Annotated in this window: 44 protein-coding genes and 2 pseudogenes (1 of these 46 running past the window's edge); 23 read left to right on the forward strand and 23 right to left on the reverse strand. The window is 62.6% G+C overall.

The window, feature by feature from the left end; translation table 11 throughout:
• The 7 genes and pseudogenes from AB6807_RS35315 to AB6807_RS35345 all read right to left on the reverse strand — a co-directional run.
• Positions 1-195: pseudogene (locus AB6807_RS35315) on the reverse strand (polyvinylalcohol dehydrogenase); the annotation flags it as partial.
• A gap of 522 nt (positions 196-717) precedes the next feature.
• Positions 718-1,035: pseudogene (locus AB6807_RS35320) on the reverse strand (IS3 family transposase); the annotation flags it as partial.
• Positions 1,036-1,117: 82 nt separating this feature from the next.
• Positions 1,118-1,771, reverse strand: a complete 654-nt coding sequence (locus tag AB6807_RS35325; RefSeq protein ID WP_371088208.1) for a membrane integrity-associated transporter subunit PqiC — start codon at positions 1,769-1,771, stop codon at positions 1,118-1,120.
• Positions 1,768-2,751: an MlaD family protein gene (locus AB6807_RS35330; protein ID WP_371088209.1), complete on the reverse strand. Its 984-nt coding sequence runs from the start codon at positions 2,749-2,751 to the stop codon at positions 1,768-1,770. The genes AB6807_RS35325 and AB6807_RS35330 overlap by 4 nt, the downstream gene beginning before the upstream one ends.
• Complete coding sequence (locus AB6807_RS35335; RefSeq protein WP_371088210.1) at positions 2,748-3,527, reverse strand: ABC transporter ATP-binding protein; 780 nt, start codon at positions 3,525-3,527, stop codon at positions 2,748-2,750. Before AB6807_RS35335 ends, AB6807_RS35330 begins: the two co-directional genes overlap by 4 nt.
• Positions 3,528-4,286: an MlaE family ABC transporter permease gene (locus AB6807_RS35340; RefSeq protein ID WP_371088211.1), complete on the reverse strand. Its 759-nt coding sequence runs from the start codon at positions 4,284-4,286 to the stop codon at positions 3,528-3,530.
• A 19-nt stretch (positions 4,287-4,305) separates the two neighbouring features.
• Complete coding sequence (locus tag AB6807_RS35345) at positions 4,306-5,151, reverse strand: hypothetical protein (RefSeq protein WP_371088212.1); 846 nt, start codon at positions 5,149-5,151, stop codon at positions 4,306-4,308.
• Between the two features lie 191 nt (positions 5,152-5,342).
• On the opposite strand from AB6807_RS35345, the gene AB6807_RS35350 reads away from it, so the two are divergent.
• Positions 5,343-5,921, forward strand: coding sequence for a TetR/AcrR family transcriptional regulator (locus AB6807_RS35350; protein WP_371088213.1), 579 nt, complete (start codon positions 5,343-5,345; stop codon positions 5,919-5,921).
• 392 nt (positions 5,922-6,313) lie between these two features.
• Complete coding sequence (locus AB6807_RS35355; protein ID WP_371088214.1) at positions 6,314-7,660, forward strand: collagen-like protein; 1,347 nt, start codon at positions 6,314-6,316, stop codon at positions 7,658-7,660.
• Positions 7,661-7,667: 7 nt separating this feature from the next.
• Here the strand turns inward: AB6807_RS35355 and AB6807_RS35360 are convergent, their stop codons facing one another.
• Positions 7,668-8,738 carry a glycosyltransferase gene (locus AB6807_RS35360; RefSeq protein ID WP_371088215.1) on the reverse strand — a complete coding sequence of 357 codons (1,071 nt, stop codon included), beginning with the start codon at positions 8,736-8,738 and terminating at the stop codon, positions 7,668-7,670.
• A gap of 141 nt (positions 8,739-8,879) precedes the next feature.
• Complete coding sequence (locus AB6807_RS35365; RefSeq protein WP_371088216.1) at positions 8,880-10,397, reverse strand: PLP-dependent aminotransferase family protein; 1,518 nt, start codon at positions 10,395-10,397, stop codon at positions 8,880-8,882.
• Positions 10,398-10,514: 117 nt separating this feature from the next.
• Between AB6807_RS35365 and AB6807_RS35370 the strand changes: the two genes are divergently transcribed.
• Positions 10,515-12,263: a M24 family metallopeptidase gene (locus tag AB6807_RS35370; RefSeq protein WP_371088217.1), complete on the forward strand. Its 1,749-nt coding sequence runs from the start codon at positions 10,515-10,517 to the stop codon at positions 12,261-12,263.
• A gap of 269 nt (positions 12,264-12,532) precedes the next feature.
• Here AB6807_RS35370 and AB6807_RS35375 read toward each other — a convergent pair whose 3' ends face one another.
• A complete protein-coding gene (locus tag AB6807_RS35375; RefSeq protein ID WP_371088218.1) occupies positions 12,533-12,700 on the reverse strand; it encodes a hypothetical protein in 168 nt (55 codons plus the stop codon).
• 160 nt (positions 12,701-12,860) lie between these two features.
• Positions 12,861-14,114, reverse strand: coding sequence for an MFS transporter (locus AB6807_RS35380; RefSeq protein ID WP_371088219.1), 1,254 nt, complete (start codon positions 14,112-14,114; stop codon positions 12,861-12,863).
• A 61-nt stretch (positions 14,115-14,175) separates the two neighbouring features.
• On the opposite strand from AB6807_RS35380, the gene AB6807_RS35385 reads away from it, so the two are divergent.
• Positions 14,176-15,201, forward strand: a complete 1,026-nt coding sequence (locus AB6807_RS35385) for an AraC family transcriptional regulator (protein WP_371088220.1) — start codon at positions 14,176-14,178, stop codon at positions 15,199-15,201.
• 24 nt (positions 15,202-15,225) lie between these two features.
• On the opposite strand, the gene AB6807_RS35390 is transcribed toward AB6807_RS35385, so the two are convergent.
• The gene (locus tag AB6807_RS35390) at positions 15,226-16,140 is read right to left on the reverse strand and encodes a helix-turn-helix domain-containing protein (protein ID WP_371088221.1); all 915 of its coding nucleotides are present in this window, start codon (positions 16,138-16,140) and stop codon (positions 15,226-15,228) included.
• Positions 16,141-16,377: 237 nt separating this feature from the next.
• Here AB6807_RS35390 and AB6807_RS35395 point away from each other — a divergent pair, with 237 nt between their 5' ends.
• The 6 genes from AB6807_RS35395 to AB6807_RS35420 all read left to right on the forward strand — a co-directional run bounded on the left by AB6807_RS35395 (position 16,378) and on the right by AB6807_RS35420 (position 24,030).
• Positions 16,378-17,742, forward strand: a complete 1,365-nt coding sequence (locus AB6807_RS35395) for an amidase (protein WP_116914319.1) — start codon at positions 16,378-16,380, stop codon at positions 17,740-17,742.
• Positions 17,743-17,912: 170 nt separating this feature from the next.
• A complete protein-coding gene (locus AB6807_RS35400; protein WP_371088222.1) occupies positions 17,913-18,812 on the forward strand; it encodes an alpha/beta fold hydrolase in 900 nt (299 codons plus the stop codon).
• A gap of 98 nt (positions 18,813-18,910) precedes the next feature.
• Positions 18,911-20,014 (forward strand): TMAO reductase system periplasmic protein TorT, encoded by a 1,104-nt coding sequence (gene torT, locus AB6807_RS35405; protein ID WP_371088223.1) that lies wholly within the window; start codon positions 18,911-18,913, stop codon positions 20,012-20,014.
• Entirely contained in the window at positions 20,011-21,582 is a 1,572-nt protein-coding gene (locus AB6807_RS35410; protein ID WP_371088224.1) for a sugar ABC transporter ATP-binding protein, read from the forward strand. Before torT ends, AB6807_RS35410 begins: the two co-directional genes overlap by 4 nt.
• Complete coding sequence (locus AB6807_RS35415; RefSeq protein WP_116914315.1) at positions 21,579-22,610, forward strand: ABC transporter permease; 1,032 nt, start codon at positions 21,579-21,581, stop codon at positions 22,608-22,610. The genes AB6807_RS35410 and AB6807_RS35415 overlap by 4 nt, the downstream gene beginning before the upstream one ends.
• 10 nt (positions 22,611-22,620) lie before the next feature.
• Positions 22,621-24,030 (forward strand): amidase, encoded by a 1,410-nt coding sequence (locus tag AB6807_RS35420; RefSeq protein ID WP_371088225.1) that lies wholly within the window; start codon positions 22,621-22,623, stop codon positions 24,028-24,030.
• A 563-nt stretch (positions 24,031-24,593) separates the two neighbouring features.
• On the opposite strand, the gene AB6807_RS35425 is transcribed toward AB6807_RS35420, so the two are convergent.
• Positions 24,594-25,802, reverse strand: coding sequence for an NAD(P)/FAD-dependent oxidoreductase (locus AB6807_RS35425; protein WP_371088226.1), 1,209 nt, complete (start codon positions 25,800-25,802; stop codon positions 24,594-24,596).
• Positions 25,803-26,100: 298 nt separating this feature from the next.
• Here AB6807_RS35425 and AB6807_RS35430 point away from each other — a divergent pair, with 298 nt between their 5' ends.
• The 4 genes from AB6807_RS35430 (at position 26,101) to AB6807_RS35445 (ending at position 29,529) form a co-directional block, all read left to right on the forward strand.
• Positions 26,101-26,550: a transposase gene (locus tag AB6807_RS35430; RefSeq protein ID WP_371088227.1), complete on the forward strand. Its 450-nt coding sequence runs from the start codon at positions 26,101-26,103 to the stop codon at positions 26,548-26,550.
• Positions 26,551-26,800: 250 nt separating this feature from the next.
• The gene (locus tag AB6807_RS35435) at positions 26,801-27,628 is read left to right on the forward strand and encodes a DUF932 domain-containing protein (RefSeq protein WP_371088228.1); all 828 of its coding nucleotides are present in this window, start codon (positions 26,801-26,803) and stop codon (positions 27,626-27,628) included.
• A 255-nt stretch (positions 27,629-27,883) separates the two neighbouring features.
• Positions 27,884-28,288: a helix-turn-helix domain-containing protein gene (locus AB6807_RS35440; RefSeq protein WP_371088229.1), complete on the forward strand. Its 405-nt coding sequence runs from the start codon at positions 27,884-27,886 to the stop codon at positions 28,286-28,288.
• On the forward strand, positions 28,285-29,529 hold the full coding sequence (locus tag AB6807_RS35445) for a type II toxin-antitoxin system HipA family toxin (protein WP_371088230.1): 1,245 nt from the start codon (positions 28,285-28,287) through the stop codon (positions 29,527-29,529). The genes AB6807_RS35440 and AB6807_RS35445 overlap by 4 nt, the downstream gene beginning before the upstream one ends.
• A gap of 653 nt (positions 29,530-30,182) precedes the next feature.
• Here AB6807_RS35445 and AB6807_RS35450 read toward each other — a convergent pair.
• The 5 genes from AB6807_RS35450 to AB6807_RS35470 all read right to left on the reverse strand — a co-directional run bounded on the left by AB6807_RS35450 (position 30,183) and on the right by AB6807_RS35470 (position 36,545).
• A complete protein-coding gene (locus tag AB6807_RS35450; RefSeq protein ID WP_371088231.1) occupies positions 30,183-30,488 on the reverse strand; it encodes a hypothetical protein in 306 nt (101 codons plus the stop codon).
• A 17-nt stretch (positions 30,489-30,505) separates the two neighbouring features.
• Entirely contained in the window at positions 30,506-31,447 is a 942-nt protein-coding gene (locus tag AB6807_RS35455) for a hypothetical protein (RefSeq protein WP_371088232.1), read from the reverse strand.
• Positions 31,448-31,840: 393 nt separating this feature from the next.
• The gene (locus AB6807_RS35460) at positions 31,841-32,767 is read right to left on the reverse strand and encodes a hypothetical protein (protein ID WP_371088233.1); all 927 of its coding nucleotides are present in this window, start codon (positions 32,765-32,767) and stop codon (positions 31,841-31,843) included.
• 611 nt (positions 32,768-33,378) lie between these two features.
• Positions 33,379-34,866: a hypothetical protein gene (locus tag AB6807_RS35465; RefSeq protein WP_371088234.1), complete on the reverse strand. Its 1,488-nt coding sequence runs from the start codon at positions 34,864-34,866 to the stop codon at positions 33,379-33,381.
• Positions 34,863-36,545 carry a hypothetical protein gene (locus tag AB6807_RS35470; RefSeq protein WP_371088235.1) on the reverse strand — a complete coding sequence of 561 codons (1,683 nt, stop codon included), beginning with the start codon at positions 36,543-36,545 and terminating at the stop codon, positions 34,863-34,865. The genes AB6807_RS35465 and AB6807_RS35470 overlap by 4 nt, the downstream gene beginning before the upstream one ends.
• A gap of 450 nt (positions 36,546-36,995) precedes the next feature.
• On the opposite strand from AB6807_RS35470, the gene AB6807_RS35475 reads away from it, so the two are divergent.
• The 8 genes from AB6807_RS35475 (at position 36,996) to AB6807_RS35510 (ending at position 50,666) form a co-directional block, all read left to right on the forward strand.
• Positions 36,996-38,270 carry a hypothetical protein gene (locus tag AB6807_RS35475; RefSeq protein ID WP_371088236.1) on the forward strand — a complete coding sequence of 425 codons (1,275 nt, stop codon included), beginning with the start codon at positions 36,996-36,998 and terminating at the stop codon, positions 38,268-38,270.
• Positions 38,267-40,261 (forward strand): hypothetical protein, encoded by a 1,995-nt coding sequence (locus AB6807_RS35480; protein WP_371088237.1) that lies wholly within the window; start codon positions 38,267-38,269, stop codon positions 40,259-40,261. The genes AB6807_RS35475 and AB6807_RS35480 overlap by 4 nt, the downstream gene beginning before the upstream one ends.
• On the forward strand, positions 40,254-44,480 hold the full coding sequence (locus AB6807_RS35485; RefSeq protein WP_371088312.1) for an SNF2-related protein: 4,227 nt from the start codon (positions 40,254-40,256) through the stop codon (positions 44,478-44,480). Before AB6807_RS35480 ends, AB6807_RS35485 begins: the two co-directional genes overlap by 8 nt.
• A gap of 137 nt (positions 44,481-44,617) precedes the next feature.
• Entirely contained in the window at positions 44,618-45,475 is an 858-nt protein-coding gene (locus tag AB6807_RS35490) for a hypothetical protein (RefSeq protein ID WP_371088238.1), read from the forward strand.
• A gap of 222 nt (positions 45,476-45,697) precedes the next feature.
• A complete protein-coding gene (locus tag AB6807_RS35495; protein ID WP_371088239.1) occupies positions 45,698-46,042 on the forward strand; it encodes a hypothetical protein in 345 nt (114 codons plus the stop codon).
• A complete protein-coding gene (locus AB6807_RS35500; protein WP_371088240.1) occupies positions 46,039-47,490 on the forward strand; it encodes a hybrid sensor histidine kinase/response regulator in 1,452 nt (483 codons plus the stop codon). The genes AB6807_RS35495 and AB6807_RS35500 overlap by 4 nt, the downstream gene beginning before the upstream one ends.
• Positions 47,491-48,003: 513 nt before the next feature.
• Entirely contained in the window at positions 48,004-49,449 is a 1,446-nt protein-coding gene (locus tag AB6807_RS35505) for a metallophosphoesterase (RefSeq protein ID WP_371088241.1), read from the forward strand.
• A gap of 449 nt (positions 49,450-49,898) precedes the next feature.
• Positions 49,899-50,666: a hypothetical protein gene (locus tag AB6807_RS35510; protein ID WP_371088242.1), complete on the forward strand. Its 768-nt coding sequence runs from the start codon at positions 49,899-49,901 to the stop codon at positions 50,664-50,666.
• Between the two features lie 320 nt (positions 50,667-50,986).
• Here AB6807_RS35510 and fahA read toward each other — a convergent pair whose 3' ends face one another.
• From fahA to AB6807_RS35530, 4 genes are read right to left on the reverse strand one after another with little or no spacing between them, the layout of a single operon-like run.
• Complete coding sequence (gene fahA, locus AB6807_RS35515) at positions 50,987-52,363, reverse strand: fumarylacetoacetase (RefSeq protein ID WP_371088243.1); 1,377 nt, start codon at positions 52,361-52,363, stop codon at positions 50,987-50,989.
• A 10-nt stretch (positions 52,364-52,373) separates the two neighbouring features.
• The gene (locus AB6807_RS35520) at positions 52,374-53,831 is read right to left on the reverse strand and encodes an amidohydrolase family protein (RefSeq protein WP_371088244.1); all 1,458 of its coding nucleotides are present in this window, start codon (positions 53,829-53,831) and stop codon (positions 52,374-52,376) included.
• Positions 53,832-53,856: 25 nt separating this feature from the next.
• On the reverse strand, positions 53,857-55,134 hold the full coding sequence (locus AB6807_RS35525; protein ID WP_371088245.1) for an MFS transporter: 1,278 nt from the start codon (positions 55,132-55,134) through the stop codon (positions 53,857-53,859).
• Between the two features lie 40 nt (positions 55,135-55,174).
• The gene (locus tag AB6807_RS35530) at positions 55,175-55,774 is read right to left on the reverse strand and encodes a cupin domain-containing protein (protein WP_371088246.1); all 600 of its coding nucleotides are present in this window, start codon (positions 55,772-55,774) and stop codon (positions 55,175-55,177) included.
• Between the two features lie 161 nt (positions 55,775-55,935).
• Here AB6807_RS35530 and AB6807_RS35535 point away from each other — a divergent pair, with 161 nt between their 5' ends.
• On the forward strand, positions 55,936-56,661 hold the full coding sequence (locus tag AB6807_RS35535; RefSeq protein ID WP_371088313.1) for a TetR/AcrR family transcriptional regulator: 726 nt from the start codon (positions 55,936-55,938) through the stop codon (positions 56,659-56,661).
• 190 nt (positions 56,662-56,851) lie between these two features.
• Here AB6807_RS35535 and AB6807_RS35540 read toward each other — a convergent pair whose 3' ends face one another.
• Positions 56,852-57,671, reverse strand: the 3' portion of a protein-coding gene (locus AB6807_RS35540; RefSeq protein ID WP_371088247.1) for a hypothetical protein. The gene runs 362 nt beyond the window's last position; the window shows 820 of its 1,182 coding nt (coding positions 363-1,182); its start codon lies off the right edge, out of view; its stop codon occupies positions 56,852-56,854.

The raw sequence follows: 57,671 nt of genomic DNA on the forward strand, positions 1-57,671 counted from the left end.
GGAGGCCTCGAAGCGTGCGGGGTCGGCATCGGTCTGCAGTGCGTCGCGCAGCTGGCGCAGGATGTCGGTCGCCTCGGCCTGCGCGGCGCGGCGCGCGCCGGGTTCGCTGAGCTGGGCTTCGTCGAGCCAGCTCTCGACGAGGTCGATTTCTTCCTCGCGGAGTGTGGCCAGCAACGCTTGGTATTCGCTATTCATGAAGTTTCCTCTGCATCTTGTCGGTGCTGTCCGGGCAAAGGTAAGCGGCGGCAGCAAGGAGAGCGGTGGCTCGTGTGTAACGCCGCCCCGTGATCGTAATTCACTGGGACCAGGGCGGCTGCCAAGCGGTGAGGTCATGCGACGGTAATTTGCGTAGGACCTGCCCCCTTTGGGGTCGCTGGGCGTTGGGCTGCGGCTTGCCGACTTCGTAGGACGTACGCTTCATGCTGGAGATTTCATGCAAGAAACGTGCTCTTGACCACACCATCCTTAGCGCTCTTTAAGGAACGGGTTGGTCGCCGCCACCACTTCTGCCATGCGGCCTTGCTTCTCCGCATTGCGCATGAAGTCGACCCTTTCCACGAAGATCTCGTTCGGCGTCGGCTCGGCGTCTGCTGGAAGATCGCCAGGGCCTGATCGGCGAACTCATGAAGTAGCCCGAAGCGCTCGCTGTTTGTCTGACCAGAGGTCAGGTCCGTCTGTACCGTTGGCGGCACCAGTTCGATCACTTCAACCTTGCCGCCTTGCTCTCAGGAAGGTCTCGCGAACCCACGCAGTCAGTGTTCCTCTGCCAGGGTAGCCCGATGCCCTCGTGGTGGCAGCAATGCAGCGGTCGTGAGTGAGGCAGTGCTCGACAGCCGACGCTTTTCTGTTCCTGCGAGAACTTAGGTCGTCGGCCCGCACAGCCCGCTGGCAAGTCGAGCTTCTGCTGGTATTCGTTGTACCAGCCCATCAAAGAATTCTTTGTTGGACAACCCAGCTGGCGGATGGTGGGTCTGATGCGTTTGCCAAGCTTGATGCAGGGCTCAACGGTTCGATTCGATCCTCGTAGGAATACATGGACTACCTTCTGGTAGTCCATGTATTCGTCCGCAGCCCTCCAGGGCCAGAGATCAGCGGAGTTCAACAAGCGGTCGACGCATCACTGAACCTGGGCTGAAGAAACAGATGCGCCAGCATCCGAAGCAACGCGGCGGAGCAACTCTGTCATCGCACGCGCCTGCGATCTCGCGGTGTCGTCGTCGCCGGCGATGTCGTAGGCGCGGTCTTCGCTGCGCAGCAAGCGCGCGGGGCGTTCGACGCTCCACACGGCAATGCGAGCGTTGGCCCGCAAGCGGCGCTCGCTTCGCATGTAGTCCACGCGGCTCAGCTGCACCTGGAGCGACGCGGCGGGCGACTGCTCGCTGCATGACGCCTCGCAAAGGCCCCAGGCCGGCAACTGCGCATGCAGGGCGGCCATGAACTCGCGCGACATGCCGACCTCGATGCGTTCGCCCCAGAAGGTATCGGGCCACTCCGCCACGGCACTGGCATCTGCGCGGTAGCGCACGCGCCGCGTCGTGAGGTACTCGGGCACCTCGATGCGGCTGACCGACAGCACGCGCGAAGCGCTCCTGTTGGTTGCGGGGGATGCAACCGCGGTGGACGAGGCGGCCACGGTGGAGGGGGCTGCCACCGCGGGCGGCAGCATCAGCAGCACGGCGGACGGGTTCGACGCGCAGCCCGCCACCGTCGTCACGACCGCAGCAGCCAGGGCGCGGCGGGCCCAGCAGGTCCAGCTCTTGTGCATGTTCATTCGCGTTTGTTTCCGAAGATGATGGCGTTGGGTTTTTCTTCGAGCAGCTCGCTCCACGAGCGAAGGCCGCGCGCGGCCTGCGACAGGTCTTTCACCGCGCCCTCCAGGTCGGCGCGCAGCGGCGCGCCGGGCGCCGCGAGGTCGGCCACGCGGTCCATCGCCACCTTCGCGCTTTCCGACGCCTGGCGCGCGCCGACCAGGGTGCGCTGCAGCTCGGGCTGCGCCTGCAACACGGTCTGGCGCGAGGTGTCGGCCAGGCTGGTGATGGATGCGAGCGTGGTCGTGGACGTGGCCTGCACCTGCTTGATAGCTTCGGTCGCGGCATTCAGCGTCTTGCGCGATTCCATGGCCGTGAGCTGCAGCTCCTTGGACGCACCGGCGAGCACGGACTGCGCGCCGTCGAGCGTGTGCTGCACGGACACCAGCGTGTTGCGCAGGTCCTGCACCGCCGCGCGCACATCGGCCACGGTGTCGCGCAGCGGCAAATCGGCCACCTGGTCGATGAGCGCGCCGAACTTGTCGCCGACCGCCGGTATCTCGGGCACGCCGGCGCCGCCCACCAGCGTGGTTGGTGTGCCCGGCATGAAGTCGAGCTCGATCGCCTTCTGTCCCGTGACCACGCTCTGCGAGGCCAGTCGCGCGCGCAGCCCGCGCTGCACCAGGTCGGGTACGTTGAAGGCCTTGCCGCCGCCATTGCCGACCTCCAGCGCCGAGGGCTGGAGCTTCAGCGCGATGGGGATGGTTGTCTTCAGCGTGCTGCCGTCCATCTGGATGCCGATGTCCGTCACCTGCCCGATGGTCACGCCGCGAAAGGTCACGGGCGCGCCGATCGCCAGACCGCTGACGTTGCCCTGGTAGTAGATGCGCGCCTTCTGCTGCTTGCTGAAGAAGTCGCTGCCGCCCAGCCACAGGACCGACGCGATGATGATGACGAAGGCAGCGACGACGAAGCCACCGATGAGCAGGGCGTTGCGTTTCATGCGGGGGCCTTGGGTTGGTTCGAGGTGGTTTCAGGCGGCACTTCGCGATGGAGAAATGCGCGCACGGTGGGATGTTGGGCTGTCTTGGCCAGTTCGCTGGGGCGGCCATGGGCAATGGGGCGCTTGCTGTCCGCGTCCAGGAAGATGCCGTCGTCCGCAATGGCGAAGAGGCTCGGCAGCTCGTGGCTCACGAAGACCACCGCCGCGCCGGTGCGTTCGCGTATGTCCAGGATGAGATCGTCGAGGCGGCGCGAGCTGATCGGGTCGAGCCCGGCGGACGGTTCGTCCAGGAACAGCAGCGGCGGCTCCGCCGCGATGGCGCGCGCCAGGCCAGCGCGTTTCTTCATGCCGCCGCTCAGGTCGGCGGGGTAGAAGTCGGCAAAGTCCGCCAGCTCCACCCACTCGAGCACCTCGCGCGCTTTGGCCTCGCGCTGCCCTGCATCGAGCTTGGTCTGCTGCTCCAGCGGCAGGCAGATGTTTTCCATCACGGTCATCGAGGACCATAGCGCCGCGCTCTGAAAGAGCATGCCGAACCCCGAGCGGAGCCTGGCGCGCTGCGCGTCGTCGCTGGCCCAGAAGTCGACACCGTCGTAGGTCACGCTGCCGCTCGCCGGCGGCAGCAACCCGACCATGTGCTTGAGCAGGGTGCTCTTGCCGCAACCGCTGCCGCCCATGATGGCAAAGATGCACCCCTTCTCCACCTGGAGCGAGATGCCCTGCTGGATCAGGCGATCGCCGAAGCGCATTTCCAGGTCGTCGACCGCAAGCAGCGCCATTCAGACTCCCAGCGAGTTGGCGCACAGTGCGAAGATTGCGTCCAGCACGATGATGCCCACGATGCTCGTGACGACCGCACCGGTGGTGGCCACGCCGACCCCCGCAGCGTTTCGCTTGGCGAACAGCCCGTAGTAGCAGCCGACCATGCCCACCAACGCGCCGAACGCCAGCGACTTGCCGAAGCCCAAGCCCAGATGCGTCCAGGTGAGTGCGCCGGCGGTGCGCTCCATGTAGGCTGCAGCGGACACGTCAAGCATGCTGACCGACACCACCATGCCGCCCACGAGCCCCGCCATGCAGGCGAACACGTAGAGCAGCGGCATCATCAGCAGAAGCGAGGTCACGCGCGGTAGCACCAGGAAGTCGACGGCCGGAAGGCCCAGGACTTCCAGCGCGTCGATTTCCTCGTTGGTCTGCATGGTGGCCAGTTCGGCGGCAAAGGCCGCGCCGGTGCGCCCGGCGATGACCACCGCGGTGATGATGGCGGCCATCTCGCGCGCCATGGCGATGCCCACCAGGTCGGCCACGAAGATGCCTGCGCCAAATTTGGCGAGCTGCACGGCGCCTACGAACGCCAGGATGGCGCCAACCAGCGAATTGACCACCAGCACGATGGTGACCGCACGCGCGCTGCTGTCGGCCATGACGCGGCCGAAGTCCTTCGCGCGAAAGCGCCAGCGCCCCCGCAGGGCCAGCCCCGCGGAGAGCAGCACCTCGCCCAGGAAGTTGATTGGCCGTTCGAAGGCGAGCGCGTTCAATGCCAATGCAGCCAGCCGTTCAGAAGCGGGCCTTCAGCGCGGCCACCGGCCCCTGGAACTTGATGCGCAGGCGCTGCACGCCTTCGCCTTCGCGCTTCAGGTCCACGTCAGTGACGGCGTAGGCGAGCGACACGCCGACGTTGCGCACGGGAAACCATTCCATGCCAGCCGATGCGTTGTAGATACTGCCGTGCACGCCGCTGCCGCCGCCCTTGCGGATGCCCGAGCCGTCGAAGAACAGGCGCAGGTCGGGCGTGAGCGCGTGGCGCACGCCGACTTCGAGCATCGGCGCGATCGCGTCGTCACTGTCGTGGCGGTTGTAGTTGCCGTTGTAGCCCGTGAATCCCAGGCCAGTGAGGCCGGCGTTGGCTGCGCCGTAGGCGTTGGTGTCGAGCGACACGCGGTAGTAGCCCAGGCCGGCGCCCACGCCGAACACCGTGTTGCCCGAGCCGAACCAGTAGCGGTAGCCCAGGCGTGCCACGTCGAGGTCGAAGTTCAGGTTCACGCCCGCGGTGGCCGTGGCGCCGAACGGGCCCGACGTGTACGCACCGCTGTAGGAGTTGGCATAGCCCTGGCTGTAGCGGAATGCGTCGAACGAGATGCCGTGGTTGTCTCCCAGCAGGAACTCGCCGGAGATGCGCGGCATGGTCTTGCGCTTTCCGTCGACGTCGCCGATGTTCAGCGCGCCGAACGAGTTGCCCACCGCCGTGCTGATGTCGGGCTTGGCGCTGAAGGCGCCCACCGACAGGCTGACCCGGTCGAGCGCGGGGGACATCTGCGCCAGCGCCGATCCACAGCCGCAGGCCAGCGCCACAGCACCGCCCAGGCGCACCCATCCCGTCAACTTCGTTCCGTCGTGCTGCATCTTTTCCTCTTGCTGCTTTGAAAAATTCGGTTCATCCGCGCAAGGACCCCGCGTTCGCGGCGCGCTATCCTTCGAGCAGACATCTGGTGGAAACGTACGTTAATGTACGGATAGAGGTGCGCCGTGTAGGTGAACACCCCGACACGCATCACAGGCGTGGAACTTTTTGGCTCGAGACAGGTGAAGGACGAATGAAAAAACTCCCCACCCGCAGCGATGCGGTCAAACATCGCGAGTTGCTGCTGGACGCCGCGGAGGCCGTCTTCGCGGAGCTTGGCGTCCACGTGCCGCTGGAGCTTGTGATCGAGCGCGCCGGCGTGAGCCGGGCCACGCTGTACCGTAACTTCGTCGATCGGGAGGCGTTGGTCACCGCGCTCGTGGAGCGCGGCTTCGAGAAGCTGGAAGCCGTGGCCGACGAGGCGGCCACGCGCGACGACGGGCTGTTCGTGTTCCTGACGGTGGTCGGCGAAGGCCTGACCGACGGCGCGCCGCTGATGAACTTCTGGGAGGCCATCGACCCCGCGCATCCCGTCATTCAGAGCACGATCTCGCGCTTTGCCGGCCTGCTGAAACCTTTGCTGCGCCGCTGCAAGGCTGCCGGGCTGTGCCGGCCCGATGTGACCGCCAGCGACCTGGTGCTGGTCTGCAGCATGCTCTGCGGCGCCAAGGACTACGGCCAACTGTTCGACAAGCAAAAGGCCATGAAGCGGGCGCTGATGCTGTGTTTCGAAGGGCTTGCGGTGCGTAACGAAGGCGAAAGGGGACGTTAGAAAGGACTGCCGCCCTGTGCATCGACCTGTGGGTTCGGCACCGGCTGCGAGGGGCGGGGCCCAGGTCTCAGATGCACCGGCTCCATGGCACTGCAACCGGGCCGAGACGGGAATGACAGCGGCCTCTCAGTTGTATGGAAGCAACATGTCCTCGCACCTTGCCATGCGTGGCTCGAAGCCGCCATCCTCGGGATTCAAGACGATCGGCGCAACTTCAAACTCACCGTCTGAAGCCGCGCAGGCCTTGGATTGGGTGGCTGGCGCCGAGGCTCGTTTCGGAGGCGGTTTCCCGGAATGAGAGTGGGAGATCCAGGGGTTTGCGCCGAACGGCTGTGTTAAATCCTTCCCTTTAAATTTACTATTTGTCTCCTTTTTTAACACTGTGAGACATGATGAAATTGCCACCTCAAGCCCTTGTCAGCGTTGCGGCCGCAACGCTTTGCCTGAGCTTGGCCGGTTGCGGCGGCGGTGGTGGTGGTGGCCAGAGCTTCCCGTTCCTGCTGCCAACGACCACGCCGACAACCCCGACCACGCCCACAACGCCGACTGAGCCCACGCCCACCGATACCAGCGCCGTCAAGCGCGGCGTGTTGAGCGGTGCCGGCAACCCGACCGCCGACATCGGCATCGACGGCGACTTCTATCTCAACTACACCGATGTGACCCTGTTCGGTCCCAAGGCCAACGGCGCATGGCCGGCTGGTGTGGCCTTGCGCGGTGCAGACGGCATCGCGGGGCCTGCGGGCTCGATGGTTCGCTACGGCGCCGTGGACCCGCTGGTCACAGACGGCAATGTGGGCGACTTCTATCTCAACACCGCGACCGCCACGCTGTTCGGACCCAAGGTCGGCGGCGCATGGCCCATGCCCGGTGTGTCGCTGATCGGCCCCACAGGCTCGACGGGCGCGACCGGATCGACGGGTTCCACTGGCGCAACAGGCGCAACGGGTGCGTCCGGCCCGACAGGGGCCACGGGGCCTCTCGGCGCAACGGGCGCGACGGGCATGACAGGTGCCACCGGAGCCACGGGCGTGACGGGGCCGACCGGCGCCACCGGCCCCGCCGGCGCGACAGGTTCGACTGGCGTCACCGGCACTACGGGCGCCACAGGCATCACGGGCGCCACCGGACCGACAGGCGTCACTGGACCTGTTGGTGCAACAGGCGTGACGGGCGTGACGGGCGCCACTGGACCGACAGGGGTCACGGGACCTGTCGGTGCGACAGGCGTGACGGGCGCGACAGGCGTGACGGGCGCGACAGGCGTGACGGGGGCGACAGGCGCGACGGGCGCGACGGGCGCCACAGGTGCGACCGGCCCCTCGGGCTCGTCGACCTTCAACGTCACCTACTCCGCCACTGCGGACAACACCTACGGCAACGGCAGCTACTCGATCGCGCCTTACTCTGCCGACCTCACGGACATGACCGGCGATGGTGGCAACTACGGAGTGCTTTTGCCTGTCGACTGCGCACAGGCAGATCTGAAGGTGGCATTTTCGAAAAACACGCCCAGCGCCTACACATTCTCCGTCTTCAAGCAGACCGTCTTTGTGCCCAATTCCCCATTGACGTTGACACCGCTGTCTTGCACGGTCTCGGCCGGCACCAACAGTTGCGAGATTGCTGGTTTCAACCTCGCCGCGACAGGCGAAGTGCTGCTGCTGCAGTTGCAAGGCACCCAAGGCATGAACGTCAGCAACGTGTCCGCTTATGCGCTGCTAAGCTGCAAGCCCTGAACTCCGTTCAAAGCCCGTAGAAGGCCTTGTTGCCTTCGATGCGCGCCTGCTCGGCGTGCGGAAACTTCCGTTCTTCGAGCAGGCGCCGGAGCGCCTCGCGGCCCTGGTCGCGGGCATTCGCGAAATAGGCGCTCACGGCCAGTTCGTCGAGCGCGCGCCATGCGTAGACCGCAGTGTCCACGAACAGCGAATCTGCCGGGTACGCCATGGCCGCAGCCTGCTGGGCATAGAGATGCGCCAGCGCGAACTCGTCGCGCAAGCGGTGATAACGCGCCAGCGCGCACAGGGGCTCCGCACGCGTCGGTCGCATCTGGTACGCCGCGAGATAGCCGTCGCGTACCACCGACGCTTGAGCGCCGAGTTGCTCGTCGAGCGCGGCCACCTGGAACAGCGAGAACCAGCGCTCTTCTTCCCATCCCCCCATGGCCGCGCGCGCCGCATAGCGCTCGCGGCTTTCCGCCCGCCGTCCCGCATCGCGGTAGCTCTGCGCCAGGTAGAAGCAATAGCGCGTGTTGCCGGGCTCGTCGCGCAGCGCGCGCTCCAGCACCTCGATGTCGCGCAGGTAGGTGTCCGTGCTGCGTGCGCGTGCGCCGTCATGCGACACCAGGATCGACGGCGCCAACAGGTTCTCCCATGCGTGCGGCAGGTCGCAGGTCAGGTACTCGTGCAGCACGCCTTCCCAGCGCCATGGCAGCCGCGTGGCCACCAAGCTGTTGCGAAAGTAGTTCCAGCCGCTGCTGTTGCACTGCAACTGGTAGCCATCGGCCGGCAGCGCAGGCCATGCGAAGCCTTCGGGCACCGCAAGCGTTTCGTCCGCGTCGATGAACAACACCAGGTCACCCTTCGCGCGCGCGAGGTCGAGCGCCTGGTTGCGGTTGAACGCGAAGTCGCGCCACGGCCGTTCATGCAATTCACCGGGCACGTCCTTCATGAACTCGCGGACGCTTGCCTGAGTGCCGTCGCTCGAGCCGGTATCGACGATCACCCAGTGGTCGATCCACGGCTTCACGGAAGCCAGGCAGCGCTCGATCACCGGCGCCTCGTTCTTGACGATCATGTTCAGACAGATGCGAGGCATGGCGAAAGTGGTGGAGTACGGCGAAGCGCGACGAAGAAGATTCTGCCTCGGCCTGCAGGGGCAGTTTCCGGCCGAAGGCCGAAATCAAAGCCAGCGTCGTGATGTTGCGTCAGCACACGCCTGTGGACCGTTGTCTGAAGCTCAGGCGCGCGCGCTCGTGCTCGCGATGGCGATCGCCTCGCGCAGGGCTTGCGCATGCCGCTGCAACGCATCGTCGTTCAGTGCCGCGTAACCGATCACCACGCCGGCAGGCAGTACCGCGCGTTTGCAGAAGTCGGACACGGTCTGGAACCGCAGGCCGCGCTGCGCCGCGGCGTGCAGGAATGCGGCCAACTCGATGTCTGGCGGCAGCCACCACACCAGGTGAAATCCCGCGTGCTCGCCAGACACCTGCGGGCGCGCGGGCCCCAGTGCGCCGCGCAGGGCGGCAAGCACTGCGTCCCGGCGTTGCGCATAGGCAAGGCGCGCGCGGCGCACATGCCGCGCGAAGGCGCCGCTCTCCAGGAAGCAGGTCAGGGCCATTTGCTCAATCACGCCGGTGGAACGTCCCGTGACGTGCCGCGCCTGCCGAAACGCCGGCACCAACTTGCGAGGCAGCACGGCGTAGCCGATGCGAAGCGCGGCAAACATCGTCTTGTTGAAGCTGCCGCAATGGATCACGCGGTCGGCCGCGTCCAGGCTCTTCAGTGCGGGCAGTGGTGCGCTGTCGTAGCTGAACTCGCTGTCGTAGTCGTCCTCGATGAGCCAGCAATCTGCCTCTTCGGCCCATGCAAGAAGCTCCAGCCGTCGCGACACCGGCATCGTGACGCCGGTAGGCGCCTGGTGGGCCGGCGTGACATGAGCCAGCCGCACCCCGGCGCGCCGGCGCGCATGCGCCACTGAGAAACCCTGCGCGTCGACCGGCACCGGCACGACCTCGCGCGCATGTCGCCCGAATATCGGGGAGGCGTGCAGATAGCCGGGGTCTTCCACCAATACCTTGTCTTCGCTCGAGAGCAGCAGGCGCGCGCACAGGTCCAGCCCCTGGCGGATGCCCGACAGCACCACGATCTGCTCCGCATCACAGGCGATGCCCCGCGCCACGCCCAGGTAGCTGGCGATCTGCGCTCTCAGTTCGCCGAGGCCCAGGGGCTCCTTGTCGCCCAGATGCGTGGCCGTCACGCGGCGTGTGCCGGCTTGCAGCGCGCGGCGCCAGAGGTCGAGCGGAAAGAGCAGGGGATCGGCCACCCGCGCCATGAATGGCTCGCCCGCCTCGCCGGCAACGAGCGGCGCCGCGTCGATCGGGCTCGCGCTGCGTCGCAGCCGCTTCGGGGGAGGCTGCGGCGCTTCTTGAGTGCGCGCACCGGCATCGAAGAACTGGTCCGGCACCATCGCCGCCACGTAGGTGCCCGAGCCGGACCTGCTGACCAGATAGCCCTCGCTGCGCAGTTGATCGTACGCGAGCTCGACGGTGGCACGCGACACCTGCCAGCGTTCAGCCAGGTGCCGGGTGGAAGGCAGGCGCGTGCCTTTGGCGAGCACGCCGTCGAGGATGCGGGCGCGAATCTGGCGGTAGATCCACGCCTGTTTCAGCTCGCCTTCGCGCGGGGTGTCCGCCGCCAGGTCGAGGCTCGACTGTGTGCGCCGGGACCGGGATGCGCGGGAAAGTGGCCTGGTCACATTTATAGATATGGCTCTATAGACAAGGCCACATTCTAGGTAGATTCGTTTGGCGCAGGCCCGCCTGCCCGTCGTCCGGGCCTTCAGTCCACCCACGCTCCGCGAGATTCCCCACGCATGACGCATTCATCCCTTCGCTTCTGTACCGTCGCGCCGGACGGCCCGCGGTTCTCGCTCGCCGATGCCGGCAGCATCCTCGACTCGGCGCTCGCCGAAGGGGTGGCGGTGCCGTTCTCCTGCAAGCGCGGCGAATGCGGCTCCTGCCGTGCGCAGCTGCTCGAAGGCAGCTTCGAGCGGATCGCGCCGCCGTCCGAGACCGCCTACCAGGTGGCGCACGACGAACTGCTGATCTGCCAGTGCCGCGCAACCAGCGACCTGCGCCTGCGGTTTGCACACTGGCAGGTGCCGCCGCGCCCCGCAGCCCGCCACGGCGTGAAGATCCTCCGGCTCGATGCGCTGGCGCCGGGCGTCATGCGGCTGGTGGTCGAGGTGCAGAGCGCCCAGCCTTTCCACTGCCTGCCCGGGCAGCACGCGCAGTTGATGCTGGACAACGGCGAACGCCGCAGCTTCTCCATTGCCAATTTACCGGCCGAAAGCGGCGACGCGAACCGGCTGGAGTTCCATGTCCGGCGGATTCCGGGCGGCGCATTCACCGACCTGCGGCTCGCGCAGCTGCAACCGGGCGACGTGCTGGAACTCGATGGGCCTCATGGCGCATGCACTTGGCAGGCACCGGGCGAAGCGGTCGAGCACCTGGTGCTGCTGGCCACCGGCACGGGGTTCGCCGGCATCAGCGCGATCCTGAAGACGGCGCTGGCAAGCGGCGCATTCCGCACGGTCACGCTGTACTGGGGGGGCGCCAGCGCTGCGGATTGCTACGCGGCCGACTGGCTCGACGAACTGCAGCGCACCCACACGGGTTTCCATTGGTCGGCGGTGTTGTCGTCGGCGGCCGCAACAGGTTACGGCGTCATTGCGCCGACGGTACCGCACCGCGTGCAGGACGCGGCGCTGGCAGCGGGCCACGCGTGGGAGCGAGCCCTGGTCTACGCATGCGGCAATCCCGCCATGGTGCGGGACGCGCGCGACGTGCTGATGGCCGCAGGCCTGCCGCGGAAGCAATTTCACTCGGAAGCATTCCTTCCCGCGGCGCACGCGACTGAGGGCGGGGACGCAGGCAAGGCGCCGTACATCGTGCGGCACCCTTGGGAGAAGGTTGGCGCCGCCTTTTCGCTCGACGGCATTCTCGAGGCGCGCCGGCGCTCCATGGCGGCGTTGCGGCAGATTGCCGCGCTGATGGCGCCGGGCATCACCACCGGCGACGCCATTGCCTTGGCGGACGAGCAGCTGCGCGCGATGGGCGCGGCTTACAACTGGCACCCGACCTACGTGCGCTTCGGCCCCGACACGCAATGCACCTCCCGCGAACCGGTCGATAGGCACCGCAAGCTGCGCGCCGACGACCTGTTCACCATCGACCTGGGGCCTGTGTGGAACGGCTACGAGGGCGACTACGGCGACACCTTCGTGATGGGCGCCGATCCCGACCACCAGCGATGCACCCAGGCCGCGCGCGACGTCTTCGAGTACACACAACAGGCGTGGAGACAAGGATTGAGCGGCAGCGCGCTCTATGACTTTGCAGACGGCCTGGCGCGCCGGCATGGCTGCGCGCTGGTGCGCGAAACCGCGGGGCACCGGGTGTCCGACTTTCCGCACGCGCTGTACGGCAAGCACCGCCTGGCGGAGGCCAACTTCGTGCCGCGCGACGGCATCTGGGTGCTCGAAGTTCAGGTGCGCGACCTGCGGCGGCCCATCGGCGCGTTCTTCGAGGACGTGCTCTTGCGGGTGCCGATGGAGGGTTGAGCTTCGTTCCGGGCTGCAGGGTGTGCCCCGAGGCTGGCAGAGCGTTGGCAATGGAGGCACTGGTGTGGCACTTCCACTGTCTTCGAAACAAACGCAATCAATGGAGCAAACGAGACCTTGGCGCCGAGACTGTGAGTGACGGCGAGACCACGCTCGCGTCCAGCCACTTGGGCTGGTCAGAGAGCCTTCTCACGGCGTGAAGGGTGTTTCTTGGACGTACTGCAGCACATATTCAATGCAATCGGTACTTCTTCGAGGTCGGGGGGAACTCAAGAGCGCGCATGGGTACCGCCACGATCGCCTGCGTCGCCCATCCAGCGCACGCCGCCCCGGTCGTTTGCGCCAGTCGGCACAATCGCCGAACCCATGCCGTCGCCCCAGGCCTTGAACCCCTGGAACGCCGTGGTCGAGAGTGTCAGGCCGGAACCCGTGGCCATCACGACGCGGTCCCGAGAGGAAGCGATCGCCCAATTCACCGGCCAACTGAGCCCTCACCGCATTGGGTTGTGCTGAGAAAGCCCTCGCCATTCCCTGCACGGCGGCACGAGCGAGACACCGTTGCTGAGGCGGCTGCGAGCCGGTCCCGACCCAGCCTGCTCAAAAATGCGGCGCTGAACCGCTTGTGGCGTCGTTCGTGAGCGCTTCCATTCCCACCAGACACGCGATCCATAACGCCGCAAGCAACATCAGAATTCCGGCCGCGACAAAGACGCCGATGATGCCGCTGAAGCTGAACATCGCGCCCCCCGCCGCGGCCCCGGCAGCGATCGCGCACTGTACCGAAGCCACGACCATCCCACCCGCGCTTTCTGCCTGATCGGGCACTGAGCGGGCCACCCAGTTTGACCATGCCACAGGCACACCGCCGAACGCCATGCCCCAGAGCGTCACCAGACACGCCTGGCCAACGACGGAAGCAGGTAGCCACACGAGGGCCAGCGCCACAATTCCCACCACGGCGGGCATCAGGACCATTGCCGCACGCGCATTGCGATGCAGCAGCCAGCCAGACAGCAGTGTGCCGATGAAGCTCGCAACACCAAATCCCAGGAGCATGAATGCCAGAGTGTCGGGTCCGATTCCCGACGTGCTTTCGAGGAACGGTCGGATGTAGGTGAATAGCGCGTAGTGGCCGGTATGCACCAGGACACAGCCCAGCATGCCGATTCCAATGCCCGGGCGAAGCAGCACCTCCAGGACGGTTCGCAGCCGCGCCGGCTTGCGGGGGGGCAGTTTCGGCAACGTGAGCCACTGGAACGCCAGCGTCACGGCCCCGAGCACTGCGGCCGCCATGAACGCACTGCGCCAGCCGTATCTCCCGCCCAAGTAGCTGCCAAGCGGCACGGCTACGACGGTTCCCAGGGCAATGCCGCTGAAGATGATCGACAGCGCACGCGGCAGCAATGCCGCCGGCACCAGACGCATCGCGACCGCTGCCGCCATGCTCCAGAAGCCCCCGAGTGCGATACCCAGCAGAACCCGCATCACGAGCAGCATTGGCAAGCTCGAGGACACGGCCACCAAGATGTTCGAGGCGACCATCAGCGTGGAAAGGCTCAACAAGACGACCCGTCGGTCGAGCCGTCTCGTCAAGCTGGGCACCAGCAAGCCCGAAAGCAGCGCCACTACCGCCGTCACTGTCACGGCCTGACCTGCCAGTGGCTCTGAAACGTCCAAGGCATCGGCCATGGGCGTGAGCAGGCTGGCCGGAAGATATTCCGCTGTCAGCAAGCCGAAGACTCCCATTGCCAGGGAGAAAACCGCCGTCCAAGCTGGCAATGTCGTCTCCTCCGCGCTCGCCGCTCGGTTTGAAAAGCCCGCCGGTACAGAGCCACATACACACTCGCTCATAAAAGCCATCCATCTAAAGTTTCGATAGTTCGAACCTTAGATACAAAAAGTCGGATGATCTATGATGCATTCTCCTGACGTTTTGATCGAAGCCCCGGAAATGACTTTGTCAGTCCAGTTCGCCCTTTCATCCGACCTCATCAACGAACTGCTGACCGGAATGCGCCTGCGAGGCGTCCAATACCGTCGAATTCACGCTGGCGCATCGTTTGGCCTCGGCTTCAGTGCACGACCGGGATACGCCTACTTCCACTTCGTCGCAGTCGGTTTTGCCGTGCTGCGCACCGAGGACGGAGCGGTGCACACGTTGTCTAGCGGTCATGCGGTACTGCTTCCGCAGGGAGGCTCTCACCAGATCCTTTCCACCGTGGACGCTCCTGTTCAAAATATCGACAGCTTCGACGCTGCGCCTTTGGGCGACACGGTCGGCGCCGTGAACGCATGTGCAACGACAGAACCCAGTCCGAGCAGCATCCTCTTCTGTGGGTGCATGGAGTTCGACCTCGGTGGCATGCAGGGTCTAGGACGGCTGATGCCACATCTGATGGTCGTAGATGCCTCAGGCGAACGCTACCCAGGACTCATGCCGATCCTTTCGTCCATGAAGGCCGAAATTTGCACTCAGCGCGTGGGTTTTTCAGGCGTCCTTGCCCGGCTTTCCGAGGTGGTGGCGGCGATGATCGTGCGTGGCTGGGTTGAATGCGGTTGCGACAATGCTTCAGGGCTGGTGGCGGCCTTGCGGGACCCGCGGTTGGCGCGTGCGATCCTGGCCCTGCATCGACAGCCCGGCCGTGACTGGACAGTGGCTGAGTTGGCCGCGGAATGCCATACCTCTCGCTCCGTGTTCGCAGAGCGTTTCCAGGCCACCATAGGGACGCCACCATTGCGTTATGCAACGGAGTTGCGCATGCGCCTCGCTGCTCAATGGTTGACCCAGGACCGTTTGTCCATTGATGCAGTGGCACTGCGCTTGGGCTACACCTCGCAGGCTGCGTTCAGCCGAGCCTTCAAACGCACAACCGGGCGGCCACCTGGCGCCAGTCGCAATGTCCATTTGCAGTCGCTCTTGGAAAGTGCCTCACATTGAGCTGTGTCGCAGATGAACGCATGCCTAAACGGTCAGGGAGTTTCTGTAATCCGTTGGCGAAGTGCCTACCGATTTCCTGAACGCGCGAGCAAGGTTCGCGGCAGAGGAGAAGCCGGTTGAGAATGCGATCTCATTGATCGTCGTGGACGGGTTTGCCAGCATCAGCTTCACCTTTTTGATTCGAGCATCTGAGATGTATTGAAACGGTGAGTGGCCGGTGGCAACTTTGAAGGCCCGGCAAAAGTGGAACACGCTCAGGCATGCAACTTCCGCGAGGTCGTCCAAGCACAAATCCGACTCCAGGTTCTCTTGGATGAACTCGATCACGCGATGCAATCGAGTGCGGTCCAGGCCGCGTCCGGACTGGGCGTCGAAGTAAGGTTCAGCGAAGGCCGTTGAATTGCCGTGCGTATATTGCTGAAGCAGCCGCGCTGCGAGCGCCACGCCGTAGGAGTCCAGGTACAGCCGGCTCATCCGGGCGTCTGCGGAATCCTTCACCAGCATTTGCGCAATGGCAAAGCCGATGCTTTCTATCAATGGGTCATGGACGCCGCCGGCATACATCAGGCCGGCGTTTGCCGCACCTTCGCCGGAACAACGCAGGGTGCCGAACATGTCGGTTGGCATCTGCAAATGCAACATGTCGAGCGGGCCTGAATCAATGTGGAGGTAGCGGACAGCAACGCCGCTAGGGCAAATGCTGGCGCAACCCAGACGCGAAAGAAATTTTTGCTCGGGTCCGTCGGCTCTGCGGCGAAAGTTCGCGCTCCCGCCGATGTTGATAACGACTTCAGTGGCGGGTTGAACGAAGGCCTGGCGGTCGAGATGCGTGTACTTGTATATTTCCGCCCTCACCGGACTCTCGCAACCCAGAGCCGTGGAAGACCGCATCAATGTTCCGGTTCGAGTTTCGCACTCTATCTCGGCCGTCATACTCATAACCGTCACCTTTTTTCGTTGTCGTTTTACACGGATCGCGTGGCGCGCCAGTCACTGTCCTGTCTGTCGATCGAGGACAACGCGCTGATTGGACACCCCAAGCAAACTTTGCGCCACACCGTAGGGAGGTTTGTGACAGCTTTGCGCGTAACTCACAATCGTAGTTGTCCCACCCCGCGCACTGCTTCAGGCAATTCAGTGCACCTATCTGAATCTCAATTTCTCTCACCACAGCAGATGCAAGTTTCAAAGCAAGGGCGTTCAGTCCTTCAAATGGCCGCAGGAATGGCAAGCGGGGCCGAGACGGCCTCGGACATCGTCGAGGACACCTTGGCCGCGATCGCCGCGAACAAGGACCCTGCGATCTTTACTGTGGTCACCAGCGCAAGGGCGCGAGCCGAGGCAAGTGCTGCGACGCTGCGCATCCGCGAAGGAAAGCCCTTGAGCTTGCTGGACGGCATCCCTGTCGCCTGGAAAGACCTCTACGCATTCGAAGGCGAAACGACACGCGCGGGCTCTGCCATCCTCGATGACGGTCCCGCGCAGGCTGACGCGGAACTCGTCCGCCGATTGGGAATGGCTGGCGCAGTCGCCGTCGGCAAAGTCAATATGACCGAGTTCGCATTCTCGGGGCTTGGCCTCAATCCGCACCACGGCACGCCTAGAAACCCTTGGAGCGGGGATGAGGCTCGCATACCGGGCGGCTCGTCGTCCGGCTCTGGCGTCGCAGTGGCATGCGGAATTGTGCCTGTGTCGATCGGCACCGATACCAGCGGTTCGGTGCGCATTCCGGCGGCCCTCAACGGGGTGGTCGGCTACAAGACTTCAGGGGAGAGGTGGCCCCTTGCTGGCGCATTTCCTCTCTCGCGCACGCTTGACACCGCGGGAGTCCTGAGCCACACGGTGGCTGATGCGGTGATTGTGGATGCAGCCGTTCGTCAACTCGCCGCGCCCGATCTTCGGCGGGTCGCGCCCAAGGGCGTGCGTGTCATCGTTCCAGAGAACGTCGTCTGGGATGACGTGGCGCCTGCAGTCGGACGCAACTTCGAAGTGGCACTTGCCCGTCTGCAGGAACTCGGCGTTGTCGTGGAGAGGCGCTCGTTGCGCGTGTTCGATGATGTCTCGTCACTCGGATCCCGTCATGGGTTGCTGGTGTCGATCGAGGCTTTCCAACTCCATCGCGAACGCCTGGCGACGTCGTCAGCGAAACAAATGGACGTTCGGGTCAGGCAGCGGCTGCAGGCGGGCGGCAAGATCGATCCGATGTCCGAGAGGGCCATTCGTGAGGCAAGGCCAGTGCTGATTGGCCAGATGGACACCTTTTTTGATGGCAACACCTTCATCGCATTTCCCACAGTCAGCGAAACCGCTCCGCTGCTTGCTCCTTTGGAGCAGGACGATGAACTGTTCGCAAAAACGAATGCCCGCATGCTGCGCAACACCATGATTGGGAGCTTTCTCGGCTGGTGTGGTGTGTCGATCCCCAATGGCGTTGACGAAAGCGGCTTACCCACCGCATTTCTTCTGTCTGGCGGTCCGGGCCATGATGGCGCGCTGCTCTCAGCAGCGATGGGCATGGAGCCGGCCATTCGCACAGGCTGAACCTTCGGCGCGACGCCGGCAGCCACGTCGCGTCTCGCACACGCGAGGCCATTGCGGTAGCAAGTGCGCAAGATTTGCTGCATCGCTCGGCAAGCTGGGAATGAGCCAAGCGGCATCGCAAAGATACGCTTCACACCATTACTTTGGAACAAGGAACTGGTGTGAATAGTTTGAAATTGATCGACATTGCGCATCTGGGCGGTTCTCAGATCGGGTGTCGATTCGCTGCGGAATACAACCCAGCGCTTCCGACCCTGGTACTGATCAACTCGTTCACGACGTCCTCGGAGCTCTACCGCGCGCAATTTGCCGACGAGGTTCTCGTGAGTAAAGTCAATTTGCTTGCGATCGAACCCTATGGTCACGGCGCAACGCGCACCGCAAGTGAACAATTCACGTACTGGGACAGTGCGATCGCAAACCTGCAGGTGCTTGACCAGCTGGGCATTCAATCCGCATTCGTACTCGGCACGTCGCAAGGCGGCTGGATCGCGGTGCGCATGGCCATCCTGGCACCGTCAAGGATTCGCGGCGTCATTCCCCTCGGCTCCTCGATGGACCACGAAAGCGCGCAAAGCCGTGAACTCGGCTGCTGGGATGCCGAGGCATTCTGCGCGCCGTGGATCAAGGACTTGTCGAGCGAAGTCGGTGAGAGTTGGGCACCGTCCGACCAATACTGCAACGACCTCATCGATCCTGGATTCGGTGCAACTGTCGACGACCAGACGCGTGCCTTCTGGACAGGCCGCATGAAGCAGAACTACCGAGGTGACGAAGGTCGTCGACGGCTGCGGATGTGCACCATCAATCTGCTGGAGCGAGACGGCCTGCGCCAGCGACTCGATTTCGTCGAGTGCCCCATCCTGTGGATGCACGGCACCTCGGATGTTGTCTATTCTGCTCGTCACGCGCAGAAGGAAATTCGGATGTTTCCACGCGCCTCCAGCATCCAGCAAGTGCTCGTCGACGGCGGCCATCACTTCTTGAGTGCCTCCAATCCCAAGGAAGTCAACAAGGGTGTGCTTGCATTTGTGTCGCGCGTCTGCGATTCGGAAACCCTCGCGGCATAGCACTGCTTCTCTAGCGACGAAGAAATGTTTGCAGCCCGCCTGGATCTGGCCGGGCCACACCCCATCGCTCTCTTGCGTACCTACCCTGGATTGAAACCATGCATTCCAACCCTATGTCGTTCGGCTTGATCGCAAAGGCTGCTGCCGCTGCAGTCTCTTTCGCGCTCGCAGGACCCGCACTCGCTGAAGACTCGTCGACCATCGTCTCCAAACCCATGAACGTGTTCGTCCCGGACCGCAGCGACCTGACCAAGGTGGTCGAATCGACATGGAGTCCGCCGACGGCGAATGCGGGCAAGAAGCGATACGTCTGCGTGAGTTTTCCGAGCATGCAGGATCCCTACTGGCTTGCTGCGAATTACGGCATCGCCACGGAGGCGAAACGGCTCGGGCTAAGGGTCGATGTGCTGAATGCCGGCTCGTTTGACAACATCAGCACGCAAGTCAATCAACTCAACGATTGCGCCGCGAAGGGCGCCGAGGCGGTCTTGGTCGCACCAATCAGCGCCGACGGCGTCGCATCGGCTGTGGCCTCGCTCAAAAAGAGTGGCATCCCCGTGATCAACATCGTTCCGCGCATTGCTCATGGCACCAACCTGGCCGGCCGCGCGACGCTCGATTACTACCAGGTCGGCATCGCGAGTGCACGATTTCTGAAGGAAAGCGTGGGCAATGCGGCAGTGAAAGTGGCGCTCTTTCCGGGGCCACCTGGTGCCGACTGGGCGGCTCGTACAGTCGAAGGTTTCAAGGAAGCGACCAAGAACACGAATATCAAGATCGTGTCGATCAAGTACGGAAATACCGACAAGAGCACCCAGTACAACCTGGTGGCGGACACCTTGAGCGCGGTGTCGGATTTGGACTGGGTCGTGGGCAATGCCGTGGCCGCTGATGCCGCGACGGGAGCCATCAAGGCCGCGGGTCTTTCTGGCAGGGTGAAGATCGGTTCGACCTATCAGACCGGCCCTGTGCGCGCCGCAATTCAGGAAGGCAGCATCCAATGGGCGCTGAGCGACAACGTGGTTTGGATGGCGTCGATCGGTCTGGATATGGCGGTCAAGGCCATGGATGGAGCGCTCGAGCCGGGCACCGAGGTCTGGCCCGTCCCAAAGAAGCTCACCAAGGACAACGCCTTCTCCGAAGAATCGGCGGCCGGCTTTGCACCGGCAGGTTTCAAACCGGTCTTCTCGGTGAAGCCATGACCAGCCGCGCAGCGATCCTGGCCGGCGAGATCCCGGGGCGGAGCCCGCTGCTGGAAGTGTCGGGGATCGAAAAAGGTTTTCCGGGCGTGCGGGTCCTGGACGGGGTCTCGCTGACCGTTCACGCCGGCGAAGTGCACGTGCTGTTCGGTGAGAACGGTGCCGGCAAATCGACGCTCATGAACATCATTCTTGGCAACTACACGGCCGATGCGGGTTCGGTTCTTCTGGATGGTGTTGCCCTTGAGAGCGGCTCGCCACGCGCGGCACGTGAACGGGGTGTGAGCGTTGTCTTCCAGGAACTGAGCCTGATTCCGACGCTTTCCGTCAGTGCAAACATCTTCCTGGGTACAGAGCCGACACGCGCGGGCTTCCTGGACGACGCGTGGATGCATGCCGGCGTGCTTCAGGCGTTCTCGCTGCTGGGCGTCTCGATTGCCCCGGACTTGCCCGTGTCCAGCCTCTCGCGCGCCGAGCAGCAGATGGTCGAAATTGCGAAGGCACTGCAAGGCAATCCCCGGCTGCTGATCCTGGACGAGCCGACCACGGCATTCACTGGCGTCGAAACCGAGCGATTGTTCGCCATTGTGCGGCGCCTGAAAGCGAAAGGTATCGGGATTATCTACATCACGCACCGGATGGCCGAGATCAAGGCCATCGGAGACCGCATCAGCGTGCTGCGTGATGGGAAGCGCATCGCAACAGAGCCCGTGGCACAGACGAGCGAAGCTCGGCTCATCACACTGATGACCGGCCGCGAGGCGCTGAAGATTTATCCGACGATCAATTTTCGTCCCGCGCAGATTGCGATCAGCTTGAAGAATGCGACGGCCGCTTCAGGACGATTTCGCAATGTGTCGATCGACGTTCGTGCGGGTGAAATCGTCGGCATTGCCGGCTTGGTAGGGTGTGGAAAGTCAGCCGTGGGACGCAGCCTCTTTGCCGAAGAGCGTCTGTCCGCTGGCGGTCTTCTGCTCGGTGGAAAGCCGGTTCGTTCGGTGTGCCCCAAGGTCTTACTGGACGCCGGTGTTGTCTATCTGCCGCCCGATCGGCGTCGACAAGGTCTGATGCTCAACCGGTCGGTCAAAGAGAACGCGACACTCTCGTGTCTGAACCTGCCTGCGTTCAGGTCCGGACCACTCTTGAACACGAACGCTGAAGCCGGCGCGGTCAAGCGCGTGCTGGACAGGTTGAAGCTGAGTCCGGCGCGACTGGATCGAAATGTCTCATCGTATTCCGGTGGCAATCAGCAAAAAGTCGTTTTCTCACGAGCGTTTCTGCGCGAGACCAAGGTGCTGATCGTCGACGAACCCACGGTCGGGGTGGATGTCGGCGCGAGGCTGGAGTTCTACAGCATCTTGAAGGAGCTGTGCGAGGAAGGTGCCGCTGTCCTGCTCATCTCGTCAGACCTGCCAGAAATTCTGCACTTGACCCACAGAGTCTATGTGCTCGCGTTCGGCGAGGTTGCTGCAGTGTGCGAAGGCAGCGACATCAACGAAGCCAAGATCCTTTCTTCATTCTTTCGTGAAACTCCAAGACCGGCCGATAAGTTGCTGGCGACCCACGCATGAACACACTCTCTCCCACTACCACCGCAGCGGTGGCGCCGCCGCCCGCGCGCACCCTCGCCGAGCTCTTTTCCTCGCTTCGGTCGACAGGCATCATCGGCATCCTCATGGTGCTGGTCTTTGCCGGCTTCTCCCTCTCGAACTCCAGATTCACAAGTGTCAACAACTTGGTGAACATCCTCAATCAGTCTTCGTACCTGACGCTGGTGGCACTGGGACAGGCGCTGGTGCTAATCAGCGGTGGATTCGACTTGGCGGTGGCTGGGATCCTCGGTCTTACCAGCGTGGTCTGTGTTTTGGTGCTGATCCTTCTTGCTTCCAACGGCGTGGAGCTTTCTGTTGCCATTGGGGTTGCCATCGCTGCCGGCCTAGCAGTCGGGCTGGGGCTGGGTTTGATCAATGGCGCCGCAGTGGCCTATCTGAAGGTGCCCTCGTTCATCATGACCCTGGGCGTCGCAGGCGTGGCTTGCGGCGCCGGCTACCAGCTCTCGGGCGGTGCGCCGGTGACGGGCCTGCCTGAGGGGTTCGTCGATGTATTCGGTACGCCGGATTTGCGCAGCATCTCAACTTCGGTCTATCTGGCCGCGGGCTTGGCGATCCTGCTGCACGTGGTGATGACGCGAACCCGCACCGGCCGGTATATCTACGCCGTGGGCGGCAACGCGGTTGCGGCCCGCCTCTCCGGTGTCAGGGTCGGACGGCACATTGTTCTGGTCTTCATGAGCAGTGGTGCGCTGGCCTCACTGGCTGGCATTCTGCTGAGCGCGCGCGTCTCGACCGGCGATACCAATCTGGGCGGCAACTTCGTTTTGCAGTCGATCACGGCCGCGGTGCTCGGCGGCGTATCGCTTCGCGGAGGCGAGGGCTCGCTCGTCGGTGCGGTGCTCGGCGCCTTGTTCATCGCCATCCTGAGCAATGGGATGAACCTGGAGAACATCTCCTCGTACTACCAAATGATCATTCTGGGTGTGTTGCTGGTGCTGGCTGTGCTCGCTGAACAGGTGCGCATGATGCTTTCGGGGCGCAGGTAACCCAGTGGACATGAACTCGTTGGATTGTGATGCGCTCAGCACAGCGTATCGCAAGGGCGAGCTGTCGCCTGTGGCAGTGGTTCGCGCAGCACTTGACCGCGCGGAGGCGATACAGGGCGCGCTCAACCCCTTCACATTCCTTGACGTTGAAGGGGCGATCGAATCGGCCCGTCAATCCGAAGCCCGATGGCTGGCCGGATGTCCGTCCTCCGCAATCGACGGTGTGCCGACCACCTTGAAGGATATTTTTCACGTCATGGGCTGGCCAGTCCGGTATGGCAGTCTCACAGCAAGCGCAGTGCCCGTGCAGCAGGACGCTCCTGCTGTTCAAAGGCTGCGCGAGGCGGGCGCCGTGTTCATTGGTCAAACTACATCGCCGGAATATGCGTGGAAGACGGTGACCGACAGCCGAGCCTTTGGCACGACGCGCAACCCTTGGAATCGGGATTTGACGCCAGGGGGCTCCTCGGGCGGCGCCGCAGTGGCCGCCGCCTGTGGGGCCGGAGTGTTGCATCTTGGAACTGACGGTGGTGGTTCCATCCGCATTCCGGCTGCTTTCACGGGGACTGTGGGAATGAAGCCCACTTTTGGGCGCGTGGCAAACTTTCCTCCCAGTTCGTTCGGGACCGTTGCGCACGTGGGTCCGATGACGCGCCGCGTCAAGGACGCCGCTCACATGCTGCGCATCATGTCTGGCCGTGACCTTCGGGACTGGACACAGCCGCCCATGGCCTTCTCTCCCTTGGAGGATGCAGCCATGCAATGGCGGGGAAAGCGTGTCGGATATTGGAAGACGCCTTGCGTGGGCGCAGTTGACGTGGAGGTTGCGGCGGCCGTCGAGACGGTTTTGGTCGGTCTTGCCACGGCTGGAGCATCGATCGTCGAGATCCAGCTCCCATTTCAAGACGAGTTGCTCGAAATATTTAACAGGCATTGGTGTGTGGGAGCCGCACTTCGTCTGTCGTCCATAGAGCAGAGGCGGCATGCTGAACTTGATTCTGGCTTTGTTGAAGCTGCGCGGCGCGGCGCGGGCTACAGCAGCACGGATCGACTCGGTGCCGAAGTGAGGCGCAGTCACTTCGGTGCGGCCATGGATCAATTGCTTGCCAGATTCGATCTCGTGCTGTCACCAACGGTCCCCGTTCTTCCATTCGAGGTGAACAGGGATGTGCCGCCTCGAAGCGACGCTCACAGTTGGGCTGAGTGGTCGTCATTCAGCTTCCCGATCAACCTGAGTCAGCAGCCGGCGTGTTCCGTTCCTTGCGGATTCAGCGAGGATGGATTGCCGATCGGACTGCAGATTGTTGGCGGGCGCGGTGAAGACGCCTCCGTGATTGCCGCTGCCGCCGCCATAGAGGGAATGTTTCCGGACTTGGGTTTTTTCCGGGGTGCGGGTCCTTGGTCCACATGGTGTTCGTAGCAGGCTGCTGCGGGTACAAAAACGCACCTTAGAGGGTGCTTGATCCTTTTGGCGGCTTCGTGATTCATTTCCATGAGCAGCCCTGCAAGTCCCGTCTGGTGTCGAAAAAAAATATGAATGTAGGCGGTGTCGTCGCGGACTTAGTAGATGACTCGGTTCGTGCCGGAGACGACGTTTCGGTACTGAGCGATGTTCGGGCTTTCCAGCTCAGTTCGGCCGTTGGAAGGCGCTAGGCTCGGCGGGAAAGTATGCGAACTATCTGTTCGTAAAGGACGGCGCGTATGTCGCGCCTCCTGTCAACGGCGTCTCCAACGCTCTGCGTCATGTTCATTTGGTCCGGTTGGCTGATCCTCCTGCGTTGAGGCGCTGGAATCTGCAATGGCGACATCGCTCCCGCAAGGTCAGTGAGCGTGCACTGGTGTATGCAAGTGATTCCGCGCTGGATCCTCAAGGAACCTGGTACTCATATGGTTTCTCGGATGGCGCCCGACGATCATCGAGTTCCGATGCTGAAGGACCTTGAGCCGATGCGCGATCATCCAGGCACTATTCGAACTTCACCCCTAGACCCCTGCGGCGGTTTGTCGATGCTCGCTTGCCTGGACATCGTCCAAGGGCATGTTCTGGGCAATGCGCTCAAAGCGAAAGGGCGTCAGATCCAAGGTTTTGTAGCCGCCGGTTGTCAACAACTCGGATACGCCTCGCCCGACTGCGGGTGCGTGCATGACACCGTGTCCGCTGAAGCCACAAGCAAGTACAAAGTTGTGAATTTCGGGATGTCGTCCGATGATGCCGTTCTGATCGAAAGTGTTGATCTCGTAGTGGCCGGCCCACGCGTCAACGAGTTGGATGTCTTCGAAGCCGACGACTCTTCTCGCCAGTCCTGGCCGGACGATGTCGTCGAACAAGCTCAGGTCTGCAGCCATGTCGTCGGTGTGATGATCGACCTCGGGTGCCGGAGATGTCACGGCCAGGAAGTCTCCGTGATATGGGCGCGCATAGATACCGCGATTGGCAAACGTAGGGTCGACGAGGTTGGTAAAACCAACAGGGGGATTGGCGCTTCGGAACACGAATGCCGATCTTTTTCGCGCTTCGATCGGAAGCGGCACTGACGCCATTGCGGCCACCTGTGCTGCTTGGGCGCCCGCAGCGTTGATGACGGTTTCGACCTCGATGTATTCGTCGCGGCCAAACTCAACCCCTGCAATGTGACCTGGCTGCAAGTCAAAACCTGTCGCTCGTTCTGCGATGTACGCAACGCCCAAAGATTCGGCCTTCCTGCGAAGCGCTTGCAACGCCGGTAGCGGCTCCAACCACCCTTCACCCGTTCGACCCAGCGTTGCAGCGCCCAACCCGTCTGTCTTGAGCCATTTGACACGCTCAAATTCCTGAGCTGAAACCAAGAGGTCTATCTCGCCCCCGTTGTCCAGTTGCCGCTGGTGAGCCAGTCGCATCCTCGACAGACCTTCGGGCGCCGAAAGGACCAGGTAAGGACAGTGCTCGAATTTGACATCGGTGAACTCGTGGCCCAACGAGAGATGGGCATTTGCGTTACTGAAAAACTCATGACCGTAACGCGACATTGCGACGTTGATGCCCAGATTGAATTGCATGCGCAGTGCGGACGCAGACCGTGTGGTCGAGGAGCGTGCGTAGGTCGGGTCGGGCTCGAAAACGACGACGTGGCCACCAAGGCCCTGACTCGCGAGGTGGCAGGCAATGCTGCTGCCTATGATCCCACCGCCAACGATGACAATTTTCTTGCGCATGCAATCCCTGTGTGAATGTTTGTGCCGTCGCTGTTTCCGGAGTACCTGACGGTTGCCGGTCGTCCAAGGTGTTTGCGACTCGCTCATTTGAACTTGAAGTTGCTTGCATGAACTGCGAAAAGCCGTTGCCATCTGGAGCAAAACCGGATGTCTCACTGAAAACAGTGGCTTTGACCGGATTTTTGTACCATTGCGCGGGCGCTCAGCGTCAGTTCCTTCCACTCAAGAGGTTCTGCTGTACCACGCTGTAGGTGAGGGACACATGCTCTCGCATTGCCGCTTCTGCGCCAGGTAGCCGATGCCTTCGCAAGTGCGCGCCGGCGAACTCAGTTCGATGACGCCGTTACGCGGTGCCGATCTCGATGGCGACGGGTCGGCCTGGTCGACGTCAAAATCCTGCAGCACCATCACCCAGGCTCCGGCGCCGAGCCGCCCGATTGATCGGTCCATGGCCAGCGCCGGCCTGAACGCACATGTGCTGGTGAGCAAGTATTGCGATCGCACACCCGTGTACCGGTTGTGCCAGATCTACATCTGCGTGGGCGTTGATCTGCAGCGTTCGACTCTGGCGGACTGTGTGGCCCAGGCAGCACGCCTGCCGAGCCCGCTGGCCGAGGCCAACGGCCGCTACGTGTTGGCTGCCGACAAGGTCCACGGTGACGACACGCCGATCCGCGTGCTTGGCGGCGCCGGGAACGCCGCCTGGCGGCCGTCGCAAAGACCGAAGGTGTCCGTGCTGCGATGGTGAATGGGCGTGGTGCCTGGCTTCCGCGGGTCCGGGCCGTCGAGGAAGCGGGGACCTTCATTGGCGCTTCGAAGAGTGGGGTGGGCTTGTCTGTGAGCCCTGAGGCTACCCCCTCGTTCTCGCGTTCAAGGCCCTGCGCGCGCTGCGCGTGCTCGGCGCGTGCCGCGCGCCTGCGGCGGCCTTGAGCGCTGCGCTGCGACGGGGTGGCGGGGTCTCGCAGGCAATCCCGCCTGTGTCACCTCTGGAGATCGTCATGACCTTCTTCTCTTCCTCTTCCTCCTCTTCCGTTTCCTTCGCGGCGCGCTCCTCGCTGTCGCTGCAGGAGGTCCAGCACCGGGCGCCGGCGGTGTTCGCCGAGCACGCGGCGCACATCACGGGGCCCCGGTACGTGTTCATCAGTACGCGCGACATCGTGATGGCGCTGATGGATGCGGGGTTCGAGCCGACCACGGTGCAGCAGACGCGCTCTCGGGCGCCGGGCAACGCCGGCTTTGCGCGGCACATGCTGCACTTCAAACCGGTGGTGCAGGCGCTGTCGTTGGACGACGTGCTTGGTGAGATTGTGCTGCTCAACTCGCACGACGGGCGCAGTGCCTACCAGTTGCGCGCCGGGCTGTTCCGGCCGGTATGCACGAACGGCATGCTCACGTCGATGGGCGACGTCGGGTTCGTCCATGTGAGCCATCGCGGCAACGTGGTGGCCAACGTCGTGGACGCTGCGCTGAAGATCACCCGCGACCTGGCGCAGGTCGGCGAGGCGGTCGCGCAGATGCGGCTGACGATGCTGACCGAGGGGCAGCAACTCGACTTCGCGCGGGAGGCGCTGGCGTTGCGGTTCGCGGGCCAGGACGCGGCGCCGGTGGAGGCGGTGCAGTTGCTGGAACGTCGGCGCATGGCGGACGTTGGTGACGATGTCTGGCGGACCTTCAACACGGTGCAGGAGCACGTGCTGCGCGGTGGTTTGGCCGGGCGGACCGCGCGGGGCCGGGCGATGCACACGAGGGGCATCCGGGCGATCCGCGAGAACGTGCGGTTGAACACCGGGCTGTGGGACCTGGCGCTGCGGCGCATCGGCCGCTGAGGCGGCCATGGGCCGGCGGCTTCGCCGGCCCTGGGGCATCAGGCCCCCGCGATATTCGGAGATTTTGCGCCTCAAATTCTCGGCACGGTCGGCTTCGTCGACTTCCTGAGCGGCGCGAAGTGGACTTCGTGGCGTCGGCGGGCACCTCTGAGCTCGCCTCGATGTCGGCCGAGGCCGCCGCTACGACTGAGACCAAAAACATATAGTTTTTCGTCCGTTATTGCAGATTAATCCAATTTACAACCAAAAATATGCATGAATCTGAATATGGTACTGCTCTACGCTTTCACCTATAATTTTGCGTATATTGCACGCAAACTCGGACTTTCACTCATAAATATGGTTGATTTTTCGCTTGCCTTGCCTGACGAGGTTTGCCAGGAATTGGGCCAGCGGGCCCGGCTGCGGAGGGTCGCGCTCAACATCTCAGTCGAGGAACTGGCCAAGCGCGTTGGCATTTCAACCAACACTCTGGGCAACTTCGAGCGAACCGGTCGGTGCACGCTTGCGACCTTTGCTCGCGTTCTGGAGGTATTGAACGCCTTGCCTGACCTTGCAGCGGTGCTGGTAACGCATTCAAGAACGATCGAGGACATGCGACAGAAAGCCTCGGTCAATAACAAGCAGCGCGCGTACACAAGGAAAAAGGCCGTTCCATGAAGGAGCTGCAGGTCACCTATAACGGGCTGGGCGGCGCATTCGTGCTGGGCACGCTGGCCGAAGACAGGCAGGATCTGCTATTCCAATATTCGGCTCAAGCAATTGAGCGCAACCTGGAGCTCTCGCCCCTGCGCTTGCCGCTGCGTTCGAGCGCATATCCTGATCGCAAAGCGGACTACGCGAAGCTGCACAACGTTCCAGGCCTCATCTACGACTCACTGCCCGACGGCTGGGGCTTCAGGTTGATGCACCGTCGAATGAACGCGCGCGGCATAGACACTGACAGGGTGTCGACGCTGGACCGTCTGGCTTATCTCGGGTCCAACACGATGGGGGCCTTGACCTATGCGCCCGCAACGTGGGACGCGCGGGAGACTCGCGACCTGACACTGCTGGAGCTTTCGAACGAGGTGCAAGCAGTGCTTACCGACGACAGCCATCACGTTCTGGCGGAGCTCGCCCGAGCGGGCGGGTCGCCCGGTGGCGCGCGGCCGAAGGCCAATGTTTTTTTCAGCCCTATAACGGGAGAAATGAGCACGCAAGCCGGACGTGTCCTCGGTGCCGAGCCTTGGCTTGTGAAGTTTCCCGGAGATGATGACGAAGTTGACAGCTGCGCGCTTGAGGAGCTTTATGCCATGGTCGCGCGTCACTGCCAACTTGGCATCACTGAAACCCGATTCTTTTCACTTGCTGGCACTCAATCCGCCTTTGGCACTCGGCGCTTCGACCGCCGTGGTGATGCGAGGGTGCACGTGCATACACTGGCGGGGTTGCTGCACGCAGATTTCCGTGAACCTTCCGTCAGCTACGAGGACTTTTTCCGCGCCACTCGGCGGCTGACGCGCGATCAGCGCGAACTCAAGAAGGCCGTGCAACGATGCGTCTTCAACGTGCTGATGAACAACCGTGACGACCATGCGAAGAACCTCTCGTTCGAGATGGAAGCCGATGGCACCTGGCAGCTGGCGCCGCCCTACGATCTGACCTTTTGCCCCGGCTATAGGGGTGAGCACTTCATGGACGTTGCAGGAGAAGGGCGCGCTCCGACGCGACAGCATGTGCTGAAGGCGGCCCACGCCGCGGGCTTGCCGCGTAACGTGGCGCAGGACGCAATCGACGAAGTGCTGGCCCGCGCTACCCCTCAGATCTTGCTGGAGTTCGCCGCTTTCGTGCCTATGCGGACCGCAACCTTGGAACGAGTTCGACACGCGATGCAGGCCAACTTCAACCATCTTTCGTAGGCGGCTTTCACTTCGAACCCGCGGTGACCTGCCCCTGTTGATTTCCATCCAGACGTGACCCCCTTGTGCGAAGCATCGAGGTTCACGAACATTGCGCGTCATCGCGCAGGTTGTACGTGATATCGCGTGACGAAACGAGTGCGAACTGCGGACACGTTCCTCCTCGCCGATCCGCGGTTGCCCGCAGAAGCCATGAACTCGATGCGCTGGACAACGCTTCCTGGGAATACTCTGATGCTGCACCCAACTCTTTGACTTCAGCTGTGGAATCCACTGTCCAGATCTGGGGCCGCGTTGATTTGCGCTGGAATCATCCAGCGGGTCGAAAACGCGCCTTGCCGCAGACGCACGCCAGTATGCCCTGCACGCAGCCCGAAGCAGCCGAGTACGCGTTGCGGATCGGGCAGGCAAGACAAATAACAGGTTCGTAGAGCAGCACGAGGCGGGTACGCTTTGCTAGCGAAGGGTGTTGGCGACGACCAGCGCGAGGCCGCAGGCATTGATGGCAAGACCGAGGACTTTTTGAAGTTTCATGGGTCCATAGTGCCACCGAGTGCTGCCTGACGGATTTGTAAATTTCGAAGTGCGCTATTGAATGCAGCTATCCGTGAGCTGGGATCGACGCATGAATCATTCGCCGTGCCACACGCCGCTCATGCGGCGGCCAAGATCCCGGATTTGAACAACAGTCTGAAAAGGCGGTCGAATCGGACGATAAATTCTGCAGTCTTGCTCAGATCCTTTTTTGCTTCGTCAGCGGCGTCTCGCGCTGCTTCGAAAGATGAGGTCAGTTCCCGATAGTCTGCTAGCTGCTGCAGTTTCTTCGCGTCGGCTAACGCGTGCAGATGGCGCGCCAACTTCGTGTGTCTGTTGGTCAGAGATATGCGGACCTTCGGGTCCGTCGTTTCGATGATCAGATCGGTCAGGGTTCTCAGCATGTCCTTGGAAATGTCTTCCATGTCATCCGACGGCATATCTAGTCCCCCTTGGGTTGTGCGCTCTTCACAGCCAGTTGAAGAGCTTGGGCTTTTTCTGAAAAATCTAGAAAATCATCGATGGAGAAGCTGCCGTCCTGTATCGCGATAGCCAGAGTTTCATTGGCTTTCTTCATTGAGACAGCTGTTTTTTGTATCCCAGACAGGATCAGGTCCAGCCGCTTTCGATTGTCAAAGGCAAGCCTCAAACCCTCTTGCGCCGCCTTGCGTTGGTCGTAGTTTTTGCCGTTCACCAGCGCCAGATCAGCGGCGACCAGGAGTGGCTCCGACGTGGCGGCCAGTTTTTCCGCAATCCAACCTCGGTGAGGATCGAAATCCTGCGCGAGGATCGTGCAGAGCTTGTCGACCGAGCTTTTGGCATGGATCACCAGTGTCGCCACCGCTCGTTTCCTCTTCGCCTCGACAACGAAGCCCCCCAAGCCGTTGGCCGCACTTGCAATGGCCACGCGTTGTTCGTCCGTGAGCTGCGCCTTGGGAACTAGCGCCAGATTGGTTGCGAATCCGTCTGTTGCACTTCTCAGTTCGGCGGATTCGGTGTCGTCAGCGAGTGCGACAAGTGCCTTGCCATAGCTCGACAGCGCGGCTGTGGCCGCTGAGACGGCCGTCACCGTTTCGAGTTCGAACCCCGAGTCGAGGTTCGTTGGGCCGGGCAGAGGCGTTCCCGCGTTGGACATATCCTTGTCTTTGCCCGAAAGACTTAGTCGCTCAAGGTTCATTTGCATCGTGGACTGCCTCATGGCCTTGAGTTCGGTTGCGGTGGTGTCCCCCAGCGAGCTTGATGCCTTTCCAAACTTGGTGACAGCATCCTTCTGCTGAGCGGTCAGTCCGGTGCATCCAGCGAGAAACACTCCAGCCAGAATGAGGAGTACACGGCTGTACGTGTTGCTAAGAACGATCATCGACGTCATACGCTGGGCGGTCATCGGGGCTCCTCAGTATCTCGAGCGTAGGCCGATTGGGTAAATTGGCCGCGTATCTGCGCAGCATCATCTTCTTCGTAGCCGACGCGCGCCCTCTGGGACACCCGCTTGGCAAACAGCAGAAGAACGCCTAGCGCACTTATGGAAAAATCGCTGAGCTCTCAAAGCTCGCAGAGCTGTCTGTAGCCGGGCAGGCGTCCAAGCTCAATTCGGATTGACACGGATCGTGGTTCTGCGCGACTACCCCGCTCGCATACGAGTCTTTAGCGCCTCTTGCCGAAGGGGTCGTTCACCTTTTACGTTTTCAACGGTTATTCGGCAGATCAAGCGCAATGGAGTTGACGTGGACCAGATCATTCGGAGGATCCAAACGGGTGAGCCGATGGCATGCGACGATCACTGCAGTCCGTAGACGACCAATTCCACCGCAGCATCGCCGCGACGTGTGCCTATCTCGCCGCTGTTGTCCAGAACGATCGTGTGTTCGCCTGCGGGCAATGACTTCCAGTCACCTTTGTAGGAGCCAAAAGCGTCGACTTTGGTGAGTAAGCCGCCCTTCAAGGTGCGTTCGATCTTGTTGGCGCGATTCTGGAAGTCTCTCGCATCGCTGCTGCCGTTGGCCGCTCCAAGCGCGGCACCCAGTCCGGACATCATGACGTTCTGTAGAAGACTCATGTAATCGGACTCGGTAAAATGGCCAGGTTGATACATGAAAGTGATCGGCCCACCATCAATGTTGGCCGACAAACTGATCTGCATCGGCGCTCGAAGTTTGAAATAAAGGTAGCGCGATTCGCCGTTCGGAACGAACTCGGTGGCGGTGACAAGCTGGCGTGGCTGCGACGCCGCTTTCGGTAGCTTCGCCTGATAAACGGGTTCTGAGGCTGTACGCGCCAAGTCGATAGAGCCTTCTGAATTCTTCAGACTCATTTGCTTGTCGGAGAGCTTCGCGATCACGAAGTCGTCGATTTCCGGTTTGCCTTCGTCTGCCGCAATCTTCATGCGGAGTTTGGAGCCCGACAGCAACCATTTACCGCCGCTTCTCGAAAACGCAGGTGCGACCGATCCATCCTTGTTCACCTCGGAGATCCATTGGACGAGTGTGCGCCCGGGGTTGATCTGCCAGACGACTTGGTAAACGTTCCCTTCGTGCGTCAGTTTCGTTTGCCAGAATCCAAAGAGCCGCTCTTCGCTCAGTACTGTGGACGTTGTCTTGGCAGTCGCGTCAGGCCCCTGCGCATCGCTGGCCTTGCCGTCGCAGCCGAACAGGCCAGCCGTGGCGACGGCAGCGAGCAGCGGCACCTTCCAAGCAATGTTGCGCATGCTTCTCCCCGTTGAGGTAGCCGTTGAATCAGGCCGTAGAGTAGGGGCGCAGCGCGCAGGTGTCTATCCACTATCCAGGGTACCTCTGCAACTTCTTAAGCTACCGCGACTTCACTGTGCGGCTGGATCAGACCCATGCGGTGCAGCCGAGGCTGCAACCTTCATCAGAGATCGCGCAATGCGCTCAATTCTGGCAAACGTGCGCGGGCCTTTGCAAGTCAGGCTGAGGTGCCCTTAACCACTCTGGCTGGCATTTGCATGATCTGTTAGCGCAAGTAAAACCGGTAGGGAATCAAGGGGCGAATGGCGACACGGGTGCGTTTCGCGCTCAATGTCCTGGCACGTCCAAGCGCTGCGCTTCATACAGAGAGGGATGGCGCTCATGCGTTGGATCTGCCAGTTGCGTGCGGGAATCACGCTCTAGATCTAAACGAGGACGGGCACGGCGCAGAGCGCGGCACGTGCCTTGCACAATCAAAGGGGAGGTCGCTGCATGACGCCGTACGCAGCGCCCTCTTCAACAAGGTTGGGCAGAGGAGAAAGGGATTCGACGCAGGCATCGTCGACGTGGTTTGGCCCACCCGCGCCACTTAGACAGCCACGTTGCACTTTCATGCGCTCAATCGAGCGACCTCATCTTCGAGGTATTGTTCGACTGCATCCGTGTCCAAACCACCACTGCTGAGCCAAGCGCGCAGTTCGTTCAGCGAGAGCACACCGAAGCGAACCCATGCGATGAGATTGCTTCGCAGCAGGAACTGAATCGCGTCGCCGCCTGAGCGCAGCGCGGCGTCTGCAACGTCGATCACGCACAGCGTCCCGTGGCCCACGAGCAGCATTCTTCGCAGCTCGGGTTGGCTGCCCGAGGGCATGCATTTGCCCCACGCGTGGCCGTGGTAGAACCTGCGCTTGAACACCCACATCATTCGCGTCAACAGTTCCGTCACCAGCATGGGCACGGCCATCGCCATGCCGTGGCGCATGTCGTAGCCCTTCTCGAAGACCTGAACGGCGATCTTGCTGAACGCCTGCCTGTGTTGGCCGAACTCGCCAAGCTCGACGAACTGCAGCAGCGAAAAGAACGGAATCGGTATCCCGCTGCCGCGCAGCTTGGCGCCCGAGGAGCCGGCCATGTCCGAGCAGAGGTGGCCGAGCCAGTTGACGAAGCCGGCGAACACCTTGGCCACGAAGGTCGTGCCGTGAAGCTCGAAGGTCTCGGTGTCCACGCAGATGAGTTGCCCGGCGTCGACGAAATGTGCCGTGCTCTGGAACTGGTCGAGGATCGAGAAAAACAATCCCACGAGATCCGGCGAGTGGCCTAGGCTCTTGAGGTGGTGATTGCTCGCACTCATCTTGAATGCGCCATCGACGTCGCCGCCGTGGCGGTGGTCGTAGTTGACCTTGAAGCGATTCTCCAGAAAGCCGATGGCGCTGGCCGTCGCGTCGGAGCCTTCTCGCGGCCCATTCCATCCACAGAACGCGGCGATCTTTCGCACCGCTGTGTCGGTGAATGTGTCCGCTATCTTTGTCAATGAACCTGTCAGCGGAACGCCCACGAAGAAGACGTCGATCAGTCCGCCGATCACCCCGCAGGTGCCAGCGATCATGTAGTCGTACTTGTCGCATTGCGCGCCCTGGAGAGTGAATTCTTCCTTGATGCGCTTTTCCAGCGCGATACGCTGGCTTGTCGACATCAGATCCTTGAACGGATCCTTGCCGAATTCGATGCGGTGCAGCCCCGCGTAGGCGTCGGCCTGTGCCAGGTAGTCCTGCCAGGTCGTCGTGCGGGTCACGTCCATGCGATCTAACAGGGGAAGTGCACGGATGCCCGTTGACTGAAGGCGAGGCGCACACGCTTCTTCCTTCGCCACGAGCGACAGGTCCTCCTCGTCGACCTCGAAATGGATCGACGCGCTCGAACTGGCGGATGCCGCCATTGCGAACAGTTCGTCTATGGCCTGGCCGCGTGCATGCTGCTGGGCCTCGATCGCGTCGATCGCACCCAGCATGCGGCCCATCTGGGATTGCGCGGTGCCGATCTGGTGGTTCTGCAGCGCCATCGCGCGTGCTTGATCGAAAAGCCCTTCAGGATCGCTCATGAGAACAGGCCGGCGAGCTTTTCCTTCGCTTTGCCCGCCGCGTCGGCCGCGGTTCCAGCAAGAACGTCTGCCATTTTGAAGTAGCCGATCGCCTCGAACGCGCCTGCCAGCACCTCCAGATCTCGCTGCGCGAGTTCCGGCCTGATGGCCAGTTTCTTGACTTCTTCAGACTTTCCGTCCTTCTGCTGCACGAAGACCTGTTCCTCGTAACAGCCGATGATGAGGTCGTGGAGCTTGGCCCGGGTCGGCTCGCGGGTGAGCGACTTCAGCCTTGCTGCATCGAGGAACCGTGCACAGCGCAGCCGCGTGGCACTGCCCTGGGCATCCGCTGACTTGCCAGTCAGAACGGCGCCCGCGTTGCTCAGCTGCCGGATCTGCAGCGAGAGTCGCTTGAGCTCTTCCTGTTGTCCGTCGTGTGCGCTGATCAGGTCGTTGAGTCTGAGCGTGATGAAGTTGATGTCTTGAATCAGCAACGAGATGGTGGCTTGCGTTTGCTTGATGACCTCGTTGAGCATCAGCTCGCGCCGCTTTGACTTGGTGAGCTCGTTGGCACCCGTGAGCTTGCGCATGCCGGTGTACGCACCGACACCGATCAGCACCGCAACGCCGATGCCGGTGGCCATGCTCGACAGGCCCAGCAAGCCGCCCATCCCCAAGGTCGCCAACCCTGAGGTAAGGCCGGCCGCCGACATCCCAATCACCGAGCCGGAGAGATAGACGGCGGTCAGGGGCGTGCCGACCGCCGCGGCTTTCGCCGAGAGCAGCTTCAAGGCATTCACGATCTGGTCGTCCGTGAAATCTTCCTTGAGCATGTCGTAGTCGTTGCGGATGGCTGCCACAGCCAAGTCGATCTCCGCATCGGTCAACGCCAGCAAGTCGCGATGGGTCTTCAAGAAGGCAAAGTCGTCGATCGACTTTCCGCCCGTCACGAAGTGCAGATTGATGAGGTCCTTGACGAGCGAGATGTGCAGCGATTTGGTTTGACCAGGTGGGCATTCGGCATCGAGGTGCGAGATCAACTCGGCGACCGGTCGCACCTCGCTGGGTGCGCCCATCAGCGCGCGAAGCTCGAAACGCGACGCTGTGCTCAAGTCCAGCCGCGTCATCAGCAAAAGGATCTCTGCGAACCGCTTCGCATCGATGCCGCCACCGGTATCGAATGCCATGCATATCGTGATCTTGAGATAAGCGACTTTCAGTGCCTCGCTCATCTCGTCAAGCGGCACAAACTGCTGTTCCTCTCGGAACTCCTCGAAGTCGCTGATCACATTTTGCAGAAGCTTGGCCAGGGCCTGAAGGTCGCAGTGGGACAGGTTCAACAGCGACACGCTGCCAGCACCTTTGCGCGTCAACTTGATCGAGTGCTCGATCTTGTCGTTTTTGCTGCCTGTTGGCGTCTGAAGGTACTCGACCGATTCGATGGCTGCGTACGCCACGCTGATCGGGTCTGCGAAGGTGGCCCTGTAAATGAGCTGCTCGCCGGTGAACAACAGGCCATCCTTGCCGCTGCCCATGAGTGTGTTGTCGAACAACGCAATGATGCTGCCAGGCTCGCCCGAGAAGCCGAAAGCCTTGATCGCATTGTTGAGTCGCTTCTCGTCGATTTGAGGTGCAACGTGAATGTTCTTGGCGAAGGCGCTGGCTACGTTTTCGCGCAGGTAGGTATTGATGGATTTCATGTCAAGGAGCAAGACCTCGAAGGCTGCCCAGTCTGGTGGTCAATCTGATACATTATGTGACATTGGGCATCGTTTTGGTGCATTCAAGCAGACGCTTTCTTCTCCACACCGGAGCTCACCAGCGCTTGCCTAGGCACCGGCGGTGGTGAGGGGGCGCGCATTTGCAGAGACCTTGTCGAAGGCCCCACCAGGCGCTTTGGCGGTCGGGCTGCGGGCAGTTTTCGGGCGAATCGCAAACGGGCGATCTGAGTGAAACCTCGGGCCAGGCCAATTGGTGTTCGGGCTTAGAGGGCGGCGGCCAGGGATGCAAAAGGACAAGGGCTAATCCATGAGACGACAGCGCGAACGAGCAGGGTGCTTCCTGCGCAGGTGTCCAGCGAGCGCTGCATCGCGCGTCGTTGTGCCGTCTCCGACGCGCGTTGCGGACGGTGCGCTTGCGCATCGCGTCGGATGAGCTCTTCAGTGCGCGGCGATGAGCTCTTTCCTGCGCTGCCTTTTTTCACCGCAAATGACCCGGAGCTGGTGCGCGCTACCGCTGTGCGTGATCCCCTTGGCCTTTTGCCGGTGTGGAGCGGTGTTGGCAGGGAGTTGGTGCCGCACCTGGCGTCAGGCGTGTACAAACTCAGCGGAATCAAGGCGGTCTTGCTGATTCACTGGCTGCTCCAGGAACCCTTGAAAGAGGTGGCTTCGCGAAACTTCCGTGCGTGCTTTCGACTGCTGGAAGGATTGCTGGAGTACTACCTCTGGGCGCACGCGAACGCAGGCCAGTGCTTTGGCACCCGCGCGTTGAGCAGGCCCGACGGTTTTCGCGTATTTGCCCACGATGCCGGCACCGCGGTCAACGGCCTCTACCAGTACTACAGCGGCACGTGTCGACGTGCGGAGTTGGTCGATGCTGAATGGACGGTGCTGCCGGACGTCGCAACGGCATTTCGCCGATGCTGGTCCACCAGTGCCGTCAATGCGCTGCGCCATGGTCTGGAGCGGGTGCTCGACGACATCGACCGGCAAGCCTTCGAACCGAAGCAAGTACTGGACGGTACGCAGGTCCTGGCACGTGCGATTGGGGAGGCTTTTGACTCGACTGCGCTGATGACGGTAATGCGGGACCGGGTGCTCGGCAACGCCGCACAGGTGGCATTCGCGCGCCATTGCGCCGACATTCGTCAGCAAGCTTCAGGGCAGCCCAAGGTCGATCAGATGGTCGACAATTTGGCGCTGCGTCTGCGCGATGACAGGGAGCCCGCCAGCGCGTTGCGGCCATCGCTCACTCGCGTCTCGGAATGCGAACACTTCCTCGTGCTGGTGCAGGACGCCTTCGACCTGATGCGCGCATTGGAGCGCAATAGCCTTGGACAGGCGGCGAAGTGGATGGAGCCATCCCGCGCGGTGCACAGGGACCGCGCGCAACGCTTCGCTGGGCTCTACGCGGCGAACGCAGGTGAGCGCGACGAGCAGATCGCCGCACTGGCCAACGCATTGACTTCAGGTCCCACGGAGTCGTTCCTGCAGGAGGTGATCAACCATCATCAGCGGTTGATGAAGGAGCGCGGTTCGGAACCGCTGCTTTCCATCGACGAAGGAAAGATCGTCTCTCTGCTGGGTGCAGAGCGCAGCCTGATCACCGTGCAAGACCACATGAAACGCGGACTGCCGTGGAACAACGGCTACTACCTGGCCACCGCCGGCGCCATTCACTCACAGCTTTTCGGGACGCGCACATGAGCGAGGACGCTAGCAATCTGAGCGTCATGCGCAATGCGCTTGAATTCATGTTGGCGCAATTCGTCGACCGAAAGCCATCCTGCGCCCTGTTCACGACCTTCAACTTCTCGTCGACCTTCTTCGAAGGCAACGTCTTGCCCCTGCTCGCAGGCATGCGGCTGGAAGACCTGAAGGACGGCAAGCTCGTGCGCTCCGAAGTCAACGACGCGCTGGCCTCTTTGCGGACGCTGGTGGTGTGCGACCGTTCTACTCACCCGCAAGCCAAGGGCGACATGCGCTACGGGCTCTTGCCGGTGGGCCTGGAGGCAGGGCGATTTCATCCCAAGATCACGTTGCTCGCAGGTCCTTCGGTCGCAGACCCGTCACGCCAGGTCTGCTGGCTGTGCGTGGGCAGCGGCAATCTCTCGCTGTCAGGGTGGGCGCTGCAGCGGGAAGTGGCTGGGGTGACGGCCCTCACGCGCCAGCACGGCGAGTCGCTGCAACCGCTGGTGCGATGGCTCATCGAACAGGCCAGATCGCAGGTCTCGCTCGCCGCCGGCGCTAGCGCGCGTGCCGAGGGCTCGGTTCTCGAGGTGCTCCAGCAGGTGCAAGCGGTTCTGACCGATCCCCTGTCACTGAGCCCGCACCGGGCGAGCACGCCGACGCTGCATTTGGCGTGGCCGCCAGAGCTGGAGCGCGCAGCGCAGCCTGTACCGCCTCTGGTGGCTGCAGTCACCGGTGGTGAACCATGGGAGCGCGCCGTTGTGGTGTCGCCCTATTGGGCAGGGGTTGATGAACTGGTCGAGCAGCTGGGCGTGCAGGCTTGCACACTCGTTCCCGCACCCACTGCGGAAGGCCGGTTGCTGCGTCCTGCGGGCGTTGCGGTGAACCGCCATCTCTATGGGTATTTCATGGACGACGCGACCCGCGCGTCCCATGCCAAGGCGGTGCTGCTCAGCCGGGCAGGAGAACACGTGCTGTGCGTGGGATCCGCAAACTTCACGATGGCAGCCTGGTCGCACGGTGAAGGGCGCTTGGCCAATGTGGAGGCTGTGCTGCGCTACCGCGTCCGCGGGGAGTCTCCCTGGGAGGCCATTTTTGCGCCGCTGATTGATCCTGAGGAGGCGCAGTTGGACGAGGAGCCCGATGCCGAAGGAGCGCCGGCGCTGCCGCCTTTCGATGCGGAGGCCGCCTGCGACTGGCAGGCACGCAAGCTGATCGTGCGCATTCGGCTGCACGAGCGCGCTGCGCTGGAAAATGTTTCGTTGGCCATCGGAGAGATGCAAGCGCAGGTCGATGTCAAATCGCTGGCGCCGCAGTTGTTTGTGTTCGACGCGAAGTCGTTGCGCATGATCAAGCGCTTTGACGTCTGGTACCGCCATCCGAACAAGGCGCAGGCGTCGTTCGTCGGACTGGTTCTACAGCTCAACGCACCCGAGGATGTGTTGGGCTATCGGCCGCGGCCGCGCTTGTCCTCCTTGATCCAGGTGCTGCGCAGCCTGAATCCGGAGCTGCCGCCGCAGACGCAACGCAAGTGGACGCGAGGCGCGGGGGGCTCAGATGAGACCGACGGCCTCGAGGACGAATCGACGGCCATGTCATCGGATCTGTTCGGCTATTTCCAAGCCACTTTCCACATGCGCCGCTACTTCCAAAAGCTCGAGGCTCTGGACCCCTTCGACCCCATTTCACCCATCGGGCCGTTTGTTCTCTACAGAGCTGTGGAAGTCCAGCAGTGCGACACGGATGAAGCCGTCATCGCGCGCTATGTGCAACTGTGCGAACTGCTGGCGACCGTCGAGGCGTTGCCGACACCGGGCGCGAGCGCTGCCGCGAAAGCCGATTTGCGAGTCAGCCTGCTGGAAGACATCAAGGCGCCGGAGGGACGGGTGCGCCAACTGCTTGCCAGTTCCGAGCCCTTCGCGACGATGTTCCCACACAGTCACGGCGAGCCGCGTAGCGACATGCTGATCGAATGGTTCCGTCGGGAGGTGCGCCTTGGCCATGACTGAGACACTGCTGCCTGAGGCGCTGACCGCCGGCCAGCTGCAAACCTTCATCGATTTCGACGGCGGCGGTGGAGAGCACGCGTGCAGCGCCCAGGGGAGAGCGCAAAGCGAGGGCGTCGCGGCGCTGTGGCACCTGCTGCGCACCAAGGGGTTCGGCTACCTCGCGGACGAGGTGGGCATGGGCAAGACGCGCCAGGCGATGGCCGTGATCGCCCTTCAGATCCTGGAGGATCCGCTCGCGCAGATCGTGATCGTATGCCCGGGCAGGACCTTGCAGGAACAGTGGTTGCGCGAGTGGGATGCGTTCATCCGCACCTGTTACCTGGCGGCTGACGATCGACTTCGCAGCGCGCGCACAGGCAAGCTTGTGAGTCCCGTGGCGCTGCACGATCGGCTGAGCGATTTCGCGCTCGCGTTGCAGCATGCTCAAAGCCGCATCCATCTATTGCGGTATTCCTCGTTCAGCCGGCCTCTGAGCCTTGGCGGCTCGGGTGCTCAGGCTTCTGCGGCCGCGGGCATCTTCGAGGCCTACAGACTGGCGCTTGTCGATCTGGCCGCGGTGCCTTCCGAAGAGGACATGGCAGCGTTTGCCAATGCTGCGAGCAGCGGCGAGGCCGAGACGGAGCATCTGGCCGTCCTGCTGAACAACCGCTATGCGCAGCAGCTTGGGAACTTGCTGTGTGCGCGCGGGATTTCGCTCGCCATCTTCGACGAAGCGCAGTACCTGCGCCACGTGGGAAACCAGCAAAACAAGCATATTCTTCAGATCTTCCGGCCGCACGCGCGCCGCTGGCTGTTCCTCAGCGCCACGCCCCTGCACAGCGGCACGCAGAGCTTGGCATGCCTGGATGCCTACCTCGCAACGGGTGAGGCGCAAGCGGGCAGGGTCTGTGCGTGTTTGCCTGTCGACAGGTCGCCGGCGATTGCGCGCAGACTCAAGCGTGACGCGCCGCAGTCTGTGGACGTGGTCGAGATCATGAGGGAATTCATGGTTCGCCGAATCCGTGCCTATGAGGACGCAGAACGCGAGCGCTACGTGAAAACGACCTACAGACGCTACGAACGCGTCAAGATCTCGGGCGCGCGCGATCCGTTCACGGCCTTGACGATGGCACTGGTGCAAAAGCGCCTGGTTGTGGCGCTCGATGGTCGTCACAACCGTTTCCGGCAGGGCGAATGCTCCTCGTTCGAATCGCTGGCCTCGTCGCTTCGCACACATCGACAGCGCCAGCGCCAGCGCCAGCAAATCCAGGATCGCGACGAGGCCAAAGCCGATGCCGAGTTCGAGCACCGGCAGGACGGCGGGCCCGCAGCCGGCGAGGAATCTCTGGATCGAATGAGCATTGACGCGCTCGCCCAGAGCTTCAACGCCAGCGCTGCTGACCATCGGCTGGGAGGACAGGATGCCGGTCATGCATCGGTTGCGCTGCCGCACGCCAAACTCAGCGACGCGGTCAAACGCGTGTTCCAACGAAGCCTGAGCGATGCGAGCACCCACAAGACATTGATTTTCGTGCGCCGGCTGGACACAGTGGAAGAGCTGCGCGACGGCCTGCTGCTGGAGTTCCAGAAGGCGGTGGACCATCGCCTGAGCGTCTGGCGCGACTGGCTTCATGCCCCGCCGTCCTCGATCACGCTGCGCGAGCCGGCTTGGAAGCCGTCTCGCTTCTGGAGCACCCCGTCCCATCCTGACGATGACGGGCCGGACGACATCGAGCCGCAGGATGCGTCGGATGCGCCGAGCGAGCTCAATGGGGGGGAGGCAGCCCCCGTCGCCGGATCGCTCGACTACTTCGCGGCCATCCAGGAGAAAGGCAAGCTGCACTCGTTCCAGTCGCGCCTGCGCGACAGAACCTTCGCCCGTAACCCGTTGCGCGGCTTCCTGCAGACGCGTCCCGTGGATTCGGGCGGGCAAGACGAGACCGCCTGGGCGGCTGTCGACCGGTGGTGGGAGCGCTTGGTTGTGCTCTGTATGGGCGAGGAGGCGCTCGCGCTGGCCGGGAGCAACCCGTCACAGCATTGGCTGCTGGGGCCGGTCGTGCCAGGTAGCTCGGCATACTGGAAGCGTGCGACGCTGCAGCGCTGCCTGTTGCAATCCATGCGGCAGACCGACTTGCTCGTGGACCTGTATGTGCTGCGCCGCTATGTGGTGCTCCACGGCGCCGACGGCCAAGCGCTGGCGTTGCCCGACATCCTGTTGCGATTCCTCGGAGAGAAAAGCGCAGAGCAAGGCGAAGCCCTCTTCCCCTCACAGTTGAACAGCTATGCCGCGAACTGGCGGGAGAAGTTCAGGCGCTGGATCGTCAACTTCGACACCATCGTCGACAAGTGCCTGCGAGCAGAGGGCGTGACCGAGTGGCGCGAGATCCATGCGAAGGCCTACTCAGCTTTTGACCGGATGCAACCCGTGTTCGGGCGCTCGGGCCGCGTGAACGATAGCAATGCGGTGACGCAGTTCAAATTCCCGACGCATCCAAACGTGCTTGTCTGCACCGATGTGCTCAAGGAGGGGGTGGATCTGCATTTGTTCTGCGACGAGGTGGTTCACTACGGTGTGGCTTGGACTTCCGGTGACTTGGAGCAGCGCATCGGCAGGGTCGACCGCTTCGGCAGTCAGATCAGCCGACGACTGGCTGCATATCGGCGCTCGTCAGACGCAGAGCCGCTTCCCCGCTTGCAGGTCGAATTTCCTTACCTCGATGGCACGCTGGATGCGGCCCAGGTCGCGCGGGTCATCCTGGCCAAGGTGCGCAGTGACCTGCGCATGGACATGGGCCGCCGGCGCGAGGACATGGGGCAGGTGAGCTTGGACGATCTGCTGACTCCGGCCTCGCAGAGCCATTTGGCAGGCAGCGCGCCGTTGCCCGCCGGGTTCTACCCGGAACACGTACCAGCGGATGCCCCAGGGGCCAAGCCCGAAGCACCTGTTTTGATTGCGCCGTTGCTCCGCGCGCGCGGACTGTCTGCGACGCCTGGCGTCCATCTGCCTCGTCTTGGTGCCATGCGCTGGAGAAGCGAGTTGTCGTCGAGCCCGCGTCCGGTCCACGCGCTTTTGCGGACCGTGCGTGTGCCCAGGAGCCGCAAGCGATTCACCTCACAAGCGGAGTGGCTGGCAACTGAAGGCCATCCCGATACAGCAGGCGATGTCGCGGCGGCGCTTCGCGCGGCAGGTCCCGTCAGTGTGATCGCCCTGGCGGGCGATCATGCATTCGGCTTTTCATCGCGCTCGAACACGCTGGTCTGCACGGCCGTTGTCGACCAGCCCCTGGCGCCTTCTCGCTTCGGCGAGCAGGCTGTCATGCTGGAAAGCTTGGGCGGGTTCTGGCTGTTGCGCTCGTTCTTGTTGCCCGCTGATGAGCGTCACGATGCGGCTTGGCTGGCCGATGGCAGCCGAGAGCTGGCATGGGCGTACCTGGCCCGCTCGGACGGCGCCGTGTGGCTGCTGATGTTTGCGCGCAAGAGCGCTGACGAAGCTGAAGACGGTGTCTTCCTGGGTCGGCTCGCTTCCCAAATGGGCGCTTTGGCGGGCTGCTTGCGGAGTTCGTTGAAGGGCGCCGATGAGGGCGAGCCGGTCGAGCCTTGCACTTTTCGAAGCCGCGCAAGTTTCCCGAGCCTCGATGCATCCGTTGTCTGTTTTTCTGATGAACAAGGGGAAGCCATGGTCGATTCGTTGCAGTGGCAGCAAGCAGGCAGGTTTCTCTCCCGGCTGGAAGACTGGTTCCGAGGTGCGTTCTCGGACGTCTGCGAGGCGCTGGAAATCGACATTTCACCGTCAGATCTCGCGATGGTCATGCACGAGGACGGCAGGCTCCAGTTGGCGACACAGGGGGCCGGACGTGTTCGGCTTCAGGCCTTTCTGCAGTTCGACCCTGCAACCGGTCCCTGGATTGGGTGGGAGTTTGTCGGGGCGCTGGCCACTACCGGTGCTATTCCTGTTCTCGAGCCCACCGCCTGGGAGTACATGCCGCATCAGTGCATGGAAGGATGGTCTGGAGAGGCTGGAGGCGAATGTGAGGTCTACGTGAGCGCGGGCGAGCGACACCGCTACGTTGCGGTTTACCATCGTCCGCAAGCCTGGGACCGTCACCGCCTCGCGCTGATGGCAGCATGGAAAGAGGTACCAGGACGCACCCGTGGCATCAACTTTCAAAAACAGGCGCTCAGGCAATCGTTCCTTCTGGCGGTTGAAAGGACATCAATTCAGCAAGAGGGAGGCTTTTGACCAGTCCTGCAGGGAGAGGTGACATACCCACACGGGTCGAGACCGTCACCGTGAAGGCTGAGGTTTCGTACGGCTCGACGACTTGACGCTACTCCTATACGGATGTAGATATGTACACGTTTTGCGTGAAATGCATCATGGCTTTCGATACCGAAGAGCAAATGCTTGAGCTGCATCGAGGCGAAAGCTTCACGGGCCGCCTTTCCAGGTACACGTGCCCGATGCCATCCGTTTCGGAGGTGAAGGGACGTGGGGCGCAACGCCATGGATGTGCCATGATCAACGGCGTGAGCCACGTCGACGCCAACATCATCGCCACGCTGCAGCCTGCCGCCATTGAGGCTATGGATCTGCCATTCCTCTCACCCTACAAGCAGGCCGTGGAGCAAGCCATCCTCGGCGCCCGTACAGAAGATGGCCGCAAGGGAAGGGAAGGCTGGCGCGTTCGCGAAGATCTGGGGCCTATCGCATTCGACGGGGATCCAGCCACGGCGACCATCTTGCTGCTCAAGGCGAACCCAAGCTATGGCGATGAGGCAACGCGCGAGTCACACTTCCAACCTCATCCGGAGTGGCCACTTTCCGTGGTCGGGCCCCATGTCACGCGAGGGACGATGGCCTACTACCGGAACGACGTCTTTGGTGCGCTTCGTCGCGAAGGCATCACGCTTGAGCAAATCAGCCGTCGCATGCTGAAAGTGGAGCTGAGCCCCTGGGCAAGCAAAAAGTGGCCGACCGGGCAACGCAATCTCTTGAAGAAGATGGCAGAGTTTCCCAGTCGCGCTCCGATTCGTGAGCTTGTTCGCCAGCTCGTTGCTCAAGGCGTTGTCGTGCTGATCGCCCGCGCCGAGAATGAGTGGTTCGCCGAGGTGCCGGCGCTGAAGGACCTTCTTGGCACACAGGTGTTTGTGTCGAGCGCGAAGATTGCGCCTGCGATCACGGACAAGATGTACCCCGGAAGCTGGGCGCGCGTTATCGAATCGCTTCGTTCGTAGTCGGGGGCTTCTGCAAAAAACCAAGGGACGCGAAACCAGATCGGAGGTTGGTGTTGCGATTCCGCCTGCCTGCTGTGCCACCGGAAGTGTTCCGCGATGGAGATGCAGGGGCCTGGAACTCGCGTTTGAACATGCGACAGGCCCGGCGTAGCCAACTGCAGCCTACTCTGGATGATTCACAGCAGACAATCGAAGCAACCCTGCTATTTCTGACGACCCGCGTTGAACCATCCTCCCATCGAGAATTCCAGCCGTCAGCGCGTGCTGCGTGAGCACCTGTCCTCGGTCTACGCCTCGCGCAGGGCCGGCGTCTACGGTCATCTGTGCTTCACCTTGATCGGAGGCGCGATGGGCTATTTCTATTTGCACTTGCCGCTCGCGCTGCCGTTTGTGCTGATGCTCGCCTGCGTGAACCTGTATGTGCTGGCGTCGCCACGCTGGCATGACGACATGCCTGAGGCGGACGCTCCCGTTGGGCGCGTAGACACACGTACCAGATGGTCCTTGTTGGTGTTGCGACCGCGCCTGTTCCCTGGTTCTTCGTCACCACCCAAAACGCCGAAGTGACGGCGCTGATGGCGATCCTGATCATGGTCGGCTGCGGTCTCGCGATGCAGTCATTGTGGCCCATGAGGAGCTCGCTGTTCGGCTATGGCATTCCGATGATGGGCGGACTGATCGGTGCATTGCTCTGGCACAGCGACGGCGTGAACTTGTTCTTGGCGGCCATCGGCACGGTCTACCTGCTGTTTGCCCTGCGTCGGGGCGTGTTGCAAAACAGGGAGTTAACCAGTGCGTTGATGTTGCGTTTCGAGAACGAATCGCTGGCCGGTCGCTTGGGCGCGCAGATTGCGGCGACCGAGCGCGCAAGCGTGGAGAAGACGCGCTTCCTCGCGGCTGCCAGCCACGACCTGCGCCAACCTCTTCACGCCGTCGCGCTGTTCGGCGCCGCGCTCCAGAACGCGCTGCACAGCCATCCCGAACGTCAAAACGCCGAGCGGCTCATGCGCGCCGTCCATGCCCTGGGCAATTCGCTCGACACCATGCTTGATGTCTCCCGCCTTGACGCAGGTGTGGTCACCCCCGACATCCAACCGGTGTCCCTCGGTGCGGTGCTGGTGTCGCTCAATCATGTCTTCCTGGCACGCGCCGACCAGGCAGGCTTGCAATTGCGCATACGGGCCAGCGCAGTGTGGGTACGTACCGACCCTCAGCTGTTGCAGCGGATGCTCTCGAACCTTGTGGACAACGCACTCAAGTACACGGTACGCGGCGGCGTGGTGGTGCGCGTGCGCACGCGCGGCGAGCGAGTGTGGGTCGAAGTGCGCGACACTGGCATCGGCATCGCGCCCGAGCAGTTGGATCGCATTTTCGAGGAGTTCTATCAAGTCAACAACTCGGAGCGCGATCGCGCGCATGGCCTCGGGATCGGTCTGTCCATCGTGCAACGGTTGGCTCGACTGCTCGCCCATCCGGTTCAGGTGCAGTCACGAGTGGGGCGAGGGACACGATTTCGTGTGCAGATGCCCGCCGCGTGTGCACCGACAGCAATGCCGGTCGATGCGCCGGCGGGCGCGTCAGCGCTGCGAATGTGGGGATATCGGGTGCCGGCGAGGTCTTCGCCACCGGTGTCGTCCCGACGCGTGCTGCTCATCGATGACGAAGCCGAAATCCGTCAGGCGATGACCGGGTTGCTGCGCAGTTATGCATTCGATGTGCAGGCGGTGGCCGACGAAGCGGCGGTGGCCATGGCACTGTCTGAAGCGGAAACCGCGGGGCGGCCGTTCGAGCTTCTGCTGTGCGACTACCGTCTGTCGAATGGCGGCAGCGGGCTCGATGCGGGCCTGCGCTTGCGTTGGCGCAACGGCGTGCGTTTGCCGTTGCTGTTGATCACCGGCGAGACCGGGCCTGATCGTCTTCAACGGATGCGGGAATCAGGCGTGCCGGTGCTTTTCAAGCCGGTCGATGCAGGCCGGCTCCTGGATGCCATCGACATGGCGCTGGAGGACGTCTGAGCGTGGCCGAGGCCTGAGGATTCTGGCGGGGCCACCGTTCATGTGTTCACGCAGGCTAGTGCCAGTCCCTTCCAAAGCTGGGCATGTCCGCACGCCGCGTCAGCGCGGTCGTCAGCGGTAGAACCGTCGTACCTTCATCAGGCACTGATGCTTAGCACCGATGCGCCGAAGCCGAGAGGCCTCGCCACTGGATTGATTTCGCTAGGGTCGAAACGGTCTGGACAGACCTGTCGGCGCTGAATTGGCGGCGGCAGAGTCGACTGTCGAAAGAGCGCGCTCGACGAGAAGCGCCATTGCGCGTGCATACGGGTTTCGTAGGGCGAGCAGGCCCGCGCGTTCGATCTCATCAATTGCGTGCTTGTCTTTGGGCGGGGCCGATTCGAAATGTCGCCAGTCGCATTGCGCACGAGCGGCATGATGCCCTATGCAGGATCTGAAATGCATCCTGATTGCAGGGTCGGCTGCTTGATTTCGCGGCCTATTGCGCAGAGCATGTGCGCAGGAGGCCGACCCATGGACGAGAACTCAGTGCCGGAAATCAAAGAACTTGCGCAAGTGACCGTCGGTCGCTTTGTACGGTACCTTCAAGAGCGCAACGTTCCTTTGGCAAATGCCCATGAGGGCCTGCACCTGGCTTGCGAGGCGCTGCTGGCTGAAGACACCGACGAATTCGTTGCGATGATCGTGGGATGGTTCGAGGCCGCAAGCGGCAACACCGTCAAGTTCGACGCTTCGGTTCGCAGCAGGCTCGCGGGAGAGTTTCGCGCCGCGGCTTGGATGTACGAGAAAAAATGGGTTGTCTACCCGTACCCTGGCTTGTCGACGGGTTCGAGCGAACTTGAAGCGGGACACCTTGTAAAGGGGCAGCAGATCGTCGTTTGTTCAGACATTCACCTGGGCACGAAGTCGTCGCGTCGCGATGCATTCTTCGCCTGGCTGGATCAATGCCGCAACACCACGATCGTGTTGCTTGGAGACATCCTCGACCTGTGGATCTATTCCAAATCCTTCAACGACGCGGCGCTCGCCCGGCACATTGTTGCGCAATGGGAGGACCTTTGGCACAAGCTGGAAGCCGCACGTGAGCGCAGTTGCCAAATTCACTACGTTCCCGGCAATCACGATGCATTCGTGTATTTTGTTGAGTCCGAAGATCAGGATCGGTGGTCGCGCAACATCATGAGTCGGACACCGTTGCTGCGACAGATCGCGGAGGCTACACAGCATCGCAGGTTTGTGTCGCTCGGGGACATTCACTACCCATGTCTGCGATTGAGGGCGGGAGAATCAGACATCCTCTTTACCCACGGGCATTACGCTGACTGGGGATGGCGGCTGATGGCTGGCCGAGCCGATGCGCTCACGCCTCTGCCTACGGCGGTGGCGAGCGCCAGCGTGATCCTGGCGCACAAGAACGCCGCGTTGCTTCGAAAGGGCAACAATCAGATGGACTGGTTGAAACGCACGCACCTGATCGAGGACACGGCGATCTCGATCACGAATGCGCTGCTGACAGCTTATGAAGGTGCCTGGGACATGATGGGTCGCTCGGCAGATGAGTTCACCGCGCTCCTCGACAACGCAAGCGCCTTGTACTTCGGCGCCCAAACGCGCGTGTCGGCAGCGGAGCGGCTGCACATCCGCCAGGCGCTTTTACAACTGAGACTGGGCGAAGAGAAGAGAGAGTCGAATCTTCAAGCTGTCAAGTCCGCACACCTGCGCTACTTCACGGACCGCTTGAGCGGCAGCAACGGGCGGCTGACCATGGAATCCGGACGGCCCTTGATGTCCAGCACAGCGCTCGCCACGTTTGCGAAGTTTGACGATCTTGTGTTTGGCCACTTCCACGACCCACGAGACGGCGACCGGGTTCACGACACTGGCGGGTTCGTCGACACTGTGGAAACATTCTTGAGTATCGAGGCAGACGGCGAAGTCCACAGGAGGGCGTTGCCGTAGCAGCAGGTGGGACAGTGGGCGTGTTGCGGTCTCGCACTCAAGTGAAAGGATGGACAGAATCAAACCTGTCCCGTCTCGCAGGCTCATGCGTATTGAGCGTCATTGACCGCCGTCACAGCCATTCCGTGAAGATAGGGCGTATCCGTCTGCATCCGTGGCATAGGCCTTCCTATGGCCTATACAAGCGGTGGAGTTCTTCTCTAAGATCGTCTCGCCACCAGGGATGGTGGGAGCGCAGCCGGACCTGCCTGGAAGCCGAGAAGTCAATGCTACCTTGGCCGCATCAAGTCAGTCCAACAGCCTCGCCCGCGCGTTGCGTCGCGACGCGACAGGCGTCACGGACGCGGATCCCGATAGCCTCAAAGGATCCGCCTGACCGGCGTTTCCCTCGTTCGCGGCTGTGCGAGGGATCTGTCGTCACATACACGGACTTACCAAACGGAGTGGAAATGCTAGAAGAGATGGATTGGCGCTTACAGGGCGTTGTGGTCTTGGATTCAGTCGCGGAAGTAGATGGTGGAACGCAGGAGTCGCCCAGTGAGCGTGTCATGACGAGCGTGGACGCTGTCCGCTTACAGGATGGTCGTCTGCTGGCATTCGCCATTCCGAACCCTTCAGCGATGATGCTCGATGCTTCCAAGCGAGCGTTCGACGCGGCTCAACAACTTTTCGCGCATGAATCACTCAAATGCGCGCCGCGAGGATTTGTTCAGTTTCCTTCGAATGCAGATGCGGTTGACTTTGCCGAGCACTTGATCGTCTCAGTTTTGACCGCCTATACCGCATTGGAATGCTTTGCCAACGAGAACATTCCTCCGTGGCTGACATACAAGAAGGTGGACCGTAAAGGCGAAACACCTCGGATGCTCGCGAAGGAGCAAATAGAACGGGAGGTGAACCTCGGCGTAAAGCTGGCGGTCGTGCTTCCACAGGTGTTTGGTGTTGAAAGTCCGAAAGGCACCAGTGATTGGGAGGCGTTTGTGAAGCTGGAGAAGGTGAGGAATCGGGTCGTTCACATGAAGCACGACGACAGAAGGTCAGGCGACGTCGGCGTGGACACGATTTGGAAGGCGCTGCTCACGGTTGCGTCGCCGTATCACGCGGCAAAGAAACTCATGGATCGTTTCCTTTGCAGCGTGCCTCACATACCCGGGCTGGAATTTGAAAACTGCAGGCCCGTGAGGCCTCGATGGCATGTCGAATGCCCGCACAAGTAGCCGAAGCCGCGCCACGACGGTCCACCAGCCAGCTTTGAGTTCTGAAACTACGCCGCAGACCATGAAGCTCATCCAGGGAAGCCCTGAGCATGAGCACGTTTCTTGCCTGAAGAACTGAGCCTTGAATGAACTCCGGACGATCTGCGTAGGGGCGTGATCGACAATTGCCCGAGATCCTGTCGATTTGGTCCGCAGTCGCTTGGCGTTGATTGTCGGCGAAGCCGATGGCCGGACAGTGCGGAGAGGCTGGTTGCGAACGCTGCAGTGGGAGAGACACGATCCCAGGGGTTGCCGACCTCTGACTCCCCAAAGTGCCGCGCTCAGGTTCTCACGGGGTATGCAGGAGCCACGAAATTTTGACCATGCCGCAGCACTTCGAAATCACCGCGCAGCAGCGCGGACAGGACCGTGCCGCGGCACTCGCCGAATCCGATTCGGCGTGCGCCCGGCCGCTCGCACACGCCGCGCAAAATGACCGTGTCGCCGTCTTCTAAAAACGTCCGCTGTTCGCCGTTGGCAAGGGGCAGGGGCCGCGCACCGCCCTGGCCAAGTTCCAGCAGGCTGCCGCCTTGTTCTTCGCCCGGTCCGGAGATGGTGCCGGAGCCGAACATGTCACCGGTACGCAGGTTGCAGCCGTTGACCGTGTGGTGCGCCACCAACTGTGCGATGGTCCAGTAAGCATCCGTGAAATTGGCTCGGCTCAAGCGTTGCGCCGGCAGGCCCGCCTCCCGCATCTTCGCGGTCTGGATCCAGACTTCCATCGCGATGTCGATGGCGCCTGCGGCCCGGTTGGCAGGCGAATTGAGGTACGGCAGGGGGTCGGGATCGCCCTCGGGCCGGCTGAATGGCCTGCGAAACGGAGCCAGTGCCTCCATCGTCACAACCCACGGCGAGACCGTGGTCGCAAAGCTCTTCGCGAGAAAGGGGCCCAGAGGCTGATACTCCCAGCGCTGGATGTCGCGCGCGCTCCAGTCGTTGAGCAGCGCGACGCCGAACACGTGCGATTCCGCTTGCGCCATGTCGACCGGGCAGCCGCGCGCGTTCGGCGTCCCGATGAACATGGCCAGCTCGAGCTCGTAGTCGAGTTGCCGTGACGGTGTGTGGACGGGCACCTTGCCGTCCTGCTGGAGGGTCTGGCCCCACGGGCGGGCCCACGATTCGCCACTGGGGCCGATCGAGGAGGCGCGACCGTGGTAGCCGATCGGCACCCATTTGTAGTTGGGCAGCAAGGGCGTGTCGGGACGGAATTGCCGTCCGACCGACAGCGCGTGATGGATGCCCGTGAAGAAGTCCGTGTAGTCCCCGATCTCGCAGGGCACGCCGAGCTCGACCTCGGCCTGCGCCCGCAGCGCCATGCGCATCGTGGATGGCACCTGCGCACCATGGCGCAGCGCTTCGGACAGGGCGCGTCTGAAGGCGCGGCGCTTTTGCGGACGCCACGCCATGAGCGCATGCATGTCCGTGGGCACGCGCGACGCGTTCCCGGACAGCAGCTCTGCTTGCGCCAGGTCGAGCACCTGGTCACCGATGGCCACCCCGATGCGCCATTCATCTTGCGGCGACACCCGGAAACGGCCGAATGGCAGGTTCTGGATAGGGAAGTCCGTGTCAGGGTCGTTGGCCGACTCCACCCAGCAGCGCAGCCTGGGGTCATGCGTCGGGTCGATTGCGCTGTCATGCGGCGAGTGCGTCGTCACGTCGCGGTCCTCACACGCGGATGACCGGGGACGTGCCGGGCTCGGCACCGTCCTCCTGGTTCGCCGCATAGCGTGCGATCGGTTGCGCCATGGCCGCGCTCAAGCCGCCCTGGGCCTCGAAGCGCGCCAGCAGGTACTCATGCGTCGCGCCGAGCGCTGCGGTCGCGCCGGCCTCGTCCGCGACCAGTCGGTGTGCGCGCTTGACGCAGTGCCCCGCCACCATCACCGTCGAGAGCGTGTCCGAGCTGGCGTGGAGAAGGAGAGCAGCCTCGGGGTTGCCACGCGGCCAGCCGATCATCGAGATGCCGCGGGCATCGTGCAGCAGGATATCGGCTGACTTGCCGGGAGTGAGAGAGCCGATGTCGCGCTCGAGGCCGAGTGCGCGGGCGCCGCCCAAGGTGCCCCAGTGAAGCGCTTGCGCGCAGGAGATCGGCACGCCCTGGTCCATCGAGCCCGATGCGCCTTGGCCCAGCATGCGACGTCCGGCCTGGAGCAGCAGACGCAACTGAAAGCGTAGGTCGGCACTGTTGTTGGACAGGATGTCGATCCCCAGCCCGATGTTGATGCCGTGACCGCGCGTCTGCTCGATGACCGGCCAGCCCATGTTCATCTGCAGTTCGGTTTCTGGCGTGATGGAGACGTGGCTGCCCGTGTCAGCCACCGCCCGCCATTCGTCGGGTTGCGAGTGATTCATGTGCACAAGCGTGAGGTCGGGCCCCAGAAGCCCCTGCTCGATCAGCCGGCCTGCGTCGCGCCGGGGCGTGCCATCGAAGATGTTGCGCGTGGAGTTGGCATGCCAGAAGATGCGCGCGTCCAGCTCGCGGGCGACGCGGAACTGCCGCACGCCATAGGCTGTCTCCGGCCAGAACCACGACTCCTCGGGCGACACGGCAAGCGTCAGCAGGCTGTCCTTGGAAGCAAAGTGGCGCGCGGCGGTCTGCCGCAGGTGCGCCTCGCGATCTTCCAGGCTGGCGAAAGCCGGGTTCGGCAAGGGAGGCCTGTTAAAGCCGTAGCTCCAGACGACACGCGCGCCCGAGGCCTGGAGGCCGCGGATGCTTTCGTCGACATGGTCTGGTGAGTTGAGGTTGTGGCAATAGTCCGCGGTGGTTGTCACCCCTTCGCGCAGGGCCTGCATCATGCCGCCCCATTGCGCAGCGTACATGTCCTGCGGGCGAAAGCAGGAGGCGACGAACAGGCGGATGCCCGAAACATAGTCCCGGATCGACCAGTCGGCGGTGATGCCGCGCACTGCGCTCTGCCAGACGTGATGGTGGGTGTCGACGAAGCCCGGCGAGGCGATGTGCCCCGTCGCATCGATCACCTCGAAGCCCGCCAGGTCGACTTGGTCGGCCAGACCCGGGTGCACCGCGGCGATGCGTCCGTTCTCGATAAGGATGTCTGCGCCGTCCAAATTGCCGATGGCCGGATCGACGGACACCACGAAAGCGTTCTTGATCAGTGTTCTCATGAGGTGTGGGTGACGGGAAAGATTTTTAGATGCGGGACCAGCGAGTGCGTCCTGTGCGTAGCACGTAGAGCAGCACGCAGGCGATGGCCATGCAGGCGAGGGCGCACAGCAGCGGCGTTTTGTAGGAGCCTGTCAGGTCGTACAGCATGCCGGTCGCGCCCGGTCCGATGGCGCCCCCCAGCAGGAACAGCCCAAAGATGCCGCCATAGGCCGTGCCGTAGGAACGCGCGCTGAAATAGCGCGACGTGAGAAAGGCCAGCAGATCGATCTCGGCGCCCACCGCCAGTCCCGAAATGACAGCCCCTGGCAGTGCCATCGCGCTGCCGCCGACCGCGAGCAGCGACAGTCCCACCACGACAAGAGCGAACATCGCAAGCGCGATGAACTCCGCTTCGAAACGGTCCAGAAGGTAGCCCGTGAGGAGGCGCCCTGCGATGACGGCGAAGCCGATCGAGGAGGCCAGCTTGGCCGCGCTCGGTGCCGCGATGCCCGCATCGACGAGCATGGGCACGAAGTGCACCACGACACTGATCACGCCCAGCGCGGCAAGCAGGAAGATCCCGCCCAGCAGCAGAAAAGGCGGGCTAGACCAGATCTCGCCCATGGGCGCAGGCTCGCCAGCACCGGCGCGCTGCGCGGCGCTGCCCGCGTTGACCAGCGCGCGTTGAGAAATGAGGATGCAGGCGATGGCCACGAGCGCGAGCAGCACGGCGATGCCGAGCGCCTGGTAGGCGCTGCGCCAGCCGGACTGCGACAGGTAGGGGAGGAGCAGTGACGGAATGAGGATGGCGCCGATGCCCGGCCCGGTAAGCATGATGCCGAACGCCATGCCGCGGTGTTTGTGGAAAGTGGCGATGATCATTCGGCTGAACGAGACCGCCGTGGTGCCGGCACCGAGGATCGCGGCCAACGTCGACAGCGCGATGAACGAAGGCAGGCTGATGGTGAACGCTGCAAGCAGAAAGAAGCCCACCGCCAGGCCCCCCATCGAGACGAGCGCGATGCGGATAGGACCGAACCGGTCAACAGCACGACCCACAGCCGGCGCCACCACGGCCGCCGCGAGGTAGCAAAACAGCGGGCTGAGCGAGACCTGGCCCCGGGTCAGGCCGAGTTCCTTGGCCACGGGCACGAGGAAAAGACCGGAGGAATAAAAGTATGTCGAGCTGAAGCCCGCCGTGACGCCCAGCAGGCAGGCAAGCAGCACTTTCCAGCCGCGCTGGAATTCCTGGTCGGGCGCAGCTGCGCGCTGTGCATCCTGGCGAGCCGCAGGGGCCTCGGGGACTGTCTCGTGCAATGTCATATCTGCCTCTGTGTGTTGTCGTGTGTGCGGCCGGGCGATCTCAGCTGCGCGTGCCATCGATGAGAACGAATGCGATGCGCGCCATGGCGCCCGAGCGGTTGCGCCAGCCATGGCGCGTGCCGCGTTGCACCAGTACATCCCCGGGGCGCATGACCTGCTCCCCATCGTCCATCACCGCCACCAGTTCGCCTGCCAGCAAGATCGCGTAGTCGATCGATTCCGTGGTGTGCATCGAGGGGTCACCCTCGCCGTCGCGATGGGCGTCGTTGCCGAAGGTCCGCGTGAACGTTGCCTGCACGCCTCGGGCGAACTCGGCCGGATCGACCGGATCCGGCGGAAAGTCGATGATCCGAACGACGGAACCGTGGACCGGGGGGCGAATGCCCACGTGCTTATCGACAGAGTCCGGCGCGTCAATCCGCGCGGGTGTCTCGGTGGTTCGCCAGAGGTCGGTCACGACGTAGCCGGGGCGCTCCGAGGGGGCGCGTACTGAAGGCGAGGGGCCGACCGCCACGAAAGTCGAGCGGCCCGCGGCGTCGACCCCCGTGACCAGCCGCCGCACCGGAGGCAGCGAGGCTGTGGAGGCCGGATGCGTTGGAAGTGCCAAGGCAGAGGTCTCGGGCAGGACTGGGTTTGTCATGTCGATCTGGGCAGTGGTATCGTTGGAAAACCATAGTTTCAAACAGCTGTTTTAAATATGCGATTAGGGATTTCCCGTGGACTGCGCACACTCGCGCGCCGAGCAACCTCGATGCCAAACATCAGTTCGCACTTCGCGAGCGCCAAGAAAGGGGCGTGCTGATGGCCGGCGCACGCACGCCCAAGGATTCCCTGGCCGCCGGGAAAATCCTGCGGGCTGCGGAGACTCTGTTCGCAAGCCATGGCATCGAGAAGGCGTCCTTGCGCGACATCACCATGCTCGCGGGCGTCAACGTCGCGTCGGTGAACTACCATTTCGGCTCGAAAGACATCCTCGTGGAGGCCGTCTTCGCCAAGCTTGCCGAACGAGTAAACGCATCGCGCACCTCGGCGCTTGAGGCCGTGCGCGCGCAGGCCGCGCGTTCAGGCCGGCCCGCGAGCGTCGAGCAGATCGTGCAGGTGTTCCTGGCGCCCTATCTCGCCCCCAATGAGCAGACGCACGGCGAGTTGCTGGCCCAGTTCTTGTTGCTCAATCGCCTGAGCCCGTCGCCGGTGACGACGAAGATCATGATCGAGCACTTCGACCCGATGGCGCGCAAGTTCATCGAAGCGTTGTCACAGGCGTTGCCCGAAACACCAGTGCAGACGCTCTACTGGCGCTACAACTTCATGGCGACGACCGTGTTCATGTCGGTCACGGACAAGGCCCGCGAAAGCCGGCTGGCCCGGTTGTCGGAAGGCGCTGCAGACCCAGGCAACCGCGAGGAATTGGAAGTGGCACTCACGGACTTCCTGGCGGCAGCGATACGCGGCCCTTCCAGTTTGCCGCCTTCAGCTCCAGCCCCCCAGTCCGCCCGACGTGCACCAGACAAGGCACAGCGTCAGTAGCCCGGGGCGGGTTGCATGGGGCTGTGCTTCGCGTAGCGCGTAGCCTGGGCCAGAACCTTATGATGTACCTCACGGTGATCAAAGATCCGACGTCAAGATAAATGTGCCTTGACAATGCGTGTTCTCCAGCGGGCCTCATCAGATGTCCGGATGGAACTTGCAACAGGTGCCGTCGGATGCCGATCGTTCATCATGGCGCCTTGGCTTGCGGTTCCTGCAGCGGCTCGGCTCGCTCCTCGGCCTTGAGCTCTTCTTTTTGGGCGTGGGCATGCGATTCCAGCGCCTGAGCCATCGCGAGCACGTGCACAGGTTCGATGTCTGCGACGCACGCGTCGCTTGCCGCCGGTTCATCGTCCTTCATGAGATCGCGAAGGATGTCGCTGTTCACGATGCCGAATCGTCGCTTTCCTTGCGGCAAAAGATAGCCTTGTTGCGCGAGTTCGTTGAGGTACTCAAGCAAAAGCGCCTTGGACTCTACCGTTGACTTGTCGAGGACCTTGTGGAGCCAGTGGTCCAACGCGTAGGTGGAGAAGCTGAGGTTGAAATGTCTCCACATTAAGGACCTGCCGCGGGACCTCTTGAGGAAATGCAGGTACAGAAGCGCTTGCCATCGGCGCGGCGTCAACATGATCGCGTCGAGATTCTGCTGCGGCCTGTATCCCAGTGCGCTCGGCCAACCGGCAGGTGGCAGGCCAAGCCGTTCCCTCAGTGCGCTGTCGGCGGAGTTCGCAAGCGTCCTGAGGTCGTCGATGTCCTTGCCGAACCTTCTGTGCCGGCCAAGCCATGTAAACATCCATGCGAGTGCCACGACCAGGTTCAGCGCGGCAAGCTGAAATTTGGCAGCCGAAATGGCGGCGACGTTGTTCAGCTGCGATTGGAAGGTCGCTTCTTGGGGACGACCGTCCATGTTGGCCAAGAGCCAGAAATTCTCGGCGTGGTCGAGAACCCCGCCTGCGATGGCCAGCAAACAGGTGACCGTGATGGCCGCTCGCCAGAGTCGAATGGGATCG

The organism is Variovorax sp. RCC_210 (genome assembly GCF_041355175.1).
Taxonomy (GTDB): domain Bacteria; phylum Pseudomonadota; class Gammaproteobacteria; order Burkholderiales; family Burkholderiaceae_C; genus Variovorax.

Coding starts and splice junctions, on each gene's coding strand:
- AB6807_RS35325 (WP_371088208.1), bottom strand. CDS start 1,771: ATGAACATGCACAAGAGCTGGACCTGCTGGGCCCGCCGCGCCCTGGCT.
- AB6807_RS35330 (WP_371088209.1), bottom strand. CDS start 2,751: ATGAAACGCAACGCCCTGCTCATCGGTGGCTTCGTCGTCGCTGCCTTC.
- AB6807_RS35335 (WP_371088210.1), bottom strand. CDS start 3,527: ATGGCGCTGCTTGCGGTCGACGACCTGGAAATGCGCTTCGGCGATCGC.
- AB6807_RS35345 (WP_371088212.1), bottom strand. CDS start 5,151: ATGCAGCACGACGGAACGAAGTTGACGGGATGGGTGCGCCTGGGCGGT.
- AB6807_RS35350 (WP_371088213.1), top strand. CDS start 5,343: ATGAAAAAACTCCCCACCCGCAGCGATGCGGTCAAACATCGCGAGTTG.
- AB6807_RS35355 (WP_371088214.1), top strand. CDS start 6,314: ATGAAATTGCCACCTCAAGCCCTTGTCAGCGTTGCGGCCGCAACGCTT.
- AB6807_RS35360 (WP_371088215.1), bottom strand. CDS start 8,738: ATGCCTCGCATCTGTCTGAACATGATCGTCAAGAACGAGGCGCCGGTG.
- AB6807_RS35370 (WP_371088217.1), top strand. CDS start 10,515: ATGACGCATTCATCCCTTCGCTTCTGTACCGTCGCGCCGGACGGCCCG.
- AB6807_RS35375 (WP_371088218.1), bottom strand. CDS start 12,700: ATGGCCACGGGTTCCGGCCTGACACTCTCGACCACGGCGTTCCAGGGG.
- AB6807_RS35380 (WP_371088219.1), bottom strand. CDS start 14,114: ATGAGCGAGTGTGTATGTGGCTCTGTACCGGCGGGCTTTTCAAACCGA.
- AB6807_RS35385 (WP_371088220.1), top strand. CDS start 14,176: ATGATGCATTCTCCTGACGTTTTGATCGAAGCCCCGGAAATGACTTTG.
- AB6807_RS35390 (WP_371088221.1), bottom strand. CDS start 16,140: ATGAGTATGACGGCCGAGATAGAGTGCGAAACTCGAACCGGAACATTG.
- AB6807_RS35395 (WP_116914319.1), top strand. CDS start 16,378: ATGCAAGTTTCAAAGCAAGGGCGTTCAGTCCTTCAAATGGCCGCAGGA.
- torT (WP_371088223.1), top strand. CDS start 18,911: ATGCATTCCAACCCTATGTCGTTCGGCTTGATCGCAAAGGCTGCTGCC.
- AB6807_RS35410 (WP_371088224.1), top strand. CDS start 20,011: ATGACCAGCCGCGCAGCGATCCTGGCCGGCGAGATCCCGGGGCGGAGC.
- AB6807_RS35415 (WP_116914315.1), top strand. CDS start 21,579: ATGAACACACTCTCTCCCACTACCACCGCAGCGGTGGCGCCGCCGCCC.
- AB6807_RS35420 (WP_371088225.1), top strand. CDS start 22,621: ATGAACTCGTTGGATTGTGATGCGCTCAGCACAGCGTATCGCAAGGGC.
- AB6807_RS35425 (WP_371088226.1), bottom strand. CDS start 25,802: ATGCGCAAGAAAATTGTCATCGTTGGCGGTGGGATCATAGGCAGCAGC.
- AB6807_RS35430 (WP_371088227.1), top strand. CDS start 26,101: ATGCCTTCGCAAGTGCGCGCCGGCGAACTCAGTTCGATGACGCCGTTA.
- AB6807_RS35435 (WP_371088228.1), top strand. CDS start 26,801: ATGACCTTCTTCTCTTCCTCTTCCTCCTCTTCCGTTTCCTTCGCGGCG.
- AB6807_RS35440 (WP_371088229.1), top strand. CDS start 27,884: ATGAATCTGAATATGGTACTGCTCTACGCTTTCACCTATAATTTTGCG.
- AB6807_RS35445 (WP_371088230.1), top strand. CDS start 28,285: ATGAAGGAGCTGCAGGTCACCTATAACGGGCTGGGCGGCGCATTCGTG.
- AB6807_RS35450 (WP_371088231.1), bottom strand. CDS start 30,488: ATGGAAGACATTTCCAAGGACATGCTGAGAACCCTGACCGATCTGATC.
- AB6807_RS35455 (WP_371088232.1), bottom strand. CDS start 31,447: ATGACCGCCCAGCGTATGACGTCGATGATCGTTCTTAGCAACACGTAC.
- AB6807_RS35460 (WP_371088233.1), bottom strand. CDS start 32,767: ATGCGCAACATTGCTTGGAAGGTGCCGCTGCTCGCTGCCGTCGCCACG.
- AB6807_RS35465 (WP_371088234.1), bottom strand. CDS start 34,866: ATGAGCGATCCTGAAGGGCTTTTCGATCAAGCACGCGCGATGGCGCTG.
- AB6807_RS35470 (WP_371088235.1), bottom strand. CDS start 36,545: ATGAAATCCATCAATACCTACCTGCGCGAAAACGTAGCCAGCGCCTTC.
- AB6807_RS35475 (WP_371088236.1), top strand. CDS start 36,996: ATGAGCTCTTCAGTGCGCGGCGATGAGCTCTTTCCTGCGCTGCCTTTT.
- AB6807_RS35480 (WP_371088237.1), top strand. CDS start 38,267: ATGAGCGAGGACGCTAGCAATCTGAGCGTCATGCGCAATGCGCTTGAA.
- AB6807_RS35485 (WP_371088312.1), top strand. CDS start 40,254: ATGACTGAGACACTGCTGCCTGAGGCGCTGACCGCCGGCCAGCTGCAA.
- AB6807_RS35490 (WP_371088238.1), top strand. CDS start 44,618: ATGGCTTTCGATACCGAAGAGCAAATGCTTGAGCTGCATCGAGGCGAA.
- AB6807_RS35505 (WP_371088241.1), top strand. CDS start 48,004: ATGGACGAGAACTCAGTGCCGGAAATCAAAGAACTTGCGCAAGTGACC.
- AB6807_RS35510 (WP_371088242.1), top strand. CDS start 49,899: ATGCTAGAAGAGATGGATTGGCGCTTACAGGGCGTTGTGGTCTTGGAT.
- AB6807_RS35520 (WP_371088244.1), bottom strand. CDS start 53,831: ATGAGAACACTGATCAAGAACGCTTTCGTGGTGTCCGTCGATCCGGCC.
- AB6807_RS35525 (WP_371088245.1), bottom strand. CDS start 55,134: ATGACATTGCACGAGACAGTCCCCGAGGCCCCTGCGGCTCGCCAGGAT.
- AB6807_RS35530 (WP_371088246.1), bottom strand. CDS start 55,774: ATGACAAACCCAGTCCTGCCCGAGACCTCTGCCTTGGCACTTCCAACG.
- AB6807_RS35535 (WP_371088313.1), top strand. CDS start 55,936: ATGGCCGGCGCACGCACGCCCAAGGATTCCCTGGCCGCCGGGAAAATC.